Annotated in this window: 54 protein-coding genes (1 of these 54 running past the window's edge); 33 read left to right on the top strand and 21 right to left on the bottom strand. The window is 30.4% G+C overall.

What is annotated here, in order from left to right:
• The 15 genes from WH52_RS12410 to WH52_RS12340 all read left to right on the top strand — a co-directional run.
• Positions 1 to 1,287, top strand: partial view of a tetratricopeptide repeat protein gene (locus tag WH52_RS12410; RefSeq protein ID WP_086031279.1) — the end only. The gene continues 1,731 nt to the left of window position 1, outside the view; 1,287 of the gene's 3,018 nt are visible here — the last part of the coding sequence; the start codon falls outside the window, past its left edge; it ends in the stop codon at positions 1,285 to 1,287.
• Positions 1,288 to 1,324: 37 nt separating this feature from the next.
• Positions 1,325 to 3,100, top strand: coding sequence for a TonB-dependent receptor (locus WH52_RS12405; protein WP_086031278.1), 1,776 nt, complete (start codon positions 1,325 to 1,327; stop codon positions 3,098 to 3,100).
• Between the two features lie 29 nt (positions 3,101 to 3,129).
• Positions 3,130 to 4,272 carry a helix-turn-helix transcriptional regulator gene (locus tag WH52_RS12400; RefSeq protein ID WP_086031277.1) on the top strand — a complete coding sequence of 381 codons (1,143 nt, stop codon included), beginning with the start codon at positions 3,130 to 3,132 and terminating at the stop codon, positions 4,270 to 4,272.
• A gap of 117 nt (positions 4,273 to 4,389) precedes the next feature.
• Positions 4,390 to 5,943, top strand: coding sequence for an alanine/glycine:cation symporter family protein (locus WH52_RS12395; RefSeq protein WP_086031276.1), 1,554 nt, complete (start codon positions 4,390 to 4,392; stop codon positions 5,941 to 5,943).
• 43 nt (positions 5,944 to 5,986) lie between these two features.
• Positions 5,987 to 6,472, top strand: coding sequence for a DinB family protein (locus WH52_RS12390; RefSeq protein ID WP_086031275.1), 486 nt, complete (start codon positions 5,987 to 5,989; stop codon positions 6,470 to 6,472).
• 52 nt (positions 6,473 to 6,524) lie between these two features.
• Positions 6,525 to 7,958 carry a M20/M25/M40 family metallo-hydrolase gene (locus tag WH52_RS12385; RefSeq protein ID WP_086031274.1) on the top strand — a complete coding sequence of 478 codons (1,434 nt, stop codon included), beginning with the start codon at positions 6,525 to 6,527 and terminating at the stop codon, positions 7,956 to 7,958.
• A 54-nt stretch (positions 7,959 to 8,012) separates the two neighbouring features.
• The gene (locus WH52_RS12380; RefSeq protein ID WP_086031273.1) at positions 8,013 to 8,222 is read left to right on the top strand and encodes a hypothetical protein; all 210 of its coding nucleotides are present in this window, start codon (positions 8,013 to 8,015) and stop codon (positions 8,220 to 8,222) included.
• Positions 8,223 to 8,254: 32 nt separating this feature from the next.
• Positions 8,255 to 8,623 (top strand): DoxX family protein, encoded by a 369-nt coding sequence (locus WH52_RS12375; RefSeq protein WP_086031272.1) that lies wholly within the window; start codon positions 8,255 to 8,257, stop codon positions 8,621 to 8,623.
• A 2-nt stretch (positions 8,624 to 8,625) separates the two neighbouring features.
• Positions 8,626 to 10,239: an amidohydrolase gene (locus WH52_RS12370; protein ID WP_086031271.1), complete on the top strand. Its 1,614-nt coding sequence runs from the start codon at positions 8,626 to 8,628 to the stop codon at positions 10,237 to 10,239.
• Positions 10,240 to 10,285: 46 nt separating this feature from the next.
• Complete coding sequence (locus WH52_RS12365; protein WP_086031270.1) at positions 10,286 to 10,627, top strand: DUF3703 domain-containing protein; 342 nt, start codon at positions 10,286 to 10,288, stop codon at positions 10,625 to 10,627.
• A 285-nt stretch (positions 10,628 to 10,912) separates the two neighbouring features.
• A complete protein-coding gene (locus WH52_RS12360) occupies positions 10,913 to 11,452 on the top strand; it encodes a sigma-70 family RNA polymerase sigma factor (protein WP_086031269.1) in 540 nt (179 codons plus the stop codon).
• Positions 11,453 to 11,492: 40 nt separating this feature from the next.
• Positions 11,493 to 11,945: a DUF4231 domain-containing protein gene (locus WH52_RS12355; protein WP_086031268.1), complete on the top strand. Its 453-nt coding sequence runs from the start codon at positions 11,493 to 11,495 to the stop codon at positions 11,943 to 11,945.
• Between the two features lie 50 nt (positions 11,946 to 11,995).
• Positions 11,996 to 12,262: a DUF2188 domain-containing protein gene (locus tag WH52_RS12350; protein WP_086031267.1), complete on the top strand. Its 267-nt coding sequence runs from the start codon at positions 11,996 to 11,998 to the stop codon at positions 12,260 to 12,262.
• A gap of 5 nt (positions 12,263 to 12,267) precedes the next feature.
• Positions 12,268 to 12,885, top strand: coding sequence for a hypothetical protein (locus tag WH52_RS12345; RefSeq protein WP_086031266.1), 618 nt, complete (start codon positions 12,268 to 12,270; stop codon positions 12,883 to 12,885).
• A gap of 45 nt (positions 12,886 to 12,930) precedes the next feature.
• Positions 12,931 to 13,764, top strand: coding sequence for a DUF2971 domain-containing protein (locus WH52_RS12340; protein ID WP_086031265.1), 834 nt, complete (start codon positions 12,931 to 12,933; stop codon positions 13,762 to 13,764).
• A 53-nt stretch (positions 13,765 to 13,817) separates the two neighbouring features.
• Here the strand turns inward: WH52_RS12340 and WH52_RS12335 are convergent, their stop codons facing one another.
• Complete coding sequence (locus tag WH52_RS12335) at positions 13,818 to 15,767, bottom strand: YgiQ family radical SAM protein (protein ID WP_086031264.1); 1,950 nt, start codon at positions 15,765 to 15,767, stop codon at positions 13,818 to 13,820.
• Between the two features lie 122 nt (positions 15,768 to 15,889).
• On the opposite strand from WH52_RS12335, the gene WH52_RS12330 reads away from it, so the two are divergent.
• A complete protein-coding gene (locus WH52_RS12330; RefSeq protein WP_086031263.1) occupies positions 15,890 to 17,749 on the top strand; it encodes a M61 family metallopeptidase in 1,860 nt (619 codons plus the stop codon).
• A 51-nt stretch (positions 17,750 to 17,800) separates the two neighbouring features.
• Here WH52_RS12330 and WH52_RS12325 read toward each other — a convergent pair whose 3' ends face one another.
• The 3 genes from WH52_RS12325 to WH52_RS12315 are packed head-to-tail and all read right to left on the bottom strand — an operon-like array spanning position 17,801 to position 20,416.
• Positions 17,801 to 18,538, bottom strand: coding sequence for a DJ-1/PfpI family protein (locus WH52_RS12325; protein WP_086031262.1), 738 nt, complete (start codon positions 18,536 to 18,538; stop codon positions 17,801 to 17,803).
• 34 nt (positions 18,539 to 18,572) lie between these two features.
• Positions 18,573 to 19,328 (bottom strand): LytR/AlgR family response regulator transcription factor, encoded by a 756-nt coding sequence (locus WH52_RS12320; protein ID WP_086031261.1) that lies wholly within the window; start codon positions 19,326 to 19,328, stop codon positions 18,573 to 18,575.
• On the bottom strand, positions 19,325 to 20,416 hold the full coding sequence (locus tag WH52_RS12315) for a sensor histidine kinase (RefSeq protein WP_086031260.1): 1,092 nt from the start codon (positions 20,414 to 20,416) through the stop codon (positions 19,325 to 19,327). Before WH52_RS12315 ends, WH52_RS12320 begins: the two co-directional genes overlap by 4 nt.
• A 143-nt stretch (positions 20,417 to 20,559) precedes the next feature.
• Here WH52_RS12315 and WH52_RS12310 point away from each other — a divergent pair, with 143 nt between their 5' ends.
• From WH52_RS12310 to WH52_RS12285, 6 genes are all read left to right on the top strand, one after another.
• Positions 20,560 to 21,387: a hypothetical protein gene (locus WH52_RS12310; RefSeq protein WP_086031259.1), complete on the top strand. Its 828-nt coding sequence runs from the start codon at positions 20,560 to 20,562 to the stop codon at positions 21,385 to 21,387.
• 11 nt (positions 21,388 to 21,398) lie between these two features.
• Positions 21,399 to 22,034 carry a CPBP family intramembrane glutamic endopeptidase gene (locus WH52_RS12305; RefSeq protein ID WP_086031258.1) on the top strand — a complete coding sequence of 212 codons (636 nt, stop codon included), beginning with the start codon at positions 21,399 to 21,401 and terminating at the stop codon, positions 22,032 to 22,034.
• A gap of 10 nt (positions 22,035 to 22,044) precedes the next feature.
• A complete protein-coding gene (locus tag WH52_RS12300) occupies positions 22,045 to 22,977 on the top strand; it encodes a CPBP family intramembrane glutamic endopeptidase (RefSeq protein WP_143592163.1) in 933 nt (310 codons plus the stop codon).
• On the top strand, positions 22,974 to 24,602 hold the full coding sequence (locus WH52_RS12295; protein ID WP_086031256.1) for an alkaline phosphatase family protein: 1,629 nt from the start codon (positions 22,974 to 22,976) through the stop codon (positions 24,600 to 24,602). The genes WH52_RS12300 and WH52_RS12295 overlap by 4 nt, the downstream gene beginning before the upstream one ends.
• Positions 24,603 to 24,675: 73 nt before the next feature.
• On the top strand, positions 24,676 to 26,592 hold the full coding sequence (locus WH52_RS12290; protein ID WP_086031255.1) for a CocE/NonD family hydrolase: 1,917 nt from the start codon (positions 24,676 to 24,678) through the stop codon (positions 26,590 to 26,592).
• Between the two features lie 3 nt (positions 26,593 to 26,595).
• Complete coding sequence (locus tag WH52_RS12285) at positions 26,596 to 27,468, top strand: XAC2610-related protein (RefSeq protein WP_086031254.1); 873 nt, start codon at positions 26,596 to 26,598, stop codon at positions 27,466 to 27,468.
• Positions 27,469 to 27,481: 13 nt separating this feature from the next.
• Here WH52_RS12285 and aat read toward each other — a convergent pair whose 3' ends face one another.
• Positions 27,482 to 28,123, bottom strand: coding sequence for a leucyl/phenylalanyl-tRNA--protein transferase (aat, locus tag WH52_RS12280; RefSeq protein ID WP_086031253.1), 642 nt, complete (start codon positions 28,121 to 28,123; stop codon positions 27,482 to 27,484).
• Entirely contained in the window at positions 28,124 to 29,503 is a 1,380-nt protein-coding gene (locus WH52_RS12275) for a short-chain fatty acid transporter (protein ID WP_086031252.1), read from the bottom strand.
• 73 nt (positions 29,504 to 29,576) lie between these two features.
• On the opposite strand from WH52_RS12275, the gene WH52_RS12270 reads away from it, so the two are divergent.
• The 3 genes from WH52_RS12270 (at position 29,577) to WH52_RS12260 (ending at position 32,097) form a co-directional block, all read left to right on the top strand.
• Positions 29,577 to 31,133 carry an NAD(P)/FAD-dependent oxidoreductase gene (locus tag WH52_RS12270; protein ID WP_086031251.1) on the top strand — a complete coding sequence of 519 codons (1,557 nt, stop codon included), beginning with the start codon at positions 29,577 to 29,579 and terminating at the stop codon, positions 31,131 to 31,133.
• Positions 31,134 to 31,219: 86 nt separating this feature from the next.
• The gene (locus WH52_RS12265) at positions 31,220 to 31,849 is read left to right on the top strand and encodes a YqaA family protein (RefSeq protein WP_086031250.1); all 630 of its coding nucleotides are present in this window, start codon (positions 31,220 to 31,222) and stop codon (positions 31,847 to 31,849) included.
• An 11-nt stretch (positions 31,850 to 31,860) separates the two neighbouring features.
• Entirely contained in the window at positions 31,861 to 32,097 is a 237-nt protein-coding gene (locus tag WH52_RS12260) for a DUF1456 family protein (protein ID WP_086031249.1), read from the top strand.
• A gap of 244 nt (positions 32,098 to 32,341) precedes the next feature.
• On the opposite strand, the gene WH52_RS12255 is transcribed toward WH52_RS12260, so the two are convergent.
• The gene (locus WH52_RS12255; RefSeq protein ID WP_086031248.1) at positions 32,342 to 32,707 is read right to left on the bottom strand and encodes a DUF3127 domain-containing protein; all 366 of its coding nucleotides are present in this window, start codon (positions 32,705 to 32,707) and stop codon (positions 32,342 to 32,344) included.
• An 8-nt stretch (positions 32,708 to 32,715) separates the two neighbouring features.
• Entirely contained in the window at positions 32,716 to 33,576 is an 861-nt protein-coding gene (locus WH52_RS12250; RefSeq protein WP_086031247.1) for a flavin reductase family protein, read from the bottom strand.
• Between the two features lie 76 nt (positions 33,577 to 33,652).
• On the opposite strand from WH52_RS12250, the gene WH52_RS12245 reads away from it, so the two are divergent.
• On the top strand, positions 33,653 to 34,816 hold the full coding sequence (locus WH52_RS12245) for a sensor histidine kinase (protein ID WP_086031246.1): 1,164 nt from the start codon (positions 33,653 to 33,655) through the stop codon (positions 34,814 to 34,816).
• Between the two features lie 32 nt (positions 34,817 to 34,848).
• Here the strand turns inward: WH52_RS12245 and WH52_RS12240 are convergent, their stop codons facing one another.
• The 4 genes from WH52_RS12240 to greA form a co-directional block, all read right to left on the bottom strand.
• On the bottom strand, positions 34,849 to 36,129 hold the full coding sequence (locus WH52_RS12240) for a TraB/GumN family protein (RefSeq protein WP_086031245.1): 1,281 nt from the start codon (positions 36,127 to 36,129) through the stop codon (positions 34,849 to 34,851).
• 67 nt (positions 36,130 to 36,196) lie between these two features.
• Positions 36,197 to 37,036, bottom strand: coding sequence for a helix-turn-helix domain-containing protein (locus WH52_RS12235; RefSeq protein ID WP_086031244.1), 840 nt, complete (start codon positions 37,034 to 37,036; stop codon positions 36,197 to 36,199).
• A gap of 6 nt (positions 37,037 to 37,042) precedes the next feature.
• On the bottom strand, positions 37,043 to 37,435 hold the full coding sequence (locus WH52_RS12230) for an HIT family protein (protein WP_086031243.1): 393 nt from the start codon (positions 37,433 to 37,435) through the stop codon (positions 37,043 to 37,045).
• A gap of 80 nt (positions 37,436 to 37,515) precedes the next feature.
• Complete coding sequence (greA, locus tag WH52_RS12225) at positions 37,516 to 37,989, bottom strand: transcription elongation factor GreA (RefSeq protein ID WP_086031242.1); 474 nt, start codon at positions 37,987 to 37,989, stop codon at positions 37,516 to 37,518.
• Between the two features lie 196 nt (positions 37,990 to 38,185).
• On the opposite strand from greA, the gene WH52_RS12220 reads away from it, so the two are divergent.
• The 5 genes from WH52_RS12220 to WH52_RS12200 all read left to right on the top strand — a co-directional run bounded on the left by WH52_RS12220 (position 38,186) and on the right by WH52_RS12200 (position 43,698).
• A complete protein-coding gene (locus WH52_RS12220; protein WP_086031241.1) occupies positions 38,186 to 38,611 on the top strand; it encodes a Rieske (2Fe-2S) protein in 426 nt (141 codons plus the stop codon).
• A 67-nt stretch (positions 38,612 to 38,678) separates the two neighbouring features.
• Positions 38,679 to 39,836 carry a 5-(carboxyamino)imidazole ribonucleotide synthase gene (locus WH52_RS12215; RefSeq protein WP_086031240.1) on the top strand — a complete coding sequence of 386 codons (1,158 nt, stop codon included), beginning with the start codon at positions 38,679 to 38,681 and terminating at the stop codon, positions 39,834 to 39,836.
• 1 nt (position 39,837) lies between these two features.
• Positions 39,838 to 40,317 carry a 5-(carboxyamino)imidazole ribonucleotide mutase gene (purE, locus tag WH52_RS12210; protein ID WP_086031239.1) on the top strand — a complete coding sequence of 160 codons (480 nt, stop codon included), beginning with the start codon at positions 39,838 to 39,840 and terminating at the stop codon, positions 40,315 to 40,317.
• A gap of 76 nt (positions 40,318 to 40,393) precedes the next feature.
• On the top strand, positions 40,394 to 42,427 hold the full coding sequence (locus WH52_RS12205; RefSeq protein ID WP_086031238.1) for a M3 family metallopeptidase: 2,034 nt from the start codon (positions 40,394 to 40,396) through the stop codon (positions 42,425 to 42,427).
• A gap of 56 nt (positions 42,428 to 42,483) precedes the next feature.
• Positions 42,484 to 43,698, top strand: coding sequence for a carboxypeptidase-like regulatory domain-containing protein (locus WH52_RS12200; RefSeq protein WP_086031237.1), 1,215 nt, complete (start codon positions 42,484 to 42,486; stop codon positions 43,696 to 43,698).
• A 79-nt stretch (positions 43,699 to 43,777) separates the two neighbouring features.
• On the opposite strand, the gene WH52_RS12195 is transcribed toward WH52_RS12200, so the two are convergent.
• Together WH52_RS12195 and WH52_RS12190 are read right to left on the bottom strand one after the other, a co-directional pair.
• Positions 43,778 to 46,072: a hypothetical protein gene (locus WH52_RS12195; RefSeq protein ID WP_086031236.1), complete on the bottom strand. Its 2,295-nt coding sequence runs from the start codon at positions 46,070 to 46,072 to the stop codon at positions 43,778 to 43,780.
• Between the two features lie 44 nt (positions 46,073 to 46,116).
• On the bottom strand, positions 46,117 to 47,352 hold the full coding sequence (locus WH52_RS12190) for a glycosyltransferase family 4 protein (protein WP_233131562.1): 1,236 nt from the start codon (positions 47,350 to 47,352) through the stop codon (positions 46,117 to 46,119).
• Positions 47,353 to 47,470: 118 nt separating this feature from the next.
• Here WH52_RS12190 and lpdA point away from each other — a divergent pair, with 118 nt between their 5' ends.
• Positions 47,471 to 48,871, top strand: a complete 1,401-nt coding sequence (lpdA, locus tag WH52_RS12185; protein WP_086031235.1) for a dihydrolipoyl dehydrogenase — start codon at positions 47,471 to 47,473, stop codon at positions 48,869 to 48,871.
• A 150-nt stretch (positions 48,872 to 49,021) separates the two neighbouring features.
• Positions 49,022 to 49,696 carry a hypothetical protein gene (locus WH52_RS12180; RefSeq protein WP_143592161.1) on the top strand — a complete coding sequence of 225 codons (675 nt, stop codon included), beginning with the start codon at positions 49,022 to 49,024 and terminating at the stop codon, positions 49,694 to 49,696.
• Between the two features lie 230 nt (positions 49,697 to 49,926).
• Here the strand turns inward: WH52_RS12180 and WH52_RS12175 are convergent, their stop codons facing one another.
• The 7 genes from WH52_RS12175 to WH52_RS12145 all read right to left on the bottom strand — a co-directional run bounded on the left by WH52_RS12175 (position 49,927) and on the right by WH52_RS12145 (position 57,567).
• Positions 49,927 to 52,047: a peptidylprolyl isomerase gene (locus tag WH52_RS12175; protein WP_086031233.1), complete on the bottom strand. Its 2,121-nt coding sequence runs from the start codon at positions 52,045 to 52,047 to the stop codon at positions 49,927 to 49,929.
• Positions 52,048 to 52,157: 110 nt separating this feature from the next.
• Positions 52,158 to 53,450, bottom strand: coding sequence for a hemolysin family protein (locus tag WH52_RS12170; protein ID WP_086031232.1), 1,293 nt, complete (start codon positions 53,448 to 53,450; stop codon positions 52,158 to 52,160).
• Positions 53,450 to 53,647, bottom strand: coding sequence for a hypothetical protein (locus WH52_RS12165; protein WP_086031231.1), 198 nt, complete (start codon positions 53,645 to 53,647; stop codon positions 53,450 to 53,452). Before WH52_RS12165 ends, WH52_RS12170 begins: the two co-directional genes overlap by 1 nt.
• The gene (gene lptC, locus WH52_RS12160) at positions 53,647 to 54,216 is read right to left on the bottom strand and encodes an LPS export ABC transporter periplasmic protein LptC (RefSeq protein ID WP_086031230.1); all 570 of its coding nucleotides are present in this window, start codon (positions 54,214 to 54,216) and stop codon (positions 53,647 to 53,649) included. Before lptC ends, WH52_RS12165 begins: the two co-directional genes overlap by 1 nt.
• Positions 54,217 to 54,225: 9 nt before the next feature.
• Positions 54,226 to 55,536, bottom strand: coding sequence for a tetratricopeptide repeat protein (locus tag WH52_RS12155; protein ID WP_086031229.1), 1,311 nt, complete (start codon positions 55,534 to 55,536; stop codon positions 54,226 to 54,228).
• Positions 55,537 to 55,553: 17 nt separating this feature from the next.
• Positions 55,554 to 56,843 (bottom strand): hypothetical protein, encoded by a 1,290-nt coding sequence (locus WH52_RS12150; protein WP_086031228.1) that lies wholly within the window; start codon positions 56,841 to 56,843, stop codon positions 55,554 to 55,556.
• Positions 56,836 to 57,567 carry a type III pantothenate kinase gene (locus tag WH52_RS12145; RefSeq protein ID WP_086031227.1) on the bottom strand — a complete coding sequence of 244 codons (732 nt, stop codon included), beginning with the start codon at positions 57,565 to 57,567 and terminating at the stop codon, positions 56,836 to 56,838. The genes WH52_RS12150 and WH52_RS12145 overlap by 8 nt, the downstream gene beginning before the upstream one ends.
• Between the last annotated feature and the right edge of the window lie 104 nt (positions 57,568 to 57,671).

Below are 57,671 nucleotides of genomic sequence, written 5' to 3'. Positions count from 1 at the left end.
ACTGCAATGAGTTATGGATTAGCAGGTAACAATGATGAAAAAATCAAACAATTAAACGAGTTAATTAACAACTTCGAAACCTCTCAATTAAACGACGATGCACTTTTTCAATTAGCAACAACATATACTGCAAAAGGAAACTCACAAAAAGCCCAAAGCACATATAATAAACTTCTAACGACTCATAAAAAGAGTAGTTATATTCCGAATGTATTATTACGCCAAGGGTTATTGTATTATAATAATGATAATAGTGAAAAAGCTTTATCAAAATACAAAGAAGTGGTTAGTAAATTTCCTAACTCCAACGAAGCTAAACAGGCGGTTACCAATGTTAAAAACGTGTATATCGATTTAGGTCGTGTAGATGAATATGCCACCTGGGTAAAAGGAGTAAAGTTTGTAAATGTTTCTGATGCCGAATTAGACAATGCAACGTATGAGTCTGCCGAAAATCAGTTCTTAGAAAACAACACCCAAAAAGCCATTACTGGTTTCAATAAATATCTAAAAGCTTTTCCAAACGGATTAAACGCTTTAAAAGCTAATTTCTATTTAGCGCAATCGTATTACAACAACAAACAATATGCAGAGGCTATTCCTCATTATAAATTTGTTGTAAGTCAAGAAAAAAATGAGTTTAGTGAAGAATCGCTTTCTAAACTTGCCAAATTATATCTCGAAAAAGAAGATTGGACAAATGGTATTGCAATTCTTGAGCAATTAGAAACGGAAGCAAATTATCCTCAAAACATCATTTTTGCTCAAAGTAATTTAATGAAAGGATATTATGATAAAGAAGCATACACTAAAGCTGTAGAATATGCCGAAAAAGTATTAGCAAATGCAAAAGTAGACAATACCATTGCAGAGGACGCTAGAGTTATTTTAGCTCGATCTGCAATTAAAACAAAAGACTTTACTACTGCAGAAGATTACTATATGGAAATTAGTAAAAAAGCTACAGGTGAAGTAAAAGCCGAAAGCTTGTACTACAATGCTATGTTTGCTCACGAAAACGAGCTTTACGAAGATTCAAACAAAACAATTCAAAACCTTATTGCCAATTATTCAAACTATAAATATTGGGGAGTTAAGAGTTATATAATAATGGCGAAGAACTTTTATGCTTTAAAAGACGCATACCAAGCCACTTATATTTTAGAAAATATCATTAAAAACTTTACTCAGTTTAAAGACATTATTGAAGAAGCTAAAAATGAACTTCGAACTATAAAGAATAAAGAAGCTAAAACCAACGAATCGATTAACAACTCTCAAAACTAACCTAACGAACACTGGTTTTAATTTAAGATTTTACTACATGAAAAAGTTTATAACATCACTTTTAATACTTTTTACTGCATTTGTAAATGCACAAGAAAAAAATCCAACAAAAAAAGCAAACGACAGTATAAAAACTGAAGTTGTTAATGTTGTTACTTCTTACGTACCAAAAGTTACCGATGCTTTTAAAATTAAGCAAAAGCCACAAGTAACACATACCAAACAAACTAAAAAGAAAGAACTAGAATATAGTATTTTCTCGGTTCCTGTAGCATCTACATTTATTCCTAAAAGTGGAACAATGAAAAAGATCGATTTAGGAAAAAGAGAACGTCTTTTTGCTAATTATTTATCAATTGGTTTTGGTAATAACGTAGCACCTTCTTTCGAAACATTTATCCGTCAAAGTGAATATTACAATAGTGAATTAGGAGCTTATGCTAAGTTTAACTTATCGATAGATCCTGTTGCAAACACACAACTTAGCAGTACTTTTTACAATGCTAAATTAAATCTATTCTACAAACAAACCGATCGTTATTTTGATTGGAAAATAGGATTAAACATTGATAGAGATAAATACAATTGGTACGGACTCCCAACCAATATTACCTATTCAAACATAGCTATTGACGCTATTGAAGAAGCACAAACCTATGGTTTTTACAACGTAACTGGTCAAATTAATTTTGAAGAGTCATATATAAACGAAGGAAATATTTCTATCGGATTTTTTGCTGATGCTTTAGAAAGCAGTGAATTTTCTGCTGATGCTAACGTACAATTTACATTTCCTTTAGATGGAATACACAGAGATTTAAATGACTTACACTTAAATACTGCGATTAATTTTGTGGGAGGTAAATTTGTACAAGCTTATGAAAATACTGACGAAATCAAACATCGTTTTTTAACATTAGGAGCACATCCAACCTATTCTTTTTTGGCGAAAAATTTCTTGGTAAAATTAGGAGCTAAAGCGTATTTTTCATTAGACCTGCAAAATAGTGTAAATCAATTTTTCATCTATCCAGATGTAGAAGTTTCCTATCCAGTAGTAAAAGATTTTGCTAATGTTTTTGTTGGTGCTACTGGTGATTTAACTACCAACAGTTACCGTAGTTTAGCTAAAGAAAATCCTTTTGTTTCTCCTACGCTAAATGTAGTACAAACAAATCAAAAACATGCAGCATTTGGTGGTATTCGTGGTAAATTAAGCCAACAACTTAGCTATAATGTAAAAGCAAGTTATAGCGATACTGAAGATAATCCGTTTTATTCTTTAAACTATTCAAAATCTGATGGGAACTCAGTGTCTAATGGTGGTTTCACATTCTTTGGTTACGAATTCGGAAACTCGTTTAGAGTACTTTACGACGATATGAAAACCATTTCAGTATTTGGAGAAGTTGAATACGACTTTGACAAAAATACTGTCTTAGGAGCCAATTTCGAATTCAATAAATATACATTAACCAATCAACAACATCCTTGGAATTTACCAGAAGTAAAAGCAGAAGTTTTTGGAACATATAAAGCTAAAAAGTGGTATGCTGGCGGAAATTTATTTTTCGTTGGGTCTAGGAAAGGAGTTCAATATGTGGGTAATGCTCCTGCTCCGTTCAATGTTGTTAGCTTAAAAAGTTATGTTGACCTAAACTTAAACGGAGGCTATAATTTTAGTGATTCTTTTTCTGCATATCTTAATTTAAACAATGTGTTAAACAACAACTATCAACGTTTTACGAATTTTAATGTACAAGGTTTTCAAGCGATGGCAGGTTTAACTTGGAAGTTTGATTCTCTTTTCTAAAGTTAACAGAAAAGTCTTACATTCGAAGAATGTTTGTCTTAGTATCTAATTATATTACAGCCATAGTTTGTTTGGTTACTGCCTTTGTAATTCAACGAATTTATGTAAAAGAAAAAAATAGAAGTACCAATATTAAATCGGTACAAGGAATTCAGTGGTTTTCTTTAGCTATTTTTTCTTGGGGATTAGGCGCTTTTTTAAACATTGTGTTAATATCTATTTTTGGTTTCGATAACCAGCATAAAATTATTGTTAGCTTAGGAGTTTTATTCTCATTACTAAACTCTTTGTTTATTCTAATGTCAATTCCTTCCATAAAACATTATGAAAAAAGGAATTTAGTAATTCGAATTATAGAACGATTTTCTAACAAAGAAGTCTTTATGATTTTCGGTGGAATCCTACTCATGATTGCCTCTGTATTCTTAATATCGTTTTATGGCGGAAATCAAGAAAACTCAAGCAACAATGTTATTTGGCTGATAGATATTCCTATTTCTCTCGTAGTGGCTTTTGCTCTTCTACAAGAATTAAACAAAGCATTTAAAAATAGAGGAATGCAATTTATGTATCTTCCAACATTTATACTTTTTGTTTTAATCATTATTGCAGTTACACATCGAATTTTTCCTACCGAAAATGTACAAAATTGGATGAACCTCAACTCATGGAATACATTAGGAATAGTTACAGCACTTTCATTTAAATTTTTGTTCATCTTGTTATTTACCATCTTATTATATAGCTGGAAATTATTGGCGGAAAAAGAAGAACAACAATCTGAATTCGTCAAAATAAAAGAACGAAAAAATAAGCTAGAAAAAGATAAAGAAACTCTATTAATAGCGAACGAAAGTCATTTAGACACTATTAAACACCTCAAATCTGAAATTCAACAGCAAAAAAAGAAATATAAAAAGCTAAAAAAATCATCAAAAGTTGAATTATCAGATCGACAAAAAGAAGTTTTAGCCAACTTAGGTGTTTGTGGTACTAAAAAATCTTATACTGAAATTGCAGAAGCAATGAACATTAGTGTAGACGGATTTCAAGCACACATTTATCAAATTAAAAAAGCATTAAATGTTTCTGGTTCTGGTGGAAAAGAGCAATTAATCACCTATGCTGTAAATAATGATTTATTACAGTTTGCAACGATAAAATGTGATTAAAACTACATACTTAATCATATACTTAAGCACTAAAAACTAAAAAAACACCACTACGTAACCTTTCATTTAAAACTGATTGTAAGCAATTTAGCAACCATCAATTTTAATTTCCAAATAATGAAACGGTTTATCTCATTCTTCATCATTTTCTTGTCTTTTTCAATAAATGCGCAAGAAAATCAACAAACACTAGATCAAAAAATCAATCAATCATTTCACAATGCTACCAGTTGGTTTACCGATACTATTTTATATCAAATTCCAATTACTGAAAACATTTCAATTCCTTGGGTTCTTATTATTCTTGTGGGTGGAGCAACCTATTTTTCTATCTATTTCAAAGGAATAAATTTTAGCGGATTTACAACTGCTATCAATGTAGTTCGAGGTAAATATGATAGTGTAGACAAACCTGAAAATAAAAGTGATATTCCTGAAACTATTAAGGTGGAAGGAGACGGAGAAGTTTCACACTTTCAAGCTTTAACTGCTGCACTCTCTGCTACTGTTGGATTAGGAAATATTGCTGGAGTTGCCATTGCTTTATCCATTGGAGGAGCTGGTGCTACTTTTTGGATGATTGTCGTTGGACTCTTAGGAATGGCTTCTAAATTTGTAGAATGTACTTTAGGAGTTAAATACCGAGAAATTGAAACAGACGGAACCGTTTTTGGCGGACCTATGTATTATTTAAAAAACGGTCTAAAAGAAATTGGATATAGTAAAATAGGAAAAGGACTTTCTATTCTATTTGCCATCATGTGTGTTGGGGGTTCTTTTGGAGGAGGAAATATGTTTCAAGTAAACCAAGCTTTTAAATTGTTTGAATATGTAACTGGAGGTGAACAGAGTTTTATCTATGGAAAAGGATGGTTATTTGGTTTAGTCATGGCAATTTTTGCAGGAATTGTAATTATTGGCGGTATTAAGAAAATAGCCAAAGTAACCGATAAAGTTGTACCTGTAATGGTTGTGGTTTACATTCTTGCGGTAGTTACTATTTTAGTAATGAATTATACTCAAATACCATATGCAATAAACGAAATTATACAAGGTGCATTTAATCCGACAGGAATTGCAGGCGGAATTATAGGGGTGATGATTCAAGGATTTCGTAGAGGAGCATTTTCTAATGAGGCGGGTATCGGCTCTTCATCAATTGCCCATGCTGCTGTAAAAACGAACTATGCAGCAAGTGAAGGTTTAGTTGCTTTATTGGAACCATTTATTGATACAGTAATTGTTTGTACCATGACAGCCTTAGCCTTAATTATTACTGGACAAATAACAGCTGGTAACGAAGTATCTTTTGAACAAGGCGCTATTTTAACCTCAAAAGCTTTAGAAAGCGGTATTTCTTGGTTTCCTTATGTACTTACAGTTGCAGTAATTTTATTTGCCTTTTCTTCAATGATTTCTTGGTCTTATTATGGTTACCAAGCGTGGTCTTATCTCTTCGGAAGAGAAAAAAGAACAGGAAATATTTATAAAATCATCTTTTGCATTTTCACTGTTATAGGAGCTGCAGCTACATTAAACGCTGTTATCGATTTTTCAGACGCAATGGTTTTTTCTATGATGGTTCCTAATATGATTGGGCTTATTCTACTTGCTCCTAAGGTCATTAAAGAATTAAAAAGATATAAAACAGCTATTCATAAAAATTCTTAATTCTATTTTGTAGTTTTATAACTTACCTATAAGTAGAAATTCAATGGAGGATAACAATAAAATAATAGACTTAGTTACTTATAACTTATGGGCCAATAAACGTATCATTACTTGGCTTGAATCAAATGATCAAGAATTAATTACTAAAGATTGTCAATCAAGTTTCTCAAGTATCTTAAAAACGGTCAAACACATATTAGATGGCCAAATACTATATTATTCTATTCTAAATCAGTCTCCTTATAACGAATCATCAGAAAATTCAGTTCAAGATAAGTATAGACAACTAATAGAGCAATCAATTGCTTTTCTTGAATATGTGAAAAAGCAAAAAAACTTTAACGAATCTAGATTAGTAAAAACTAAATTTTTAAGCGGTGAATTTCCACAATTTGAATTAATTAAACATTGCATGAATCATAGCACTTTTCATCGTGGTCAAATAATTACAATCGGCCATCAATTAAAATTAACAAAAGCACCTTCAACAGATATGTTATTTTACTTTATTGAACGAAATAAACATTAACTACAAAATCTTAATTCTATTTTGTAGTTTTATGTCCTAATAAATTTCTGAAATGAAAAAAACACTTGCACTTATAGCTTTTAGTTTTCTTGCTTTTTCTTGTAAAACAGAATCAAAAGAAACTACAAAAAGCTCAATTTCAACTACTGAATTCAAAAAAGATTCAACCCAAATAAAACATATTTTCAACGCCGCTTTAACCGAAGGTAAATCCTATGAATGGTTACGAGATTTAACACAAAATATTGGTAGTAGGTTATCTGGTTCAGAAGGTGCTGCCAAATCAGTTATCTGGGGAGAGCAACTAATGAAAGAAGTTGGACTAGATTCTGTTTGGCTACAACCAGTAATGGTTCCGCATTGGGTACGTGGAGAAAAAGAAGTTGCAAATTATGAGTTTAACGGAGAAAAAATCAATGTTCCTATCTGTGCTTTAGGAGGTTCTATCGCAACTCCTAAAGAAGGTATTACAGCAGAACTTATTGAAGTAAAAAGCTTAAATGAAGCTAAAAAACTAGGAGAGAAAGCAAAAGGTAAAATTGTATTCTTCAACGGTGCTTTCGACAACACATTAATCAACACTTTTAAAGCCTATGGAGGTTGTGTAGGACAACGTTATGGAGGTGCTGCAACAGTAGGTAAATTTGGTGCTAAAGCTGTAATTGTTCGTTCTATGACTAATGGAATTGACGATTATCCGCACACAGGATCTATGGGTTATGGAGAAATTCCGAAATCAGAATATATCCCAACAGCGGCAATTAGTTCAAGAGCAGCAGAAAATTTAAGCAAGCATTTAAAAGAGAATCCAAACTTAAAATTCTATTTCAAACAAAATTGTAAAAACTTACCTGACGCTCCTTCTCATAACGTAGTTGGGGAAATAAAAGGAAGTGAATATCCAAATAAAATTATGGTAATTGGAGGTCATTTAGATTCTTGGGATTTAGGTGAGGGAGCACATGACGATGGTACTGGAATTGTACAATCACTAGAAGTAGCTTATTTATTAAAAAAGAATAATATTCAACCTAAAAACACCATCCGTATTGTATTTTTTATGAATGAAGAAAACGGATTAAGAGGAGCTACAGAATACGCTCGTTTAGCAAAAGAAAATGGAGAGTTACATATTGGAGCCTTAGAATCGGATGCTGGCGGACATACTCCAAGAGGTTTTTCAATTGATGCAAATGAAAAGAACAGAAAACTTTTACAAAGTTGGAAAAAATTGTTAGCGCCTTATGGCTTACATGACATTACAGCTGGAGGTAGTGGTGCAGACATAGGTCCTTTAAAAGATGAACATGTAACCTTAGTAGGATATCGACCAGATTCACAACGATATTTTGATTACCATCATGCTGCAACCGATACTTTTGATAAAGTAAACAAAAGAGAGTTAGAATTAGGAAGTGCCTCAATGGCTAGTATTGTGTATTTAATGGATAAATACCTTTACAACAACGAAACTTTAAAGCCTTAAATTCACTTTTTAATAATCATTGATTAAACTAATCGTCTTTTAATAATTTAAAACATGCAACCTTACACAAAAAAAGCAATAAAAGCAGGTGTTTTTTCGGCAATAGGATATGGAACCTTTACAGCTGCATTAACATATTATGACAACGGTAATTTTGAAATATGGAAACTACTTTTTAAAATTATTTTTTTTGGAATTTTTATGGGGCTTTATTTTAATTACAGCTTTAGAAAACAATTTGAAAAAAATCTAAACAACAATTAAAATTACATCTACATAATAGTAAAACATTATAAATGAAATACATCTTACTAATATTAAAAATACTATTAGCAATCTTTTTAATATATGGAGGTTTTAATCACTTTAATAATCCAGAATTTTACAACGGATTTATTCCTAATTTCTTACCAAAATTAGCTGTAAACTATATTTCTGGAATTATAGAAATTCTCTTAGGAATTGGTTTATTTATAAAAGGATATGAGAAAAAATCTGCTTACGGTATTTTCTTATTAATGATAGCTTTTATGCCTATTCATATTTGGGATGCCTTTAAAGAGATTCCTGCTATTGGGTCAAAAACCGCAGCATATATTAGAATAATTGTTCAATTATTATTCATTGGTTGGACATTAGTTATTTATAAAAATGAATCAAAATAAATATGAAAAAAACTATATTCCTCCTACTCTTTTCAGTTGCTTTAATCTCTTGTAAACAACAAGAAAAAGCCGACCTTATTGTTATTAATGCCAATGCATATACCGTAAACGACAACTTTGACAAAGCAGAAAGTTTTGCTATTAAAGACGGTAAATTTATTGCTGTTGGCACCAATAAAGAAATCCAAAACAAATACACCACTTTAAAAACGATAGATGCCCAAAATAATGCTGTATACCCAGGATTTATTGATGGACATTGTCATTTTTATGGATTAGGATTACAACAACAAAAAGTAAACTTGGTAGGTACTAAAAGTTATGATGATGTATTACAGCGTTTGGTGGCTTTTCAAAAAGAAAAAAACACCACTTTTATAACAGGACGCGGATGGGATCAAAATGATTGGGAAGTAAAAGAATTCCCTACAAAAGAAAAACTAGACAGTGTTTTCCCTAACACACCTGTAGCTATTCGTAGAATAGACGGACACGCGATACTTGTAAATCAAAAAGCAATTGATTTAGCAGGAATTTCTACGGAATCAAAAATTGATGGTGGAGAATTTATTCAAAAAGATGGTAAACTAACAGGGGTTTTAATTGACAATGCAATGAACTTCATCAAAATACCTAAACCATCTAAAAGAGAACAAATTCAGGCATTAAAAGATGCTCAGAAAATATGTTTTGATTTAGGGTTAACTACGGTTGATGATGCTGGTTTAGACAAACAAGTTATTGAGTTAGTAGATAGCCTACAACAAACAGGAGATTTAAAAATGCGTATTTATGCTATGATTTCCAACAATAAAGAAAATCTTGATTATTATTTAAACAAAGGAGTTGTTAAAACAGATCGTTTGCATGTACGCTCTGTAAAAGTATATTCAGATGGAGCTTTAGGTTCACGTGGGGCTACCTTAAAAGATGAATATTCCGACAAAAAAGGACACTTTGGAGCCTTAGTGAATTCATATGAAGATTTACAAAACTTAGCACAACGAATTGCAAATTCAGAATATCAAATGAATACACATGCCATAGGTGATTCAGCAAATTATGTAATGTTAAAAACATATGACGAGGTCTTAAAAAACAAAAAAGACCGTCGTTGGAGAATAGAACATGCACAAGTCGTAGATTTAAAAGACTTTCATTTCTTTAAAAATGTATTACCATCTATACAACCAACACATGCTACTTCCGATATGTATTGGGCAGAAGAACGTGTTGGAGCTGAAAGAATCAAAGGAGCCTATGCTTATAACGATTTACTTAAACAATATGGTAAAGTCGCTTTAGGAACAGATTTTCCAATTGAACATGTGAGTCCGCTTTACACCTTTTATGCAGCAAGTATCCGTAAAGATTTAAAAGGATATCCAGAAAACGGTTATCAAATGAATAATGCTTTATCTAGAGAGAATACCTTAAAAGGAATGACTATTTGGAATGCCTATGCTAATTTTGAAGAAGCTGAAAAAGGAAGTATTGAAATTGGAAAAGTAGCTGATTTTATCATTTTAGAAAATGATATCATGACTGTTGATGAAAAAAAGATTCCACACACAAAAGTTTTAGAAACCTATGTTAATGGAGAAAAAGTTAACTAAATAAATGCATCTTTTTTGTTTTTTAAATGTCTGATTGTAAAAAATCATGACACAACAATTACGAAAGCAAGCATTTAAAGAACAACTAACATTGGGTAAAGTGGCACTTAAAAACAAACGTTTTAAAGTGTCATTTTATCATTTTGAAAACGCTCATATTTTAGGACAAAAACATTGGTATAGACATACAATTTCTCATTACTGGATGCTCTTGCATGGAATTCAATCAAAAAATATTAAAGAAACCCTAGGACAATTTACTCGTATTCTAGCTTCAATCATTTTTACAAACATCTGGGTACCAAAAGGAAATACTGGTGGTGTTAACATCTCTCCTATCAAATCGATTCCTATTAGAAAAGAACTTCAAAAATATTTTTTAAATTAAATGCATCTTTTTAAAGATTACAAAGTCTATTATATGAAACTTTAAAAAAGAATAATATGAAATATAAAAATCAATGTACTTGCAACTGTGAAGGATGTAAAAATGGAAACTGTAACAGTTGTACTTGTGAAAACTGCACATGCAACAACTGCAATTGCTAATAAATTAATTTGTTAACTATCGATTCGATTCATTTTCGAATTGAAAAAGAAAATGTATCGAAGCACTTATGTTTCGATACATTTTTAAAACCACTCAATAAAACATTTTTTGTAAATTTATAATATGACTACACATGAAGTTTGGACAAAATATGCCGATGATATCAAGTACTTTATCTTAAGTAAAGTAAAAGATAAAGATGTTACCGAAGATCTATTACAAGACACTTTTATAAAAGTACATACGAAGCTTCATACTCTTAAAGATATTACCAAACTAAAACCTTGGATTTTTACCATTGCTCGAAATTCTATTATGGATTATTTCAAAAGCACCAATCAAACCTTTGAATTAGCAAATTTCGAGACAGAAACTAAAATAGAAGAGTATAAACACACGGAAAAAGATTGTTTACGAGGTATTTTAGAAAGTCTTCCTAAAAAATATAGAGACCCTTTGTTTCTATCGGACATTAAAGGTTTAAAACAACAAGAGGTTGCCCAACAACTCAATCAAAGCTTACCAACTACAAAATCTCAAATACAACGTGCTCGCAAACTAATTGCCAAAGGATTTATGGATTGTTGTGGATTTGTATTAAACGAACAAGGAAAACTGGTAGGTGAAATTCAAGATAAAGACGATTGTAAAGTTTGTAATTAATTCTTTTTTCAAGTATGTTTGAGCAAGAATTAACCAAACTATGCAAACCAACCTCTCCCGCTTTGAAATTTTACAAGAAGAAATTGTAAAAATGATAGAATTTAGCTCTTGTCGTACCAAACAAAACAAAAAAAAATCATTCAGAATTTATATTAGTATTGCTATCTCTTCTGCTTTAATAACCTTCTTGGTTGCTGTTGGAGACGATTTCCCTGACCATAAAACTATCATTAAAATACTAACCCTTTTCTTTAGTGCTATGAGCACTATTTTTGCTGCTTGGGATGGTTTTTATAATCATAAAGATTTATGGGTCATTTATGGAGAAACTCGAGACCGTTTAAAAGAGCTTCATTTAAAAACTAAATTAGCTTCTATAGAAGAAAAAAACGATTCAGAATATATTACCCAAATACATAAAGATTTTCAAGCCATCGTAAACAAAGGAAGTTTTAAATGGAAAGAGCTTCGTATGGAAGAAAACGGGAATTAATTACGGTATAAAAATTGCAGTTAATTCATTGATTTTGTATCTTTGGTAAGATGGTAAGTGAGAGAGTAAATAACAGAAAAGAAAACTTAAGCGATAAGTTTAGAGAAGCCGGTTCTTCTGGAGAAAAGCTACACGTTATGCACCGTAGAGGGCAATGGGTAGTTTTTAAGGAAAGAAGCGAAAAAGTTATTTCTCAACATACTACCAGAAGAAGTGCTATTTTAAAAGGAAAAAAAATCATACAACTGCAAGATGCCGAAGCTTTAGTAATTCACAAAACGGATGGTTCGGTAGATAGAGTTCAATATGCAGGCTAATTTCTATGGCTTTCGAAAGTAACCTCTTTATTAATTGTCCTTTCGACAACGAATACAAACCTATACTCAAAGCAATTGTTTTTAGTGCTGTTTACTTAGGGTTTAACCCATTATTATCAGAAACTGTAAATTCTGCAGACTCTAGAGTTTCAGGAATTCAAAACCTCATCGCTCAAGCTCAATTTAGTATTCACGATTTATCGAGAATGGAATCTACTAAAAAAAATCAATTAGCTCGTTTTAATATGCCTTTTGAACTAGGTATGGATATAGGTTGCAAAGTTTATGGTGAAGAAAAAATGCGCAATAAATATCTATTAATTCTCGACAAAGAGCGTTACCGTTACCAAAGAGCAATTTCTGATTTATCAGGCAATGATATTGAAATTCATAATAATTCTCCTGAAGTTGCTATTCGTAAGTTTAGAAACTGGGTTCGTAAAATAAAAAACGAACAAATTGATAGTGCCAATAAAATTTGGCGTTTATACAATGAGTTTAATGGCGATTTTTACTTTATAGCACAAGAATATGAATTAAGTAAAGAAGATATTGATGAAATGCCTTGGGAAGAACTCTGCCATCATATCAACGAATGGTTAACTAGTAGAGAAAATAATTAATTATATCATCATTTAAATAATATTTAATCTAAATTCAAGATTAATATGAGTTCTAATTTAATTTATCATTATTGTGATCCTATTGCCTTTATAAATATTATTCAAAACAAAAAACTTTGGTTATCTAAGATAAACTATATGAATGATTATCTGGAAATAGATTGGTTTTTAAATTTAATAAACAAAGAGGTAGACAAAGTTAAAGATGAAGAAAACTCGGGGCTATTGAATAGCTTCAAAGAAAGAGTTTATAATGCAAACATTGGCCCTTATATTTGCTGTTTTTCCAATGCTAAAGATAAATTGAGCCAATGGCGAGCTTATGCTTCGGATGGAAAAGGTGTTGCAATTGGTATAGACAGAGGCTCCTTGAATATAAACAATACCTCAACAGTTTCTTCGCTAGATAATAATATAGATTTAAGACTTCTTGATGTCTGTTATGATAAAACTAAACAAAATATGGAAGCAAAATCTATTGTAGAGCTAATTTGTAACGAAAAAAATGCAGAGGGAGAACTCGTGCGCCCCGGTTCTGCTTATCATCATAATAAATCTATTGAAGCATTAATTATAGCTTCAATGCATAAAAATCCTGCATTTATTGAAGAAGAAGAAGTCAGGATTGTTTACACTCCACATTTCTCTATAAATCAAGACAATTATACCGCTACAAATAATTCTCTTGACCCTATTAAGTTTAGAATGACAGGCAATAAACTAACATCATACTTTGAATTTCCAATAAAAAGCAATTCTATTAAAGAGGTTGTCTTGGGACCTAAATGTGAAATTAATTCTTCTGAACTTAAAACTCTTTTAAATATTGAAACTCTAAACCATGTTGAAATCAATCAATCAAAAGCCTCATATAGATAAACACTAATAATAAAAAAGGGTTTAAAATAATTTAAACTCTTTTTATTTCTTTATTATCTTCTTTTTTTCTTAAACCCTTTATTCTTTCTTCTCGATGGTTTATCTTTAAAAGTTACCGCATCGTTAAATGTATTTTTAGCCTTACCTGGTTTGTTTTTTCTCCAAGAATTATCTGGCGGCAATAACTTTTGCAATAAATCTGTACGACCTACTTTAGTAAGTTTATCTTTAATCCACTGCCTATTTTCCTTCTTATACCAAAAGAAAAACTTATGTTGATCTAGTTTCTCCTTTTTTGTCTTTGGAGTTTTTACTTCTTTTAAAGTATACGGATGATAACCGCTATAATAAATCACTGTAGCAACCGTCATAGGCGTAGGTGTAAAATCTTGTACCTGCTCTAATTGAAATCCCATATCTTTAGTTTCAGCTGCTAAATTTGCCATATCTTCTGGCTCACAGGCTGGGTGACTAGAAATAAAATACGGTATTAACTGAAGATTTAATTTCCTACGCTTATTAATCTTATCGAAACGTTCCTTAAACTTATGAAAATACGTAAATGATGGCTTACGCATTAGCTTCAATACGGGATCTGATGTATGCTCTGGAGCTACTTTTAAACGCCCAGAAACATGCTTTGTCATTACCTCTTCAGTATATGCATCTAATTCTTTAGGATCAGCATTTTTATTGAATTCAGGCACCAACATATCATGTCGAATTCCACTACCTATAAAAGATTTTTTAATCTTCGGATGTTTATCAACTGCCTGATATAATTCTGTTAATGGTTTATGAGAAGTATCTAAATTACTACAAATCACTGGCGAAATACAAGAAGGCGCAACACATTTATCGCAAATAGCCTGAACCTTTCCTTTCATTTGATACATATTTGCCGAAGGTCCACCAATATCAGATAGATACCCTTTAAAATCATCCATCTTTGTCAGTTCATCAACTTCCTTTAAAACAGATTCCTGACTTCTACTCGCAATAAACTTTCCTTGATGTGCTGAAATGGTACAAAAACTACATCCTCCAAAACATCCTCGGTGAATATTTACCGAGAACTTAATCATTTCATAAGCAGGAATAGCTCCACGCTTATTGTACTTTGGATGTGGCATTCTTGTGTAGGGTAAATCGAAAGAACCATCAATCTCCTTTTCCGTCATGGTTGGATAAGGCGGATTAATCATTAACTTTTTACTTCCTACATCTTGAAAAATTCTACGAGCATATAATTTATTAGACTCTTGCTCTATTACTTTAAAATTAGAAGCGTAGGCTTTCTTATTCTTTAAACAAACTTCATGTGAAGAAATTTCAACATCTTGCCAGTTCTTATTCTTAGGTACCTTCTCTCCTTCTTCTAATAAAACTGCTGTTTGCTTAATGGTTTTTAAACTAGAAAACGGAATTCCTTTTTGTAAAAGTTCTACAACTTCACGTAAGGGTTGTTCTCCCATTCCATACACCAACATATCAGCTCCCGAAGTTTCTAAGATAGAAGGCATCAATTTATTAGACCAATAATCGTAATGCGTTACACGACGTAACGAAGCTTCTATACCTCCAATTAATACAGGCACCTCTGGAAATTTTTCTTTTAGAATTTTAGTATAAACCGTAGTAGCATAATCGGGTCTAAAACCTTTGTCTCCATTCGGTGTATAGGCATCTTTATCTCTACGACGTTTACTTGCCGTATAGTTACTTACCATAGAATCCATACAACCTGCAGTTACACCAAAAAATAAACGAGGTGTACCTAACTTTGTAAAGTCTTGTAAATTATCATGCACACTAGGTTGTGGTACAATAGCTACACGCAATCCGTAACTCTCTAAAATACGCCCAATTACTGCAGGACCAAATGCTGGATGATCTACATATGCATCTCCACTAAATAGGATTACGTCTAATTCATCCCATCCTCTTAACTTCACCTCCTTGTTCGTAGTAGGTAACCAATCTGAAAGTCGTCTAATTCTCATGCCGTTGCAAAGGTACAACGTTTTCACTTAGGTTGTATCTCTTAATAAGATGTTAAAAATGTAACATAGTTTGTAACATATCGTCTTTTGTAGATACAAATCAACTATAACAAAATACAATCATGAAAAAAATCATACTCGGACTAGCTTCTTTAGCACTTTTAGCTAGCTGTTCTTCAACCAAAAATTTAACAGACACTAACCCTTTAATAGAGGCAACTATTGATATTAATAATGTAGTTGACGATAAGGTACAAGTAGAAATAGATCCTCAAAAACTTAAAGAATCTACTGTCGTATATCAAATCCCAGCAATTGTTCCTGGTACTTATGCTATGAGTAACTATGGTCAATTCGTATCTAATTTTAAAGCTTTTGATTACGATGGAAAAGAGTTAGCAGTAAAACAACTTGATGAAAATTCTTGGGAAATTACCAATGCTACGAAAATGGATAAGTTATCTTATCAAGTAGATGATACTTTCGATTCAAAAGCTAAACATGGTATTTATGTAATGGCAGGAACTAACATTGAAAAAGGGAAAAACTTTTTCTTAAACCTACCTGGTTTTATTGGTTATTTTAAAGGAAAGAAAGAAACTCCATATGAAATTACCGTTTTACATCCGTCAAACTTATATGAAACAACTTCTTTAATTAATAAAAACACAACGAAAGAAGAAAATACTAAAGATGTATTTACTGCTTCTCGTTATGATGAAGTTTCTGATAACCCAATTATGTATGCGCCATTAAATTCTATTAGTTTTAATGTTGACGGAATTGATGTTACACTTGCTGTATATTCTCCAAACGGTGTTCATTCTGCAAAGGACATGGAAGCTGATTTAAAGAAAATGGTACAAGCTCAAAGTAACTTTTTAAAAGGATTTAAAACTACAAAAGAGTATAACATCTTATTGTATTTATTTGATCCTAAAGTATACAACTGGCAAAGTTTTGGGGCATTAGAGCATCTTTCTTCTACCACGGTTGTATATCCTGAAACTTATTCAAAAAAACAATTAGCTGACGGAATGATTAACGGAACAGTTTCTCACGAGTTTTTCCATATTGTATCTCCGTTATCGGTTCACTCAGAAGAGATTCATAACTTTAACTTTAACGAGCCTAATATGTCTAAACATTTATGGATGTATGAAGGAATTACTGAATACTTTGCTAACTTATTTCAAGTAAATCAAGGTTTAATTACTCCGGAGCAGTTTATTACAAAAATGCAAGGTAAAATTGCTACTTCTAAGCGCTTTAAAGATGATATGTCTTTTACTAAAATGAGTAAAAATATTTTAGATAAAAAATATGCTTCTAACTACTCAAATGTATATATGAAAGGAGCATTGATAGGAATGTGTTTAGATATTATTTTACGTGAAGAAACTAACGGAAAGTATGGTTTACGTGATTTGATGAGAGATTTATCTAATAAATATGGAGCGCATAAACCATTTAAAGACGATGAAATTATTGCTGAAATTGTAAAAATGACTAACCCTAAAGTTGGTGAGTTCTTTGCTACACATGTAGAAGGAGCTACTCCGATTAATTATGATATATATTTTGATAAAGTTGGAATTAAAAAGAAAACTGAAACTAAAAATTCAGCGTATTTTATTGACGCAAAAGGACAACCTTTTATTTCTGTAAATAGTGATAAAAAAATCTTCTTTACTCCAAGAACAAATACCGCTTTAACTGCTTTAGGTATTAAAGCTGGTGATGTTTTAGAATCTGTAAATGGAGAAAAAGTATCTTTAGCAAATGCTCGTCCAATCATAGGAAAAACAATGCAATGGAAAGCTGGAGATAAAATTACTATGGAAGTTACTAGAGATGGGCAATTAGTAAAACTAGAAGGTGATTATGCACAACCTACTTATGAAAGTTCTGGTTTAGTATTAGAAGAATTACCAGCTAACGATTCTAAAGTAATTTTAAGAAATGCTTGGTTAAAAAACTAAACTATTTTAGTATAAAAACGAGAAAGGCAACCAAAATGGTTGCCTTTTTTATTAATCGTTCAAAATTAAATGCGGAACTTTTTCTACATACCAATCAATTACTAAACCTCCTGCTAAAGATTTAGCAATTTCTTTTCCGTATAAATATTCACATAAATATAATGCTGCTTCAAAAGATTTTGCTCCACCTGCTGATGTTATGTATTTTCCATCATGAACAAATAAAACATCTTTACGAATATCTAATTCAGGAAACATCGTTCTCATTTTATCAATATCACTTGGAAATGTTGTAGAAACCTTTCCGTTTAAAACTCCTGCTTTTGCCAATACAAAAGCACCATCACAATGAGTAGTTACAAATTGTGCTTCTTTATCTATTTTCTTTACAAAATCAATCATTGCGGTATTCTCTAAATCAGTATCTAAATGATGTTCCGCAGACGGAACTACCAAAATATCAATCTTAGGCAATGAATCTTTTAGATAATTAAAATCTGGTAGAATTCTCATTCCTTCAAAAGTTGTAATCGGTTTGTCAGTATCTGCAACCGTAAAAACATTCATCGGTTTAATTCCCTCTCTAAAAATCGTATGCTGAAAAATATCAAACGGAGCCGTTAATTCTGTATTAAATGTTCCATCCATTATTAAAAAAGCAACATTGTATCGATTTGGTTTTAATTCTGGAAATACTTTTTTAGCTACTACTTCTTTAGCTTTTGTTTTAGGCTCCTTAACACAAGAAACGCTTATTATCAATAAAAGAAGGATGATTATTTTTTTCATGATTTACTTTTTGAGTATCTAAAAATAAATACTATTAACTAAATTTTCGACTAATTGCTTCTTTATATTTTCTACTAGAAATAATTACATCTTCATTTTCTATTGTTAAAGAATATGTACTATTATTTAAATACTTAACTTTTTTAACAAAATCTGTATTTAAAATAAATGATCGATGTACTCTAATAAAATTAGAAGGTAATTGCTGCTCCAATAAATTTATAGCTGTTCTGTATAGTATATTTTTATCTTTTAAATGAATTAACACATACACAGAGCTAGCTTCTATATACAAAACTTCATCAGTATGAATTTTATATTCAAAACCTTTATCTTTAATTACAAACTCTGATAAATGCGGTGTTAAAGAATTATTATATTCTTTATACAAACTAGCAAATCTTTGACTAAAACTTGCTTGTTTCTCTTTTTCTATTGAAGTTTTCGCTCTCTGTAAAACATCATAAAAACGTTGGTCTTCAAAAGGTTTTAGTAAATAATCAAATGCTTCAAGTTCAAATGCTTTTAATGCGTATTGATCGTAAGCGGTTGAGAAAATAATTAATGACTCAGTATTTTTTAATTTATCTGCTACTTCTACTCCACTAATTCCAGGCATATTAATATCTAAAAAAATAATATCTGGAATTTTATTTTTCAAAAAATTCAATACTTCCTTTCCGTTTTTGCATTCGTATACAATTGCTACCTCATCATCTTTAGAAAGTAAGTTCTTTATATGCCTTCTTGCGTGTGGTTCATCATCAACAACTAAAACTGATAATCTCATACTTTTTGAATTTCATTAATTTTAATAGTTACCGAAAACATGTCGTTCTTCTTTTTTGTAGAAAACTTAAAATCATCTCCATAAACTTGTTGTAATCTGCTTTGTAAATTTGTCAATCCAACTCTAGTTGAATTAATTACTGAAGAATGATTCTTTTTAGGAATTGAGTTTGATAAATTTATAACAAGAAATCTTTCTTGAAGTTTTACTTCTAAACTGATTTTTCCTTTGTCTTCAATTTGAGATATTCCATGTTTAAATGCATTTTCTATTAAAGGTTGTAAAATTAATGTGGGAACCATAACAGATAAAGTTCTATCTTCAACATCAATTGTTACTTCTAACCTGTCGTGAAAGCGTTCTTCTTCAATATCTAAATAACTTGTAAAGTACTCTAATTCTTCTTCAAAAGTTATTAAATGTTTTTCTCTTTTATCTAGAATTTTACGTAACAAGTTGGTTACCTTAACTACCATAGATCTTGCCTTTTTATCATCATAACCAATCAGCGTATTTAAAGTATGTAACGTATTAAATAAAAAATGTGGGTCTAATTGATTTCTTAAAGCTTCCAGTTGAGATAAATGTAATTTATTTTCAAGTGAAACTACTTTTAATTTTTGCTTTTGAACAATTTGATAGGCTTCAATAATTTTTAAAACAGCACCAATAATTATTACATCTAAAAACCTGATTAAAATTGATTTTAGTAAATACGGCGAAAAATCATCATAAACTTCAGCAAAAGTAAAATTGGTAAAGATTATAAGGATAGTATAATACAATACATTGGTAACAATTAGATTTAAAAGTACCAATATAGTTGCAGAAATAAAACGTTCTAAAAACTGAGTGAATTTCGGTTTGTTCTCATCAAAAGGTTTTACTACACCGCAAAGATAATCTATAGTTAAAGCCCAAAATAAATATACAGCTGTAAATAAAGTAATATGTCTAATATAAACTAGCGCATTTATTTCTGGTTCTGCATTTACTACTTGTAAAATGACAGCAAAACTGAAAAGTAAAGCAGATATAAAAACATACTTTTTAGGAACCTCTAATTTATATTTAGATAAGATAGCCATAGTGTAAAAGTACTAAAATTAATTACCGAAATACTACTTTACACTGTTGCTTACATCTTTAATTGCCATTCACAACAAAAGGCTTCTTTTCAGGTGATTAGTGTTCTAATTTTGACCCAATAATTATTTAAAAATCAGAAATTATGAAAACAAAAATTATAGGATTATTAGTCGTTTTTTTAGTTGTAGGAAATAGTTTTGGACAACAAAAATACGCTTCAAAAGAAACCAAAGATGTTATTGAAAAAATGATGGAAGCTCATGGTGGTTATGAGAAATGGAAAAACCTTAAAACATTCAGTTTTACAACTGCAATGTATAGTAAATCTCTTGGCTTTTTAAGATTTTGGATTAATGACCAAACCGTAGATATGAAAACTAGACGTTCTTATCAAGATTGGCCATTAGTAGGCTCTCAAATGTCTTACGATGGTAAAGAGGCTTGGGGTGTAAATTGGCGAGTTGGTAATCCTCCAAATCATCAACATTCTGTGTTTTTTTACTATTTGAATCTTCCTTGGTTAACACAAGATGCTAATGTAAAATTGGGAGAAGTAAAAAAATTAAAACATCCTGCTTTTAAAAATGAAGTCTATAAAATTAAAATGACTTATACTAAAATTCCAATATTAGGAAAATCAATAAGAGATACTTATACACTTTATATTGATGCTCAAAATTACATCTTAAGCGGATATGAATACACGGTTGGTTATGGTCCTTTGTTAGATATTTTAAAATTGCCTAAAGACAAGAAAGTTTTTGGTCCTCTTTTAAGAATCAACAATTATACGGCAGACATTAATGGATTAAAATATCCTGTTTTAATGACCACTAATAGTTTAGATTTAAAAGAACAATACGGAGATCACGCCATTTATAATTTTAAAATGAATGAAAAGTTTGATGAAAGCAGAATGATAAAACCTAAAAATGCAGTGGTTGATACTTCAACAGATGTTAGAAAATAATCTATATTAAAATGACAAAGAAGATTTACATAAACATTGTAGTTTTAAGCATTGTATTAGGTTTAATTATTCTAATAAACAATCCTTATGTAAATCTTCTTTTGGCTTTTTTAGTTATTGTAGTATTTGTATTCTCAAATCTCAATAGCGATTTTAATGATTTATTCCAAAACAATAAATCGCACTTAAAGCTTTTACCGATTTCTTTGGGGTATGCTATTTTAATTCAAATTGCTGCTCATTTTGTGTTATACCCAGTTATCGTTTGGTTTACAAATGCTCCAATAAATTTAGGCCCTTTTGATTTGGTTCGTGGAAACTTAAAAGCCTTTACCATCAGTTTAGCTATTGGATGGTTTGTTGGTGGATTGTTAGAAGAAACAATCTTTAGAGGCTTTTTATTGAAAACCTTCGAAAGTTTATTTCCTAAAAAAATTGGATTGATTATCGGGGTTCTATTTTCATCATTTTTATTTGGATTTCTTCATAGTTATCAAGGAATTTCAGGACAATTATTAACAGGAACAGCAGGAGTGTTTTTAGCCATTATTTATTTAGCAAATAATAGAAATTTATGGCTAAATATCTATGTGCATGGAATGATGAATTCAATTAGCATGTTACTTATTTACTTTAAAATTGTTTAAACAAAAAATCATGAAAAACATATTTATTAATCAACAAGAAAATCGATTTAAAGCTGGATGGAGAATATTTTTCTTCTTGTTAATTTTTTGGGTTTTTGCCGCATCAACTTTTATTATAAAACCTTTATTAGGTGATATTACAAAAAAAGAATTTTTAGAAAATTACAGTTTATTAATTGTAAGTATTTTGGCAATTGGAAGCACAATAGCTGTGTTTTTGTCAAGGAAATTTTTTGATAAAAAGAGTTTTGTTTCACTTGGACTTTCACTAAAAAAACAATCCTTCTTTGATGTAATATTTGGCTTTTTACTTAGTGGAGCAATGGCTTTTTTGTTTTGCATTTTATTAATTTCTTTTAATCTGATAGAAATTAATGGTATCAACTTTTCGTTAAATAATCCTTTAGAATTAAATGCTGAAAACTGGGGAAATTATATAAAAACGATGTCATTAATTACTTTACTAATTGTTTTAGTAGAGCATATTTTAGTTGGCTATTGGGAAGAATTAGTGTTTAGAGGTTATGTTTTTCAAAATATGATTGAAGGATTGGGATTAAAATTATCAATCATCATTTCTTGCATTATTTATGGATTAATCCATGCTTTAAATCCTAATGCAGGTATAGTATCAACCTTAATTATTGTATTGTTTGGTTATTTAAGAATCTACGGATATTTATCAACCAAAATGTTATGGCTTTCTATAGGAATGCACATTGGATGGAACTTTTTTCAAGGACCTATTTTTGGATTTGCAGCAAGCGGACATAAAAAAGCAACCTTACTAGATATTTCAATTAACTCAAATAAAGATTGGTTAACAGGTGGTGAATTTGGACCAGAAGGAAGTATTTTAATAATTCTGATAATTATTTTCGCTTTACTTATCATGAAATGGCGTGCAAAAAAAACAGTAACTAAAAACCTAAAAAAGCAATGAGTAAATTAATTGTAACTCTTTTTCTTTTGGCGATTTTTGTTTCTTGCACTCAACCAAAAAAAGAAAACAGAAAAGTAATTGTTGTACATGCAAGAGGAATTTCTTACCCAGAAATGCAAGAATATTTAACCGCAACAAAATCTGATCTTTTTTTTAAAAGGAATGAAAAGAATATCACAAAATTAACACCAATTACAAATGCCGTAACTATAAGCAATATTGCTTCTTTTGAGACTGGTGAATCTCCAAGTGAACACGGAATTGTTGGACATTTATATGTGAAAAAAGAAAATGAAAAGTTAAGTTTGGTAAGTGGCTTTAGTCAACCTTTTGAAACTGAAACTTTTTGGGAAAAAGCAGATTTAAAAGGCAAAAAAGTACTCAATATTGGCTCACTTACTTTACACGGAAAATATATAACCCACAAAAATGTTGATGCATTATCTCAAGGAACTCAAATTGGAAAACCAATCATTTTAGAGTTAAAACAAATTTCGAGTAACGATAATTCATTGGTGAAATACAGAAACTCAAATGATGAATTTAAAATCCCAGAATTGCAAAACTTAGTAGTTTATAAAACCAAAGATTCTCAATTAATTTTTGATAACGATTATAATTTTGATAATGGATTTGTTAAAGAAGCAACTCTTGGAAATTGGTTTGAATTAGATAATAATCTTAAAGGAAAATGGCTAAATAAATCTTCAGATTCAATTCAAATTTACGTAAGACCACAGTACAAAAATAAAGGATATCCTAAAGAGTTTATACAATCTATCAATGAGAATATTGGAAACCCAACTGGTTGGCCAAATATTGGATATTACACTTCAAAAAAGATTGATTCAAAAACACTTTTAGAAGAAATTTACAGCGAATTAAATCATATTATGAAAGTGTTTACATCAACCTCTCAAAAAAAAGAATACGATTTAATTATGATTGATTATCCGTTGATGGACAGAATTGGGCATTCTTTTTTAGGGTTGAAAAAATCATCAAAAGAAATTCAATTAGAATACAAAAATGCATTCAGTCAAATGGATAAAGATTTCAATACTATTGAGGCTTTTGCTAAAAAAAATAATTACGATTTAATTATCACTTCTGGTCATGGGTTTTCTCCTATTCACACTTCTATTGATATAAATAAGTTTTTAACTAAAAATAGTGTCAACACAAATTTCAATAGTAAAGATTGGGAAGCAATTGGAATTCCAGCTAAAGTTTCGTCTCATATTTACATAAACGATAACTTATCTATAGAAAACAAACAGAAAACTCTTAAGAAAATAGAGGATGCTTTTAGTTATCTAAAATATAAAGACGAGTTAGTAGTTGATGAAATATATAGACGAGAGGATTTAAATAAAATTGGGCTCGATCATAAAAACTCAGGCGATTTATTTGTTCTATTAAACCCAGGATATCTTTTTGAAAATAATAGTAATGAAAAAACTTTTTGGGGAGTTCCAAAATTTAGAGGTGATCACGGTTATTCTTTAAAGCACAAAGAATCGTATGGTATTTTCATTTCTAAAATAAAATGTCATGATTGTCATAGCATTGATATTTCTAAAACAATTGAAAAGAGACTTTTTACAGATTATAGCTCAAATTAAACTATTAAAATAAAAAGCATAATTAGTTATATTCTTCATTTGATTATATTTACTCATCTTTATAATCAACACTATGAAATCACTTTTCAAACTTGCTTGCTTAATTATATTAATTTTAAGTTGTACTAAACAAGAAACTAAAATAAAAGAAAAAAAAGAAGACACTTTTGTTCAAGATAACTACTCAAAAAAAGAAGTAGCAATTACAATGCGCGATGGTGTAAAATTACACACAACTATCTATACACCGAAAGATACTAGTAAAGTTTATCCGATTTTATTACAACGTACTCCGTATAGTTGTAGACCTTATGGAGAGGATAAATTCAGAAAGAAAATTGGGCCGAATCCAATTTTAATGAAAGAAGGAAATATTATCGTATATCAAGATGTTCGTGGTCGTTGGATGAGTGAAGGAGTTTACGATAACATGCGTGCGTATGTTCCGAATAAAAAAGAAAAACAATCTGACGAAACTACAGATACATATGATACTATAGATTGGTTAGTAAAAAATACTAAACACAATAACGGTAAAGTAGGTACTTGGGGAATTTCATATCCTGGACATTATGCTACGGTTTCTACAATTGATGCACACCCAGCCTTAAAAGCAGCTTCACCACAAGCGTGTATTGGTGACTTCTTTTTTGATGATTTTCATCATAACGGAGCATTTTTACTAAGCTATTTTAAAGCCATTTCTTTATTCGGAACCTATAAAGATCAACCAACCGATACGGCTTGGTATTCTTTTCCTGATATGAAAACACAAGATCAATATCAGTTCTTTTTAGACAAAGGTCCTTTAAAGAATTTAAACAGCTATTTTCAGTATGATAAATTAGATACAAAAACAGCAAACAACACCAATAAAATTGATGATTTCTTCTGGAAAGAGATTACTGAACATCCTAATTATGATTCTGTTTGGAAGAGCAAAGGAATAATTCAGTATTTAGATAGAGTTCCTTCAACTGTGGCAACTATGGTCGTTGGTGGTTGGTTTGATGCGGAGGATTTATATGGACCTTTAGAAACATATAAAAACATTGAAAAACACCAACCAAATAATTATAATACGTTAGTTTTTGGTCCTTGGGATCACGGAGGATGGTCGAGAAACAAAGTAAAAAACACTGTTGGTAATTATTACTTCGGAGATTCAATCTCTTTAAACTTTCAAAAGAATATTGAAACAAAATTCTTTAATCATTTCTTAAAAGGTAATGGCTCTAAAAACTCAAAATTAGCTGAAGCTCATGTTTTTGACACTGGTAAAAGAGAATGGAAAGATTACTATGTTTGGCCACCAAAGAATATCAAAAAACAAACATTTTATTTATCAGAAAATCAAGAATTAACAGCAGCTAAAAAATCAGATTCAAAAGTTGATTTTGTAAGTGATGTAAAACATCCTGTTCCGTATTCTGAAGATATTAAAACCGTTTTTACGCCTCGTAAGTATATGACCGACGATCAGCGATTTGCTGCGCGTAGACCAGACGTTTTAGTTTTTGAAACAGATATTTTAACTGAAGATTTAACCTTAGCGGGAGATATTTTAGCAAAACTAAATGTAGCTACCACTGGAACTGCTGCAGATTGGATTGTTAAAGTTATTGATGTACATCCTGCAGAATTAAAGAATGATAATAAAGAAATGCAAACGCATCAAAAATTAAGCAATTATCATATGATGGTTCGTAGTGAAGTAATGCGTGGACGTTTTAGAAATGATTTTTCAAAACCAGAACCTTTTACACCAAACAAAAAAACTGCTGTAAATATTAAGTTACAAGATGTTTTTCATACTATAAAAAAAGGACACAAATTGCAAATACAAGTACAAAGTACTTGGTTTCCTTTAATCGATTTGAATCCACAAACCTATGTGCCTAATATTTACAAAGCCGATAAAAAGGACTTTAAGACACAAACACATTCTGTTTTTACAGATTCGAGTATTGAGTTTAATGTGTTGAAGTAATTTATGAAAAAGATTATTGTTTGTTTTTTATTGATAGTTAATACTATTTGCTTTGGGCAATCTTCTTATTCAGGTACTTTAGGAGAATACCCAATTACTTTAGTAACCTATCATTATAGTGATGGTGTTTCTTTAGCTTACTATTCTTATAATAAATATGATACTCCTATTACTATTAATGGTAATTTAAAAGGACGAGAATTAACACTCTACGAAAAAAAATCAAAAAATCAGGTTATAGCTACATTAACTTTTTCAAACTTTGAAATAGATGATACAGTGATTAGAGGTAAATGGGTAAATACAAAAACTAAAAAAGAGCTTAATATTTATCTAAAAAAGGACTTTGATATTAATTATGGAGATGATTTAGAATGGGATACCAAAGAACTTTTACAATCTAAGTCTACAAAAAAACACTATTTCAAGACTATCATCTCTAAGAAGAAAAGGCAATTTTATGGACGAGTGATTGGAGTTAAAGTTTTTGAAAAAAGAACCGATCGATTAATTCAAAAAATCAATTTAGATTGTCAGTTATTTGGAATTGATAATGTCTCAGTTGATGATTATAACTTCGATGGAATTCAAGACTTCTCTGTCTTTGAAGCTAGCTATACCGGACCAAACACTTCTAGTATTTATATCTTAAAAGAACCTAAATCTGAAAACTATTTTGTCAGTGATTTTAGTGGAACCTCTTTAGAATTTAATTCAAAAGAAAAGCTAATCTATGAGCATAATCAATGCTGTGGAGGTTCTAGGCATACTAATGCTACTTATAAAGTAATAGATAATAAAATGGTTTTAATAGAAAGAAAATGTATTGAATATGATAAAGAAAAAGAAGATTATGTTAATGTTAAATGTGAATAGTTATCATCTATAATTATAATAAACCTAAAAACTCACTCCTATCAATTTCTCTTGCTCCCAAACTTGCTAGATGCTCGTTGTATACTTGGCAATCTATTAGTTTATAACCACAGTTTTGAGCTAAGTGTATAAAAGCAAGCTTGCTCATATTACTTGCTTTACTAAACATACTTTCGCCGCAGAAAACTCCATTTCCTAAATCAACTCCGTATAAACCACCAACTAACACATTTTTACTTTGAGCTGAGTCGAAGTGCCAAACTTCAATAGATTTTGCAAAACCCTCTTTGTGTAAATTAATGTAAGCTTGTTCCATATCATCAGTAATCCAAGTTCCGAATTGATCATTTCTATTAATATGTTTACAATTAAAAATTACTTGTTCAAAAGCCTGGTTTTCGGTAATTGTAAAATCTTTTTTACGAAGTACTTGTTTCATCGATTTTGAAACTTTCACCTCATCAGGAAACAATACCATACGTTCCCAAGGTGAATACCATACAATTGGCTCACCTTCATTAAACCATGGAAATATTCCGTTTTGGTATGCAAGCTTTAATCGCGCTACACTTAAATCACCTCCTATGGCTAAAACTCCATCTTCCGTGGCTAACTCTAACGGAGGAAACACCAATTCTTCACCTAACCAAATCATCTAAAAAACTAATAACCCTAATAAATAAACTGCACTACCAACTACCATAGCGATTAATGTATAGGGCAAAATTTCTTTTGCTTTTAACTTGGTAATTCCTAATAACGGTAACGCCCAAAAAGGCTGTAACATATTGGTTATTTGATCTCCATATGCTAATGCCATAATTGCTTTAGGTAATGGTACTCCTAATTGCAATGCACTTTCAACTACAATAGGTCCTTGTACTACCCATTGCCCTCCTCCACTCGGCACAAAAATGTTTACCAATCCTGCGCTAAAAAATGTAAAAATTGGCAAAGTGGTAGCGGTAGAAACGGATACGAAAAAATCAGATATTAACGTTACCATTCCTGCGCTTTTCATTATTCCCATAATACCAAAATATAAGGGGAACTGAATTAAAATTCCAGATACATCACTAATTGACTCTCCAACTGCATTGGTAAACTTTTTAAAACTTCCATGTAATAGAATTCCTAAACCGAACATAAAAAAATTGATTAAGTTCGGAGTAATTTTAAGTGCTAATACATCGTCAGAATATTGATAAAAAAAAGCAACAAGAATTAATACTCCAAAAATGATAGACAATACCTTAGAGTTATCAAGTTTTTCGGCCTGTGTAGTCGATTTTTCTTTATCTTCCATTATATATTCTGGAAGGTTTAGATTTGTAGGCTTTGCCTTCCTCCCTAAGAAATAAAAAGTTACTGAAACCGTTAAAAGAACTAGTACAAAAATTAACAAATTCCACCAGCTAAATACCGTTTGAGAATAATCTATTAATGACGGAATTTTAGCCAAGGTTTCTTCAGAAGAAACTGAACTCATAATACTTTTAATATGCCCTTCTTCATTTATTTTTATAGGAGCAGAACCTGAAATTCCTCCATGCCACACCATTAACCCTACATAACCTGCAGCTCCAATTATCGGGTAATTCAGTTTTATATTTTCCCTTTGAGCATGTTCTCCTACTTTTCTGGCTAACAATGCGCCAAAAATGAGCCCCAATCCCCAATTAAAAAACGAGACTAACATCGTAGTTACACTAACAATTACTGCACTATTCGCCGTATTTGTACAGTATTTTGTCACTCGTAATATTAAACTACTAACAGGTTTACTTAATACCAAAACATGACCTAACACTAAAATTAGCATCATTTGATATGCAAACACTAACAAACCATTACTCCAAATTCCGTTTTCCCAAAACCTCAAAACTTCTAAGGAGTAATTTCCAATGGAAACATCAACTGGTTTTGTAAAAACTAACGCTAATAAAATAGTTATAAAAGTGAGTAAAATAGCAATGGTAAAAGGTGATGGTAGGTATTTCTTAAATACATTTTCAATAACCTGAGTAATCTTCATACAGCTAAGTTTGTTTTGCTAAAATAAACAAATCAGATAAACTACTTCAGTCAAAATTACCTAGCTTTGCAGCATGGTAAAAGAACTTCAACTACGTGTAAATTTAATCGAAGAAAGAAAAGAAGATATTCTAAAAAAGAAAGCTTCTAAAAAGTTAGATATCAATATATCAGATATCACTGCTATAAAAGTACTTCGTAAATCGATTGATGCTCGTAAAAAAGATGTTGTTTTTAACTATAAAGTAGCCGTTTATATTAACGAACCGTTACCTGATACTCCTGATTATATCTTCGACTATAAGGATGTTTCTAATGCCAAAGAAATACACATTGTTGGTTTTGGTCCTGCAGGTATGTATGCTGCACTTCGTTGTATTGAATTAGGATACAAACCTATTGTTTTAGAACGAGGAAAAAATGTACAAGATCGTCGTAGAGATTTACGTGCTATTAATCAGTTTCACGATGTTAATGAAGATTCTAACTATTGTTTTGGAGAAGGTGGAGCTGGAACCTATTCTGACGGAAAATTATACACACGCAGTTTAAAACGTGGTGACGTTCGTAGAATCTTTGAAAACTTAGTGTTTCATGGAGCTACAGAGCAAATTTTAATTGATGCTCATCCGCATATCGGGACTAATAAGCTACCTAAGATTATTAAAAATATTCGAGAAACTATTTTAGAATATGGTGGTGAAGTTCATTTTGATACTCGTGTTACCGATTTTGTAATTAAAGACAATAAGTTAAAAGCGATACAGTTACAAAACGGAACTGAAATGACTGTGAATTCAGTTATTTTAGCAACAGGACATTCTGCAAGAGATATTTACGAACTTCTTCATAAAAAAGACATCTTATTAAAAGCCAAATCGTTTGCTATGGGAGTTCGTGTAGAACACCCTCAACAAATTATAGATCAAATTCAATATAGTTGTGCTGATGAGCGTGATGAATTATTACCTGCTGCAGCATATAGTTTGGTACATCAAGTTGGTAACAGAGGTGTATATTCTTTTTGTATGTGCCCTGGTGGATTTATAGTTCCTGCTGCAACAGCTAATGGAGAGGTTGTTGTTAACGGAATGTCTCCTTCTCGTAGAAATAATAAGTTTGCTAATTCTGGAATTGTAGTTGAAATTAATGTAGATAAAGACTTACCTAAATATGAACAATATGGAGTTTTAAAAGGGCTTCAATTTCAAAAAGATTTAGAAAGATTAGCTTTTAATGCTGGAGGAAGAAGTCAGGTTGCTCCTGCTCAGAGATTAACCGATTTTGTTGAAGGACGATTATCGTCTTCTTTAAATGAAACTTCATATCAACCAGGATTAAATTCATCACCAATGCATTCTTTACTTCCAAAATTAATTGGAAGTAGATTACGTAAAGGGTTTGCTGCTTTTGGTAGAAAAATGCACGGATATTATACTTCGGAAGCAAATATTATTGGTGTAGAATCTCGTACCTCGTCTCCTGTAAATATTCCAAGAAAAGAGAACTTAGAGCACCCACAAATTGAAGGTTTATTTCCTTGTGGAGAAGGTGGTGGTTATGCTGGTGGAATTATTTCTGCCGCAATGGATGGTGAACGTTGTGCTGAAGCTGCTGTTGCTCAACTGTAATTCATAGTTAATAATTAGCGTATTTTGTAATTACCTCGTATTTTTGCATCTCCTAAAAAATTATCTTTTGATATTATTAAGAATCAATGAGTAAAGAGAAAAAAAAGAAAAAAGGAAATAAGCAACCACACGTAAAACGTTTGCACAATTATTATCAACGTACGGGGTTTTACATGTTTATTTGGGAAAGCTTAAAAAAAGCTTTTTGGCCAATTGTAATTGCTGTGGTTGGGTTATTACTTTTTAACAAATATGTATACAATATTGGTGATGGTTTACAAGCTATGACCGAAACCTTTTCGAGAACAGGAGTTTTAATTACCTTCTTTATTTCTGAAACAATCTTAGGATTGATTCCACCAGAAATTTTTATTGGTTGGTCTAAAAAAACTGCTGATCCTATTTTAAATCTAACACTTTTAGCAACTTTATCTTACTTCGGTGGTTTAACTGCTTATTTTATAGGAAGAGCTTCCTTAAAAATTGATGCTGTTAGAAACTATTTAGAAGTTAAAATGGCTAAAAACTTAAAAAACACTAGCAAATGGGGAGGTTTTTTAATCTTAGTAGGTGCTTTATTACCATTGCCTTTTGCTATTAGTTGTTTAACAGCTGGTATGATTAAATACCCTTTTAAAAATGTAGTTTTCTTTGGTTTATTCCGTTTTCTACGTTTTGCTTTATATGCTTGGGCTATATTTTCAGCTCTTAATTAAAATCTTATACTATGGGACTTACAAACAATGATATTTTCAAAAAGCTTAGAGTAGCTCATAAATTAAGAGATACTGATATAATTGAAATCTGTGCTTTGGTAGATTTTAAAGTTTCTAAAGGTGAAATTAATGCTATTTTTAGAAATGAAAACCACCCTAAATATATGCCCTGTGGCGATCAGTTTTTAAGAAATTTCTTAAATGGATTAATTATTCATTTAAGAGGTCCGATGCCTGAGAAAAAATAACCTTTTTAAATAATAATAATATTTATATAAAAACGAATCCTTCTAGGTTACCCTAGAAGGATTACTTTTTTCCCCTTAAATTCCTCTCCCATTTTACTGGGTGATGATGATACAAATATATATACCCTTTTTAGTTTTATAAAAGGGATATCCGCAATTTGAAATGTAGATTTCCGCAAAACATAAAAAAACGGAGCCAATTTTAAAAATTAACTCCGTTTAATATTATTATCTATCCTCTTTTTTAGAAAGGTAAATCGTCTGGTTCTTCAGTATTTAAATCTGGTGCTGGTTGAAACTGATCTACTGGCGGCATATTTTGAGGTGCTGCTTGTTGTAAGTTTTCAATTCTCCAACCTTGAATCGCGTTAAAATACTTAGCTTCTCCTTGTGGGTTAATCCACTCTCTTCCTCTTAAGTTAATAGAAACTTTTACGTCTTGACCTACTTGATAGTTATTTAATAAATCTACTTTATCTTGAATAAACTCTATTAAAATCATTTGCGGATATTGCTCATCGGTAGTTATTACCATTTCACGCTTTCTAAATCCGTTAGATCCAAATGTTTGTGTTTCGTTAATTAATTTAATTTTCCCTATAACTTCCATAATCTTAACTATTTAATTAAAAGTACTTTCCATGCACTTTCAACATCATTCTTTTGTAAATACTCTTGTGCAAATGTATGCTTTTTTTCAGTTGAAATTCCCACAAACTCAGCATGTTCTTTAGCAAAGTTATTAACAGTTTCTTGGTTAGGTAATTCTTCTACATTTCCTAACATTCCTAAATTATTTCCTGTTAAAATGGTACTATTTCTAATTTCATATGGGATTTGATCTACTCCAATTCCTAATGTTGAAATTGGTTTCGGGATTTCGAAAAATCCATCTCTTGCTCTTGAGTAATAGCTTCCTCCTGCTCTGGCTACTAAATCTATTTTATGCTGATCTATACTTCCGTCTTCTGCTAAAACATCTTCATTAATATGTAGTTTAACTACTTCACAAACGATTAAATTTCCTGCACCTCCTTCTCTTCCTGTATAAATAATGTCTTTTACTTTACACTCAAACTGTACTGGAGATTCTGCAACTCTAAAAGGTTTTACTTCATCAGAAGGCAACATCGTTAATCCTGCTTTTTCAAACTCATTCACTCCTTTCGGATACATTGTACTACTCAATGACATTTGCTGTACAATATCATAATTAACCACATTAATTACTACTTCTTTGACTTCTTCTGAATTGTCTAATGTATGTTTTGTGGTATTCGCTCGTACGCTTCGAGCTGGAGAAAATATCATAATTGGTGGATTTGCCCCAAAAACATTAAAAAAACTAAATGGTGATAAGTTAGGGTTTCCTTCTTTATCTATGGTACTAGCAAAGGCAATAGGTCTCGGAGCAATAGCTCCTAATAAATAACCATGTAATTTACCAACAGGTATTTCTTTAGGATTTATAGATAACATGTTTCTATTTTTTAATAGGTAAATATACTACGGTTTTAGAAATTAAGTTATAGTACAGAATAGTTATATTTGACTTATGAGTTTTTTTAACAATACTTTTTGGTTAAAGCGTATAGCAATTGGTATTTCTTTAATTATTGTTTCTTTTATTTTATGGAACACGTATGTTTTCTTTCAAAAATTTAAACAAGAAGAACGAATAAAAGTTGAAACATATGCTGATGCTATAGAAGAATTGAATACAACTTCTGTTCAAGATTTAGACAAAGAACTCTCTCCTTTAGTTTTAAAAATAATAACCGAAAAAACTAAAGACATCCCTTTTATACTTGTTAATGCAAAGGGAGAAATTACTGAAAGTTTCAATTTAGATTCTATTAAAGCTAAAGACCCTCAGTTTTTAAAAGAGCAATTAGCTATAATGAAAAATCAAAATAAACCGATTTCTATAAATTATTTAGGAAAAACTGATTTCATTTACTATAAAGATTCATCTTTAATTGATAAACTTACCTATTACCCATTAGCTTTACTTTTAATTTTAGGCTTGTTCTTATCTGTAATCTATTTATTTTTTAGCTCTAATAAAATTGCTGAACAGAATAAATTATGGACAGGTATGGCAAAGGAGACTGCTCATCAAATTGGTACTCCTTTATCATCTTTATTAGGTTGGATTGAAATTTTAAAAACTGAAAACATCGATCAATCGTATGTTGGAGAGATGCAAAAAGATGTTGATAGACTTAGTACCATTGCAAATCGTTTTTCTAAAATAGGCTCGACACCTAAACTAGAAAAACAAAACATTGTAACGGTTACTAAAAGTACTTTTGATTATTTAGAATCTCGAAGTTCTAAACAAGTTTCATTTGCTTTTTCAAGTCAAAACAATGAATTGTTCAGTAATATAAATTCCGAATTATTTGGTTGGGTTATTGAAAATTTAGTAAAAAATGCTATTGATGCAATGCAAGGAAAAGGGAATATTTCTTTAGAGATTAACAATACTGTAAAACATATTAAAATCCTTATTTCTGATACAGGAAAAGGAATTCCGAAATCTAAGTTTAAACAAATTTTCAAACCTGGGTTTACCACCAAAAAACGCGGTTGGGGATTAGGCCTTTCACTTTCTAAAAGAATTATTGAAGACTATCATGATGGTAAAATTCAAGTGTTAAAATCTGAACTTGGTAAAGGAACAAGCTTTGAGATTGTTTTAAACAAAACTAATTAAGAGTGTAGAAAACTACACTCTTAATTATTCTTTTATTTTTTATCCATTTCAAAAATTGGCTTACTTGCTTTAGAATTAGATATTAAAATTGCATAATCCATAAAATCAAGAGTGCTCATTTCTTTTACCTTTTCTCCATTTGACTTTTTATCAGGCATTATAACCTCTATTAAATCTGGTTCAGAATTATAAGGAGAATTGTTTTTATTCAAACGAAATAATGTTTTATCAGAAATTTTAGTGTTTTTTAAATTCTGAATTCCTCTAAAAAATTCTTTTTCGTAATCACCAATTCCAAAACCTGCTTCGATAGTAAATCCTTTATAGGTATCATTTTCATAAAGTTCATCCCAAACTACTTCGCTATTTGTATAATATCCTATCACCGATATTACTTCTTCTTTTTTATAGATCTTATTCTCTATAAGTCTAGCAAAAAATGACGGATAACTTTTTTCTCCTTCTCTAGATTTTTCAAGATGAAAAAAACCAATTCTAATAAACTGTGGATTTTCTTTGAAGTTATAAATCTTATCTAAGTTTACATAATTATTAAACATCATCTTTTCACGATCTTGATCTTTAGGAAATGACTCTTCAATCGTTTTTATTAAATGATTTAATATTTTAGGATTCGACGTATTGTCTTGATAAACAGTTTTATTTTCTTTAAAATCTTTTACAAGATTTTGCATTTTAGAATAAGCGAAACTTAAATCTCCTAAAGCGAAATGAGTAGTGTCTTTTTTAACCATATCTCTGATTTCTTCAACAGGCTTAAAATCAACTTTCGATGAATCTAGTAACTCCAATAAGTACTTAGAAGTATTTTTGTAATTCTGAATCCATTCTAAACCAACTACTTTAAATCTTTTTTCTTTGGGCAGCTTGTCGTATAATGCTTTTAAGTTTTTCCATTTCTCATAAACTTCAATAGTTCTTTCTTGCTCACAGTAAAAACCTATAGAAACTACTAATTCCTTTAACAAATCTTCGTTACCTGTTTTTAAATATCTATTAAAAAAATGAGCTGTACTGTAATCTAATTCAGGAAAATAATACTTGATCTTTCCCTCTTTAGTTAATGATTCTAACATCTTAATTTCTACATCTTCTATTTTCGCACTTCCATGATAAGCTCCTAAACCTAAAATTTTAAAATCTTTTTGAGGGAAATTAAATGCTGAAGAGTTTAAATCGAATCTGTTTTTTTCTAAGTATGCAATTTTTTCGTCAGATGTACTTGTAAACTCTTTTGTTGATTTTTTACACCCGATGCTTATTAAGATTAATAAGAAAAGTACCTTTTTCATATGTTTATAGTTTTATTTTCTACAAACATACAATGGCTTTGTTTTTAAAAATTGTAAGATTGAGACATTACTTTTTAAGAGTCCAATAAGTATCTTCTTCTCCTAATTTTTCAATATTCTTAAATAATGATTTAGGAGTTTTCCCTATAATTGACTTGAAGTGGTTTGTTAAGCTTGCTTGATCGCAAAAATGTGTATCATAAGCAATATCAGATAACTTTAATTCATCTTTCGATTCTTGAGAGTGATTTAAAGCAACTCTAAAACGAACTAATTTTTTATAATCTTCTACAGAACAATTAAGGTGAGTTTTAAACAATCGTAAAACAGTTTTTCTACTTACTTTAAGAATATCGGCTATTTCTAGTGATGTTGTTAGTCCTTTAGAACTTATTATTTCTTTGACCGCTAATTGAATCCTTTCATCTAAATTCGGATTATACTTTGATTCAAAAAAGGCATCTAACAACGTTACTTTATCTTCAAATTTGGCTGCTTGATAAACTTTATATATTTCAGTTACAAATTCATTTCCGAAGTAATTAAAATCAAATTCTACCTGAGAAGAAATTTTAGACAAAGCACACTCTAAAAAATAATTCAACCCTAACGGAGTAAATACAATTCCTATTTTATTAAACTTACCTTTTAAAACTACTTCTTTTCTTAGGTTTAAGTTACTAGAATAATACACTTCTAAATTATCTTTTTTAAAGGTGTATACTCCAGAAGTTTTTGTTCTGCTCGCCACAGAATCTTTATGAATGGTAATTGTATTTTTAAAATTCGGATAATACACAAAACTTCGTTCAAAATTCTCATTAAATGATTGATGAAAATAATAGTACGAAATATGTTTTGCTACAATTTCATTTTTAGGCTTATATGTAAGAAACTGTTCTTCCAATAAAGATTACTCAAAATTCTCGGCAATTCGTTTTGCGACAGCTAAAAATTCTTCTTCAGTTAATTTTTCTTTTTTCATAAACTGCATATCTGCCATTGTGTTTATAGGAATTAAGTGTACATGCACATGAGGTACTTCTAAACCAATAACACTCATACCTATTCTTTCACAAGGAACAGCTTTCTCTAATGCTTTTGCTACTCTGTAAGAAAACGACATTAGGCCATCATATTCTTCTTTCGATAAATCAAATATTTTGTTTTCTTCTCTTTTAGGTATCACTAATGTGTGCCCTTTTGCATTCGGGTTAATATCTAAAAAAGCAAAATAATTATCATCTTCTGCTATTTTATATGACGGAATTTCTCCGCTTACAATCTTAGTAAAAATACTTGCCATAGTAGTTCGTTTTTAATCTTTAGTAAAAATAAAAAAAGCGTTGCTTAGAGCAACGCTTCAATATCATTTATTTTAATTTCTTATCTCGAAATTTCTACAACTTCAAATTTCATAATACCATTAGGCACTTGAATTTCGGCCATATCGCCTACTTCTTTTCCTAACAAACCTTTTCCTATTGGAGAGTTCACAGAAAGTTTTCCATTTCTAACATCCGATTCAGAATCAGCAACTAACGTATATGTAAACTCCATGTTATTAGTTGTATTCTTTATTTTAACGATAGAGTGAATTAAAACCTTAGAAGTATCTAACTGACTTTCATCAATAATACGAGCACTTGCAACAACATTTTTAAGTTTTGCAATCTTCGTTTCTAATAAAGATTGTTCTTCTTTTGCTGCATGATATTCTGCATTTTCACTTAAATCTCCTTTATCACGAGCATCAGCAATTTCTTGGGAAACTCTTGGTCTTTCAACTTGTTCTAAATGTGCTAGCTCGTCTTTTAATTTCTTTAATCCTTCTACTGTATAATATGATACGTTACTCATCTTTCTTCTTTTTAAATCAACAAATTATTTCTTTTCTTCTTCAAGAGTACAAAGAAATATCTATTTTAATTCTTTTATGTTCTATCTAGAACTTTTAAAAGTCAAAAATCTCAAACCGTTAGGAATGAGATTCCCTACAAATGTACAAAATATTTGTAAATTCGTGGCGTTTGTTTTTAAGTATCAATTCAATTAAATGAAGAAAGTATTTTATTTTTTACTATGTGTAAGTGTTTTAAGCTGTGGTAGTGACATAACAACAAACAGTTGTTTTCAAAATACAATTGCACCAATTACATTAGATTTAAGCAATCCTCAACTAAATGGTTTAATTACACCTAACGGAACTGCTACAATAGCTGGCGGATTAAAAGGAATTGTTCTTTTTAATAAAGGTACTGGGGGTTCATTTACTCCTTATGTTGCTTTAGATAGAGAATGCCCTAATAGAGATTGTGCTGCACCAATGATTGTTAATGCCCCTATTTTAGAATGCTCTTGCGACGGTAGTAAATATAGTTTATTAAATGGTAGTTTAGTTTCTGGAGAAAGCGATTGTAGTGGTGGTGCAAGACGATACACAGTGATTCAAAATGGTAACTCAATACAAATAACTAATTAAAATTAAGAATCTAAGAAATAGATTATTATTTTTGCGGTAACAACAACACACACTAACAACTTTTATCGTGAAAAATTATTTTTCTTCCCCCTTTAAATTGGGTGTCTTAGGTGGCGGTCAATTAGGGAGGATGTTATTAGCAGAAACTCAAAAATTTGATGTTTACACTGCTATTTTAGACAAATCTTTAGAAGCACCTTGTGCTAAAAAATGTGACGAATTTCATCAAGGTGATTTATTAGACTTTGATACTGTTTACAACTTCGGAAAAAAAGTAGATTTACTTACCATTGAAATTGAAAATGTAAACATTGATGCTTTAGATAAATTAGAAAAAGAAGGATTAACCATTTATCCTAAACCATCTAATTTAAGAGTCATTCAAAACAAAGCTTCACAAAAAAAATTCTACAAAGACAACAATATTCCAACAGCAGATTTTAATCATTACGCTTATTTAGAAGAATTAAAACATTCGTATGAAAATGATATAATTGATTTTCCTCTTGTTTGGAAAGCTGCCCGTTTTGGTTATGATGGCAATGGAGTAAAAGTAGTTCGTACTATCGACGATTTAGAAAGTTTACCTGCTGGAGAATGTATTACTGAAAGTTTAATTCCATTTAAAAATGAATTAGCTGTAATCGTTGCTAGAAATACTAATGGAGAAAGTACTACCTACCCTGTTGTAGAAATGGAGTTTCATCCAGAAGCAAACCAAGTTGAATATGTAATTTGTCCTGCTCGTATAAATGATACTGTAGCAAAAAAAGCGCAAGAGATAGCTATTAAAGTGGCTGATGCTTTTGACTTTGTTGGTTTACTCGCTGTTGAAATGTTTCAAACCGAAAATGATGAAATTTTAGTAAACGAAGTTGCTCCAAGAACACACAATTCTGGGCATTATTCAATCGAAGCAAGTTATACCAATCAGTTTGAACAACATGTTCGAAGCATTTTAAATCTTCCGTTAGGAAATACAGAAAGTAAAGTTGCAGGGATCATGGTAAATCTTGTAGGAGCTGAAGGATATACTGGAAATGTATTTTACGAAAACCTAGAAGACATCCTGAGAATTGATGGTGTTACTCCTCATATTTACGGTAAAAAGACAACAAAACCTTTCCGTAAAATGGGACACGTAACTATTGTACATGAAGACGTTAATAAAGCTAGAGAAATAGCACAACAAGTAAAAGAAACAGTAAAAGTAATAAGCAAATAGTATGGTAGGAATTATCATGGGAAGCGATTCAGATCTTCCAATAATGCAAGAAGCAGTAAATATTTTAGAAAGTTTTGATATTCAAGTTGAAGTAGATATCGTATCTGCACACAGAACTCCTGAGAAATTATTCGACTATGCTAACAATGCACACAAAAGAGGTGTTAAAGTAATTGTTGCGGGTGCTGGTGGTGCTGCTCATTTACCAGGAATGGTAGCAAGCCTGAGTCCTCTACCAGTAATTGGGGTTCCTGTAAAAAGTAGAAATTCTATTGATGGATGGGATTCTGTTTTATCAATCTTACAAATGCCTGGTGGTGTTCCTGTAGCAACTGTTGCTTTAGATGGAGCCAAAAATGCAGGTATCCTTGCTGCTCAAATTATTGGTGCTTCAGACAAATGTGTTTTAGATAAGATTATTGCTTATAAAGAAGGCTTAAAACTTAAGGTTGAAAAAGCTTCTGAAAGAGTAAAAAAATAAGTACTTTAGTACTCCAATTATAAGAACCTCACAGATTCACCTTTGTGAGGTTTCTTCAATTTTAAAAGAGAATTTTATGACTAAAAATCCTTTATTACAAGATTTTAACACAGCTCCTTTTTCTCAAATAAAAGAGGAAAATTATAAACCCGCAATACAAAAAGCTATTGAGTTAGCGAAAGAAGAAATTAATACTATCGTAGAAAATACGGAAGCTCCGACTTTTAAAAATACTACAGAAGCTTTAGACAATGTTGGAGATAAATTAAATAGAATTACTTCAATCTTTTTCAATTTAAATTCTGCGGAAACTAATGAAGAAATTCAAAAAATAGCGAAAGAAATTTCACCTTGGCTAAGCGAGTTTAAAAACGATATGATTTTGAACAAAGCTTTATTTAAAAGAGTAAAAACTGTTTACGATCAAAAGGATAATTTAGAATTAACTCCAGAACAATCTATGTTGTTAGAAAAACAATACAAAAGTTTTGCTAGGAACGGAGCTAATTTAAACGATACTGATAAAACTGAACTTCGTAAACTAGATGCTGAATTATCAAAATTGTCTTTGCAGTTTGGAGAAAATGTTTTGGCTGAAACCAATGCTTATGAGCTTTTATTAACCAATGAAGAAGATGTTGCTGGATTACCAGAAGGAGCAAAAGAAGCTGCCAAATCAATGGCACAACAAAAAGGACATGAAGGCTGGTTAATCACATTAGATTATCCTAGTTATATTCCATTTATGACCTATGCAGAAAATAGAGAATTACGTAAAAAGCTTTCTATTGCTATGGGTAAAAAAGGGTTTCAGCAAAATGAATTTAATAATGAACAAATTGTTTTAGACATTGTAAACCTTCGTCATAAACGAGCAAATTTATTAGGGTACAAAACCCATGCTCATTTTGTGTTAGAAGAACGAATGGCAGAAACTCCAGAGAAAGTTTTAGATTTTTTAAACGAATTATTAGAAAAAGCGAAACCAGCTGCTAAAAAAGAATTTGAAAACTTAGAAAACTATGCTAAAAAATTAGACGGAATTGACCAACTACAGAAATGGGATTCTGCCTATTATTCAGAAAAACTAAAAAAGGAATTATTTAGCTTAGATCAAGAGTTGTTAAAACCTTATTTCAAACTAGAGAACGTTATTGATGGAGTTTTTGAAGTTTCAAGTAAATTATTTGATTTGCAATTTGAAGAAATTGATTCTATCGATAAATATCACGAAGATGTTAAAACGTATAGCGTAACAAATAGCCAAGGAGAATTTATCTCTTATTTATATGCTGACTTTCACCCAAGACCAGGAAAAAGGAATGGTGCGTGGATGACATCATATAAATCTCAGCAAATTAAGGATAATGTAAATGAGCGTCCGCAAGTTTCTATTGTGTGTAATTTTACCAAACCGACTGAAACTAAGCCTTCTTTATTAACTTTCAATGAGGTTACTACACTATTCCACGAATTTGGTCATGCGTTACACGGAATGTTAGCCAACACTACATACGGAAGCTTATCAGGGACTTCTGTTTCTTGGGATTTTGTAGAATTACCTAGTCAAGTTTTAGAGAATTGGTGTTACGAAAAAGAAGCGTTAGAACTGTTTGCTAAACATTATGAAACAGGAGAAGTAATTCCGATGGAATATGTCCAGAAAATAAAAGAATCTGCAAGTTTTCACGAAGGTATGCAGACGTTACGTCAGTTAAGTTTTGGGTTATTAGATATGTCTTGGCACGGTGGTGAGTTGCCACAGACAATTTCTTCTGTAAAAGATTTTGAACTAAACGCTTTTGAAAGCACAAAACTATATCCAGATGTTTCAGAAAATTGCATGAGTACAGCTTTTTCTCATATTTTTCAAGGAGGATATTCTGCAGGATACTATTCATACAAATGGGCAGAAGTTTTAGACGCAGATGCTTTTGAGTATTTTAAAGAAGAAGGAATCTTCAATAAAGATGTTGCCGATAAATTTAAAAACAATGTCTTATCAAAAGGTGGAACTGAAAAACCTATGGATTTGTACAAACGTTTTAGAGGTAAAAAACCTAACTCAGATGCTTTGTTAAAACGTGCTGGATTAATTAACAGTAATTAACACTCAAAAGGTCAAAAACATAAAATTAAGTCCCTATTTTTATTGAAAATTTTACAATGAAAAAGGGACTTGTTATTTTACTGCTATTCTTTTCTACATTTTCGTTTTCTCAAATTTATATTAAAGGGAAAGTAACCTCTAGTGCTAATGAGCCTTTAGAAGGAGCTTCAGTTTATTTTAATAATACTACTATAGGTTCTATTACTAATTCAAAAGGTGAGTTTGAATTAAAAATTAGTAAAGGTAATTATACTTTAGTCGTTTCTTTTTTAGGTTTCAAAACAAAACAATTTCCTATTAATGTTGAAGAAACCCCTCTTAATTTAACTATTAAGCTTCAAGAAGAAAATGACATACTAAATGAAGTTGTAATTCATAAAACAGTTTATGATGAAGATTGGAAATACAATTTAAAACGATTTAAACAAGCTTTCTTAGGCAGGACTAAACTAGCTTCTACATGTAAGATTTTAAACGAAAAAGATTTACACTTCAATTTTAACAGAAAAACAAATACTCTTACTGCTATTGCTAAAAAAACTTTAATAATTAAACATAATGGATTAGGGTACTTAATAACTTATGATTTAATTGATTTTTCAATACAAAAAAATCGGTTATTCTTTAGTGGTTATGCACAATACAAAAACTTACGAAAGAAAATTAAATCTAAATGGAAGAAAAATAGACTTGAAGCTTTTAATGGTTCTAGAATGCATTTTTTACGAAGTTTAATTAATAAAAACATTGACAAAGAAGGTTTTCTGGTTAATCAATTTAAAAGAGTTCCAAATCCTGATAGGCCTTCAGAACAAAAAATTGAAATTTCTAGGCAATTAATTCAATTACATAAAGGAAAAATTAATTTTAACAAACAAATTATAGAGCCTAAAACTACTATTGATAGTGCAATTATTGTTCTTAGAAAAGCTTCACTCCCTAAGTACCAAGATTATTTATATAAAAGAAATGTAATTTATTCAGACATGATTTCTTTCGAAAAGAATAAACCTTTTTTGAATTTTCAAGACTACTTATCAATTATCTATAAAAATGAGTCAGAAGAAAACAACTATTTGTTAGGTCTTTTTGGCAAAAGAAAAAAAGCTTCTGGAGTTCAAACATCTAATATCATTTTATTAGAAGGGAAATCACAAATAGATAATACTGGAATTCTAATTAATCCTAATGCAATATTTAACGAAGGTTATTGGGCTTTTGAAGCTTTTGCTAATATGTTACCATTAGATTATCAACCACCTAAAGACTAGTTTTTATTCTTCTTTTCAATCCATTTACCCACCTATGTTGTAATGTACTCCCTGAAATCATTTTTAACATTTTAATATATCAATATTCTTCAATAATCTTTTTTACATCAATAATATTTCCGTTATTAGAAACTCCTTTAATCAATACAACATACTTTTTTATCGTTTTGGGTATACTAGCTTTAAATGAATACGAACTCGAATCAAGCTTTACACCTGGTTCCCAATGTAACACGCCATATTTATTAAAAAGGCTCTCCCCTGGAAAAAAAGTATAATTAGGCATAAAAAACATAGGCTCTTTTTTATAACCTAAGTTCTTAAATATATAATACGGTTTATTCTTTTTTTCAACTATTTTATTTTTAATTTTTGGCTTTATATATTTGGTATTCAAATAAATTGAAATCGCTCCATAAGGATCATTCCCCCCTCTTCCTATTCCAGATTTATTAATACTTATTCTCTTAACAGAGTTAATATCTATATATTCTAAGTAAGTTAATTCTAATCCATTCAACCTATCATTATTTATGTAAACATTCATTGGGATACCTTCATGTGTAAGAGACGTATTATGAGCTCTAGATGAAAAAATTCTAATCATTCCTTGAGCACTTTTAACAAGCACACCTGATTGAGAATCGAGATAATCTAACACAGATTTAAAATCATTCACATTCTCACTATTAATTTCAAAGTTTTTCACAAAACTTGTTCTATCTACAGGTGAAATGAACTCATCGTCTATCTTTTTTTCTTTTATTAATCTTCCTTTAACTTTTACTTCATCTAAAATTTCGTTTTTATTACCAAAAATGAATGTTCCTCCTTTTGATTTACTAATTTTATTCTTTCTTATTTTTAATGCGCCTTTTTTATAAAAATCATTTAATATTTTTATTCTTACATCTTTTTTATTATTAAAAAAAAGCTTTAGTGAATCACCTTTATAAAAAGAAAGGTTATAAATCTTAAAAAAGCCTGAAGAATCTGTCTCAGTCATTAAAATATTTCCTTTTTCTGTATAATAACCAAAAACATAGTTTTTTAATAGGACACCACTTCTTCTGTTAAATAACTTCCCCTTAACTGTAAAACCTTTCTCAAAAAATTTTTTTATAGTACTCTTTTTTCCTAGCAAAATCTCATTCCAAGGATATATATTCTTTTTTTCAAATACCACATCCCCCTCTCTGAAACCTTCTGGGAAATTATTAAAGTATTTTTTATTATTTAGTAATCCATCTTCAAACTTCCTTTTCTTTTCATAGGGGAGTATAGATATCGATAAATTCAATAAAGAATCTTTATGAAACTTGTGTAGAGTAAAATTAATAGAATCTTTATTTATTCTTTTTTTTATTAATGTTACTGGTTTTAAAACTAATTTAGGTTTGTTATAGAAACTCCTTTCGGCTATCAGAGAATCTCTTTTAAATAAAGAAATAGTTATCAAGCCTTTCCCGACACTATCCTTATGAAACCAATTATTTCTCTTATTATCTTTAAAAATTATTTTATTAGAATAATAAATATGTCCATTTTGGTGAATCAAATAACTGTAACTATCTTTTTTTAAATCTGTAGTGTTTGATCTAAACATTAAATGACAAATATTATTTCTCTCTATCAAATTAAAAACCACCCCTTTTTCAATAGATTTTTTGATTTTAATTTTATTAAACCCTTTATTTTCTATTTCTACATAATAGCTCTCTCCTTTTTGAGGTTTTAGATAAATTTTACCAATACCTAAATTATCTGTTTTAAAAAATGATACCTCTTCCTTTTTACTATTCTTTATTACACCTCTATATTTTTGTTGTTTCTTTCCTTGTATAACTTTAACCCAAAGGACGTTAATAATATTGTTTACTAAAGAATTAGACTCATAATATAACTCTACTTTTTTTTCCGGCTTAACTATTTCATCTAATTCATAAAAACCTTGTAGTACTTTTAGTTCTCTTATCTCTTTTTCTTTAAAATTCTTACTCCAATTGGTTTCTATTTTAAAATATATTTTTTTAAAACCATAATCATAAGGAATTTTTATATATGAATGAACAACACCGTCTTCAAACTTTAAAAAAAAACTTTTTATTAGTTTTCCATTCGCATTATAAATAAACAAAGTCCCCTTTTTAGTTTTTTTAAATAGTCTCTTAGTTTTGTCATCTAAAACAAAACACGAAAACCATGCTTCTTCCCCAGGGAAAAAAGATGTTTTATTAAATTGAAAAACAAATTGTTCTTTAGCTAACTTATGGTAATTAACATATTTTTTATTTATACTATCAAGCCAATTTTGGCTAAAAACAGCAGTAAAAGACAACATAAAAATAATGCTGGTAGTAATTATTTTTTTCATAGTACTCAAATATAATAAAAAAACCAACACTATTATATTAGTTTTCAGCTACCTTTATTATTCTTCTCTTCAATCCATTTACTCATATACTTAGTGGCTTGAAGTGTTTGATGTTGTAACAAACTCCCAAGAAAGTTGTATGTTCGATGTGTTTCAAGGTCTTCTTGAATTTCCGAAAATCTATTCATAAAAGACACTGACAACTTTTTTTTGTCGTATAACTGATTGATTATTTCAACTCCATTTTTTTGGAATTCTTTCCATAGGTTTTTGTTAGAGTATAACTCAACTGCTCTTTTAGAAAATTCCTCAAAATCATTTTCTACAAAACCATTCCAAGATAAATCAGCACGCATACCTTCTACTCCAATATTGGTTGTTACCGATGGTGTTCCACAAATCATAGCTTCAGTTAACTTACCTTTTATTCCTGCTCCAAAACGTAATGGAGCCAAAACTACTCTTGATTTTTGCACTACCTCCATCGCATCGTTTGCAAATCCTTTTACAAAAAATCGTTCTTGTGGTTTATGTAATTGCCGAATTTGCTGTGTGGTATATGCCCCATAAATATGCATTTCTGCATTGGGCAACTGTTTTCTAATATGATTCCAAATTGTTTTTAACTGAAGCGCAGCATCAACATTCGGTGCATGAAAAAAGTTCCCTATAAACACAAAATGACTTCGGTCTTCAAAAGTATTCCATGCTTGAATAGTTTTATCAGTAATATTCTTCAACAAGAAAGGAAGATGACACAGTATCTGCTTATCAATTTTAAATATCTTTTGGAGTAAATTCATTTCATAAGAAGAAATTATCAAACTTAAATCACAACGTAAAATGGAAGCTATTTCTCTTTTTGCTTCTTCAGATTTTAATAACCCTTCATTAGAAAACGCTTCTCCTTTTTTCAATTGTTTGTGACGAACCTTGCGCAAAAAATGTAGATCTTCCGTGTCTAAAACTCGAATTGCTTTTGGAACATACTCCGCCACTCGCCAACCAAATTGTTCTTCCATCATAAAACGATCAAATAACACCGCTTCTGGCTGTAAGTTTGATACAAATTCATCAAATGAAGAGCTATTTAATTCAATTGAAACTTCTTCTACTCCTAGAGTAGTTAAATCTAAAGAGTTTTCTGTTTTATGAGCTGGTGAAGCAAATGTTATTTGATAATTATCTCCTAAAAACAACTCAATTAATTGTAGCATTCTATTTCCTGCACCAGTTGTTTTTTCAACCCAAACGTACCCTATTATTAAAAGTTTCTTCATATAAAAATCAAAGGTAAAATAAATCGATTAAAACAAATCTACAATCCATTATTTCAAGTCAGTTAGATTGTGTAATTTTGTAGTTATTATTCTGAAAAACACAAAACAAACATAACTCATGAAATACGATGTTATCGTTATTGGTTCTGGACCTGGTGGATATATTTCTGCTATCAGAGCTGCACAATTAGGTTCTAAAGTTGCTATTATAGAAAAATACCCAACTTTAGGTGGAACTTGTTTAAATGTTGGATGTATCCCATCTAAGGCTTTATTAGATTCTTCTCACCATTATTACGATGCTGTTCATCATTTTGAAGAGCACGGAATTTCTGTTGAGAAACCTTCGTTCGATTTTGGTAAAATGGTAGATCGTAAAGCTAAAGTAGTTGAAACTACTACAGGAGGTATTAAATATTTAATGGACAAAAACAGCATTGATGTTTTTGAAGGTGTTGGTTCTTTTGAAGATGCTACACATATAAAAGTTACTAAAAATGATGGTTCTTCTGAAGTTATTGAAGGAACAAACATTATTATAGCAACAGGTTCTAAACCATCTACGTTACCATTTATTTCAATTGATAAAGAACGTGTAATCACTTCTACTGAAGCTTTAAAGCTAAAAGAAGTTCCTAAGCATTTATTAGTAATTGGTGGTGGAGTTATCGGATTAGAGTTAGGTTCTGTGTACAAGCGTTTAGGTGCTGATGTAACTGTAATTGAATACGCTCCTACAATTACCCCTGCGATGGATAAAGATGTTTCTAAAGAACTTACTAAAGTTTTAAAGAAGCAAGGAATGAAGTTCAATGTAAGTCACGGAGTTACTTCTGTTGAAAGAAATGGAGATGAAGTAGTGGTAAAAGCTACTAACAAAAAAGGAGAAGAAGTTACGTTTACTGGTGATTACTGTTTAGTATCTGTAGGACGTCGTCCTTATACTGACGGATTAGCTTTAGACAAAGCTGGTGTAAAAGTTACAGAAAGAGGAATGGTAGAAGTAAATGATCATTTACAAACGAATGTTTCTAATATTTATGCTATTGGTGATGTTGTACGTGGTGCTATGTTAGCTCATAAAGCTGAAGAAGAAGGTGTTGTTGTTGCTGAATATTTAGCTGGACAAAAACCTCATATTGATTACAACTTAATTCCTGGTATTGTTTATACTTGGCCAGAAGTTGCTGCTGTAGGTAAAACTGAGCAAGAACTTAAAGATGCTGATATTGATTATAAAGCAGGAAAATTCTCAATGCGTGCTTTAGGACGTTCTCGTGCTAGTGGAGATATTGATGGATTTGTAAAAGTTTTAGCTGATAAAAACACGGATGAAGTATTAGGTGTACATATGGTAGGTGCTCGTGTAGCTGATTTAATCATGGAAGCGGCTGTAGCAATGGAATACAGAGCTTCTGCGGAAGATTTAGCTCGTATCTGTCATGGACATCCAACCTACTCTGAAGCGGTAAAAGAAGCGGCTAAAGCTGCTTGGGATGGAAAACCATTAAATGCTTAATTAAAAGCTCTAATATATTTAAAAAAAAGCAATCTCAAATGAGGTTGCTTTTTTTTGTTTGATTCTTTCCTTTTTTAAATTAACTTCGTTAACATTGAATATAAATCATTAAAATGGATTCATATTCGTAAACGAGTTATAAAAAATTTTATGAAAAGGACATTAAAATTTATTATTGTTGGACTTGGACTACTTTGTCTATATTCCTTAATAAGTATGTTTGTTGATATGGGAAATAGTATGGCAAATACTAAAAGAATAAAACAACCTGAGGACTTTAAATTAATTTTAGACATTGACAATCCTGAATTGAACTATAAATATAGTTTTTCAAAATTTTCAACTAATATAACATCTATATATACCTATAAGGAAAATATTATTACACTTCTGAGATTCCCCAAAAAAAGTAAAAATATTGTAGATAATATTATTATTGAGAATAAAAACATCAATTACAACAATGATAATATCCAAACAACTTTTTTAGGATTTGACAATTTGATATGTTTTTTAAACAATAAAAAAATTAACATTAATCAAATTATATTATCCATCAAAAATTTTTCTGAAGAATATATCAAAGAAAGAAAAGCTAATGAAATCTACTTATCATTTCCTATTCATAATACTTTCTACCTAAGTTTTAATACCCCTGATAACGTTAAGATTCATTGTAAAAAAAATAAATCTTTTAATAATGAATTAGAGTTAAATGAATTTATGATTATAGAAAAAAATGAGTTTATTTATATTATTTATTTAAAACCATTTAATTCATACATAAACAAAGGTTTGTTATTAAAGGAAATAGTAATAGGGTAACCAAACCATTTTACAACATTAGCTAAAAAACATTGCTCACGGATTTTCCCGTTAGGAAAATACCGAAGCAAACCAAATGTTTAAGTATATTTATAAACTAAACGCAAAAACAACGCAACGTTTCCTAGTTGAAACCGTTAACGAAGTTAATTTTCATTTTTAATACAGAACAATAAAAAAATCCCGAACTAAAATAGTTCGGGATTTTTTTTATGTATGGTTTTCTATCTTTATTGAATTCCGTAGAAAGAGCTTACATTATCTTCAATATTAGAAGCTTTTTTAATTGCTTCGTACATTTGATATGTTTTGTTTTTTCTATTATTAGCAATACGCTTTCTAAACGTATCGTAGTTATCTAATTTCGTTGGTAATTCTCTCTTTGTTACTACAAACGCAAATACACCTCTATCACCAGCTACTTTATTATATAACTCGTTTTCTTTTGCATTTACCATAGCACCAATCGCTTTAGGAGCATATCCTACACCAGAAATAGTTGGTGATTGCATGTTTAAGTTATCTGCATTACGAACTGATTGCTTAGCTGCTTTTGCAATTTCATCTAAATTAGCTCCGTTCATCTTAGCTTCGATTAACTCAGCTTTTTTCTCGTTTAATAAAATTGGACGAACTCTGTTAATTGCTTTTTCAACTGGCATTAACCCTTTTTCTGTTTTACCAGTTAACACAGCAACTACGTAACCACCATCAACATCAAAACGCTTGTAATCTCCTTCATTTACATCAGCACCAAATGCCCAAGTAATAATTTCTCTTTCGTTTCCTACTCCTGGTACGTTTTCGTCTAATGCTTTTAAACCAACTGCTGGTTGAGAAGATAAATTCTTAGCTTTTGCAGCATCATCAAACTTAGTTCCTTTTGATAATTCTTGAGCAAAAGTTTCAGCATTTTGGAATATGTTATTTTCAGTTTCTTCTGAAGCTTCAATCTTACGTCCGAAAGTTGCTAACTTAACAACTGGTTGAAAGTTCTTTTGTCCGTCTACTTTAATTACGTGGAAACCAAATGGAGTTCTTACAACTCCCATATCTCCTTCTTTACCTTCGAAAACGAAATCTCTAAACGCTGGTACCATTCTGTTATATGGGAACCAATCATAGAATCCTCCTTTTTCAGCAGAACCTTTATCAGATGATAATTCTTTAGCTAAATCAGCAAATTTAGATCTGTTAGCTTTAACCACAGTTAATAAGCTGTCTGCCATTTTCTTTGCTTCATCTTCTGTTCTAGTAACATCTGCACCTGCACTAGAAGCTCCAATAAAAGGAATTAAAATATGACTTGCTTGGGCTGAATCTGGCATTTGAGCAACTTCAGTAATTTTTGATAATTTAAAGAACTCCCCGTCTTTATATGGTCCGAAAGTATCACCTTCTTTACCTTCAAAAATTTGATCAGCAATAATTTGTGGTACTTGAACTTTGTATTGAATATTATCGTTTAATGCTAAATCTGATTCGTTTTCTTCGAAGAACTCTGCATAATCAGTAGCATTTCTTAATCCTTTTACTTCGATACCAGCATCATTTTTAGCATCTACTAATAATTTTGCTAATTCAATTTTAATAGCAGCTTCGTCTTCTGGAGTAGCAGCAATATCAAACTTTACAAAACGAATATCTCTTGAAGCATCTACTTGGAAACTTCCTTCGTGATTTTTAATATAATTTTCTACCTCACTTCTCTTAATAGTTACTAAACTATCTGCAATAGAAGTATAAGGAACGTATACATACTTAGCGTTAACTTTTGTGTTTTCGTTTAAGTATTGTAATTCTCCTTCTTTTAAAGAAGCACTTAAACCAGCAGCTACTAAGTTATCGTAAGTAGTTTTTTCTAACCCGCTTTGTAACGAAGTCATAAAGTTTTGCCATAACTTCCAAGTTTGACCATTCTCTTCCTTGATAGTAGCTAAAAACTCTTTTAATTTATTTTTATCGAAAATTCCTGAAGTTTGGAATCTTGGATCATTTTGAATTGATGGATTATCACAAACAGCTTTAAAAATATCTTCATCTCCAACAGTAATTCCTGCTTCTTTTAATTGAGTTTGATAAATTTTTTGCCTTACTAAGTTATTCCAAACAGTTTTTGCAGCTTGCATTTCTGAAACTCTGTTACCTGTTTGTGCTTTGTAAGCGTCTAAAGCCTCAGCAAACTCTTGACGAGAAATAGTTTCTCCGTTTACTTCACCTATTTCATTCACCTTACTTGCATTAAAAAAATCTGAAATTGTAGAAGGGTCTAATACAAATGCAAATAGTGCTAAACCAATTACAAGAATTAAGAACATTGAGCGTTCTCTAATTTTCGATAAAATTGCCATACGTCATTTATTTTATTAACAGTGTGCGAAAATACAATTTCATAGTTAATAATGCAACGTTTTTTTAGCTGTTTTAGAGGGAGTTCTCTCTTAAGTTACAGAAAGTGTATTTACTCTTCTTTATCTAAGACTTTAAAGTAAATATCATCAATTTTTGTAGCCTTTGCAGTAAGTATTTTAATATAGAAATTTTCTATATGAACTACATCATTTTCTGTAGGAATAGTTTCGGTATGATTAATAATAAATCCGCCTAAAGTTTCATAAGCTTCTTCTTTAGGAATATCTAAATTGTATTGTTCGTTTAAATAATCTACTTCTAAACGTGCCGAAAACTTATATTCTTTATCGTTAATTTTTTCGTCTAGTAATTCATGAATATCATGTTCATCTTCAATTTCACCAAACAATTCTTCAACAACATCTTCTACAGTAATAATTCCTGATGTTCCTCCATATTCATCTACAACCACAGCTATACTTTTTCTTTTTTTCATTAAAGCATTTAGTACATCGTTAATAATCATAGATTCAGGCACAAACTCTACAGGTAATAATATTGATTTTATTGTACGTGGTTTTTTAAAAAGTTCAAAAGCGTTTACATACCCAAGGATATCATCTAAAGAGTTTTTATACACTAATATTTTAGAATATCCAGTTTCTATAAATGCATTTCTAAGATTTGGCACTGTTTCATGAATATCAACCGCCATAATCTCTGTACGAGGAACCATAATTTCTCGTGCTTTTACTTTATGAAATTCTAATGCATTTTGAAAAATTTGAATCTCAGAATCTACTTCTTCTTCATTATTTCCTCCATCGAGTTGTTCGGAGATATAATTACCTAATTCTTCTTTACTAAACTCAGTTTGTGCTTCGTCTTCTTTCGTTTTGAAAAACACGTATAGAAAGAAATCAGAAATTTTAGTGATAAATCCTGTTAACAAATAAAATAATAAATAGAAAAAATATGCTGGAACTACAAAGAGTTTCAACATTTCATTGGCATAAATTCTGAAGATTGCTTTTGGCAAAAATTCAGCAGTAACTAAAATGATTATGGTTGAAATTGTAGTTTGAGTTATTAAGCTAACATCTTTCAATAAATAATCGAAGATGAAAACATTTGTCGGTAATAATGACTGAAACCAAGTCATTAGCAACTCACCCATAAAGTAACTATAAATTACTAAGGCGATGTTATTACCAACCAACATGGTAGTAATAAATTTGGAAGATTTTTGAGTAAGAATCCCTAGTATTTTAGGGATAATTCCTTCTCTCTTCTTCTCTAATTCTATATGAAGTTTATTTGCTGATACAAAGGCGATTTCCATACCTGAGAAAAAGGCTGAAAATAATATAGAAACAAAAATTATAATGAGTTCGGTTTGCATTACTGCTTTTTATTACGTTCTTCTATTTTTCTCCTAAACTTTCTTTTAAAGAAGAAAATTACCGTAATAAATATAGCAAAACCAAACATAATAAATGCTTGTTCTTTATCAGAATTCCATTTTAAAATTCCTTCAATTAAAAATATTACTCCAACTACTAAGTAACCGTATTGTAAATATTTCCAAAGTGTATTCATTAAATATCTTTTTGTTTGGTGTATAAATCACCTGTTATATCTTTAGCTATATGCTTGCTTAAATCTTGTCTTGATTCGAAACCAAAGCCGTTAATTGTATCGGTTGGATTTGTGTATCTAAAACCATCTTCAGTAAAAAAGTATTTTTCTTTTTGATCCCAAAACAACTGGTTGGTTTCTAATTTAGATTTACTTTTATGATTGAATATAACAACGTTTCCTTTTATTTCAGAAACACGAGTTTTATTGAATGACAAAGCATAATTTCCTGTAATAGTTGTTGAGTCTCCTTCTTCTGAAATAGTTACAATTTTAATTCCTTTAGGGAATTCGTTGTACGGATGCTCTTTTCTATTCGTAAAATCATTTAAAAAAGGAGTAATCAATCTAGATGTTATTCTTCCTGAGTCTTTGTACACATGATTTACTTCTTTAGCAGTTGCTATTGGTAAATTTTTATTTGCCAGAAAATCTTGCACTTCTTTTTTACTGTTGACACAAGAAAAAAACATTGCTATCAAACCAATGATAGCAATGTTTTTAAATATATATTTTGTACTATTCTTCATAGAAAACTACTATGGTACACGAACTGTTTCTCCAATCCAACATCCAACTCTATATGAAGAACCAGAAGCTAAACCTTTTTGGAAAACTAATTTCTTAGAAGGAACATTTTTTCTATAGCTTGCAATGTATCTTCCTGCTCCACAACCTGGATCTACTCTTTGCGCTTTTTGAGCTTTGTTTAAAGCAGCAACATATACCATTCTCTTTTCAAACTCGTCACTACCACAAGAGTTTGCACTTTTTTGGTATAAACTAGCAATAAATAAATATGCTTTACCTAAGTTAGGGTTATATTTTAATGCTTCGTAAGCTAATGCTCTTGCTCTACTTCCGCTAGCACTTTGAGCTTCAATTAGCTTATATCTAGCCTTTTTGTTAGGATCTGTTTCTAAATCAAATGCTTTCTTTCTCATTTGAGCAGCTCCACTTCTATCTCCGTTTTTAGCTAAAACTCCTGCTAAGAAGTTATATGCATCAGCAGACTGAGTAGCTTCAGCATAAGCATTTGCTAACTTTTCAAATAAAGGATCAGTTTGACATCCTTTGTTATACATTCTTGATACTGCTCTTTTTAACCAAACCCCATCATTTTTGTTAGTATCAAAATCTCTAGTATAAATTGGAATTAATCTATCACAAGTTGCTATCTTAGAAATCATAGCGTCTAATCCTCCTTCAACTTTACCTAAAGATGTTGAATTAATAGTATATGCATTTAATCTTTTCTTTTCTTTAGAATCGATTGTTCCTGATGAATCTTTAGCTTGTAAAGCAGCAATCTTCTTGTTATAATCATCTAATTTAATTTGTACAGATTCCATTACATCATCATAAGTATCAAATACTTTTTGAGGATTAGTATCTTTATTTTTCTCTGTAACAGCTTTAAAATATCTAAAGATATTCTTAACCCCCATATCTTTTGGAGAAATTGCATATGCTTTTTCTAAGATTGAGAAAACTTCACCATCAGTTCCTATCTTATTTTTGATAATATACGTTGCATAGTCACTATGTGCTTTTGCAGGATCTTTATCTGGAAAGTTAGCTAATCTCATTTCATAAATCTTCTTAGCTAATGCATGATCTTTAATACCAGATGCTACCTTAACACCGTACTTATAAATGTTAACTGATAATTTAGGGCAATTATTTAATAAATAATCTAAATCTGGTTTAGCTTCAGCATATTTTTTACTTAATGCATTTTGCTTAAAAAGATTATACTTAATGTTACATTCTTGACTTGCTTGCGCTTTTACCCCATTTACGGCTACAAACAAAAATAATCCTGTTAGTAAATACGTAATTTTTTTCATCACTTTATAAGTTTTTGTTAATCTATTCTACTTTTTCGGAACCATTGAATATCGTTCAAAGATAAACTTAATCTAACATTAAAATAATTTTCTTTAATTAAATTATTGTTAGTTGTACCTCTTTGACCATACTCAAAACCTAAGTTAAGAGTTGATATTTGTCTTGGTAACGGTAATGCTACACCAACATTTATGCCATAATCGTTAATTGCAGTAAAATTTGTTGAATTTGGATCTCCTTTTACTAACAAACCTGTATCTTCAAAACGAACACCAGCTCTATAGGTAACTCTATCCCAATAACTTGAAATTGAGTTTACTTTCGGAATATAATATCCTCCTATAGAAAATCTTTGAGCATTATCATACCTATAAGCAGTTTCTAAATCTTCAAACACCCTTTCTCCAGATGCTTTTCCTGAAAATTCTGAGTTAAACCCTACATACCATTTATTCTCTTTACCTAATCCGAAACCAACAACTGTTCTTAAAGGAATTGTAACTGAACCATCTATTCCTCTGTTATAAGCTTCATCTTTCGGAATTTCTTGACCAGAACCGCTAAAGATTAAAGAAAATAAACGTTCACTTCCTCTAGCACTTAAGTCACTACTTAATGTTAAGGCTGCTCCTGTATGTAAATTCATTTTGTCGGTTAACTTAGTTTTATATTGTGTTCCAAACTTAAACTGACCTCCACGAATATTTAAATCTTGATTATATTTAGTCGCAAATGCAACATTTCTAACTTGGTTTAATATTGAGTTCTCAATATTTCCAAAAATAAATCCTGCTTCAAAACCTACAGAAAAACCTTCAAATAAATAAGAACCAAAACTTGCATAAATTCTGTTAGTTCCTCCTGTTCCTGAAAATTTATTAACCTCTTCAATTACATCTCCATTTCTTGTTTGATTCAATAAAGAATATCCTACAGACGATAATGGCTGTAACCCTACAGAAAGTCCTGCTTTTTTACCAATAGGAAAACCTAAAGCAATATACCTTAAACTTGTAATATTTCCTGATTGTGTAGCATCAGTTTCTTTTAACGTTACAAAAGATAATTTACCGGCAAGAGCATAGGTTGCTATTCGAAGATCTGCATTTGCTGCTGGATTTATAAAATTTAAATATTGGTTTTCTTTTTGAGCTACTCCTATTCCTCCCATAGAAGATTGTTCTACCGTTTTCGGATTAAACTCATCACCGATTCCAAAGAAAGAATATGGTGATGCACTGTTTCTTTGTGCTAATATAGTACCTGAAATTAATACAAATGCAACGGCTAAAAATCTCTTAATCATTCGCTAAATTATAATTCAAAATTGTATGTAATCCTTCCAAAACAAAATTTGGATGGGCAAATATGACACTTTTTAATTGTTTAGCCAAGAAATTTGTATCTCCTCCTGTTAAAACAACTGTTAAATCTTGAAACTTTTTTGAATATTGATTAATAACTCCATCTATTTCATTGCAAACTCCATTTAAAACTCCTGAATGCATTGACGATTCTGTATCAAAACCTATAAAATCGGTAAATTCCCCTGATTCTAACAACGGTAGTTTCGCTGTAAAATTATGTAAAGCTTTGTAACGCATTTGTATACCTGGTGAAATAGCTCCTCCTAAGTACTCATCTTGTTTACTTATAAAATCGAAAGTTATGCATGTACCTGCATCGATTACCAAAACATTTTGTTTAGAATATTTTTGAATAGCTGCAGAAGCCAATGCAATTCTATCAACTCCTAACGTTTTTGGAGTTTTGTATAAATTGGTAAAAGGAACTTTTGTTTGATTCGTTAGGAATATAGGATTGTATAATTCTCTGATTTCTTTCTCTTCTTCTATTGATAAATTACCTACTGAAGATACAATACAATGTGTTATCTTCTTTTTAAAAGAAAAACTTTTTATTTTTTCTAAAAATTCTTCTTTACTAAACACAAAAAACTGTTCTAAATTATCTTCCTCAAAAACAGCAACTTTAACTCGAGTATTTCCTAAATCTATGATTAATTTCATCAGCTATTTCATAAAAAAACAAAGTTACAATACATTTTTTTAAATGTTTTGTTTTGTAAAATTAAAAATCGGTTATATATTTGCATCCGCTTAACGAAAGCTAC

Origin of the sequence: Tenacibaculum holothuriorum (assembly GCF_002120225.1) — a bacterium.
Lineage (GTDB): Bacteria > Bacteroidota > Bacteroidia > Flavobacteriales > Flavobacteriaceae > Polaribacter > Polaribacter holothuriorum.
Note: the sequence above shows the minus strand (reverse complement) of the source record. Positions and strands in the feature narration are given on the sequence as shown.

Coding starts and splice junctions, on each gene's coding strand:
- WH52_RS12405 (WP_086031278.1), top strand. CDS start 1,325: ATGAAAAAGTTTATAACATCACTTTTAATACTTTTTACTGCATTTGTA.
- WH52_RS12400 (WP_086031277.1), top strand. CDS start 3,130: ATGTTTGTCTTAGTATCTAATTATATTACAGCCATAGTTTGTTTGGTT.
- WH52_RS12395 (WP_086031276.1), top strand. CDS start 4,390: ATGAAACGGTTTATCTCATTCTTCATCATTTTCTTGTCTTTTTCAATA.
- WH52_RS12390 (WP_086031275.1), top strand. CDS start 5,987: ATGGAGGATAACAATAAAATAATAGACTTAGTTACTTATAACTTATGG.
- WH52_RS12385 (WP_086031274.1), top strand. CDS start 6,525: ATGAAAAAAACACTTGCACTTATAGCTTTTAGTTTTCTTGCTTTTTCT.
- WH52_RS12380 (WP_086031273.1), top strand. CDS start 8,013: ATGCAACCTTACACAAAAAAAGCAATAAAAGCAGGTGTTTTTTCGGCA.
- WH52_RS12375 (WP_086031272.1), top strand. CDS start 8,255: ATGAAATACATCTTACTAATATTAAAAATACTATTAGCAATCTTTTTA.
- WH52_RS12370 (WP_086031271.1), top strand. CDS start 8,626: ATGAAAAAAACTATATTCCTCCTACTCTTTTCAGTTGCTTTAATCTCT.
- WH52_RS12365 (WP_086031270.1), top strand. CDS start 10,286: ATGACACAACAATTACGAAAGCAAGCATTTAAAGAACAACTAACATTG.
- WH52_RS12360 (WP_086031269.1), top strand. CDS start 10,913: ATGACTACACATGAAGTTTGGACAAAATATGCCGATGATATCAAGTAC.
- WH52_RS12355 (WP_086031268.1), top strand. CDS start 11,493: ATGCAAACCAACCTCTCCCGCTTTGAAATTTTACAAGAAGAAATTGTA.
- WH52_RS12350 (WP_086031267.1), top strand. CDS start 11,996: ATGGTAAGTGAGAGAGTAAATAACAGAAAAGAAAACTTAAGCGATAAG.
- WH52_RS12345 (WP_086031266.1), top strand. CDS start 12,268: ATGGCTTTCGAAAGTAACCTCTTTATTAATTGTCCTTTCGACAACGAA.
- WH52_RS12340 (WP_086031265.1), top strand. CDS start 12,931: ATGAGTTCTAATTTAATTTATCATTATTGTGATCCTATTGCCTTTATA.
- WH52_RS12335 (WP_086031264.1), bottom strand. CDS start 15,767: ATGAGAATTAGACGACTTTCAGATTGGTTACCTACTACGAACAAGGAG.
- WH52_RS12330 (WP_086031263.1), top strand. CDS start 15,890: ATGAAAAAAATCATACTCGGACTAGCTTCTTTAGCACTTTTAGCTAGC.
- WH52_RS12325 (WP_086031262.1), bottom strand. CDS start 18,538: ATGAAAAAAATAATCATCCTTCTTTTATTGATAATAAGCGTTTCTTGT.
- WH52_RS12320 (WP_086031261.1), bottom strand. CDS start 19,328: ATGAGATTATCAGTTTTAGTTGTTGATGATGAACCACACGCAAGAAGG.
- WH52_RS12315 (WP_086031260.1), bottom strand. CDS start 20,416: ATGGCTATCTTATCTAAATATAAATTAGAGGTTCCTAAAAAGTATGTT.
- WH52_RS12310 (WP_086031259.1), top strand. CDS start 20,560: ATGAAAACAAAAATTATAGGATTATTAGTCGTTTTTTTAGTTGTAGGA.
- WH52_RS12305 (WP_086031258.1), top strand. CDS start 21,399: ATGACAAAGAAGATTTACATAAACATTGTAGTTTTAAGCATTGTATTA.
- WH52_RS12300 (WP_143592163.1), top strand. CDS start 22,045: ATGAAAAACATATTTATTAATCAACAAGAAAATCGATTTAAAGCTGGA.
- WH52_RS12295 (WP_086031256.1), top strand. CDS start 22,974: ATGAGTAAATTAATTGTAACTCTTTTTCTTTTGGCGATTTTTGTTTCT.
- WH52_RS12290 (WP_086031255.1), top strand. CDS start 24,676: ATGAAATCACTTTTCAAACTTGCTTGCTTAATTATATTAATTTTAAGT.
- WH52_RS12285 (WP_086031254.1), top strand. CDS start 26,596: ATGAAAAAGATTATTGTTTGTTTTTTATTGATAGTTAATACTATTTGC.
- aat (WP_086031253.1), bottom strand. CDS start 28,123: ATGATTTGGTTAGGTGAAGAATTGGTGTTTCCTCCGTTAGAGTTAGCC.
- WH52_RS12275 (WP_086031252.1), bottom strand. CDS start 29,503: ATGAAGATTACTCAGGTTATTGAAAATGTATTTAAGAAATACCTACCA.
- WH52_RS12270 (WP_086031251.1), top strand. CDS start 29,577: ATGGTAAAAGAACTTCAACTACGTGTAAATTTAATCGAAGAAAGAAAA.
- WH52_RS12265 (WP_086031250.1), top strand. CDS start 31,220: ATGAGTAAAGAGAAAAAAAAGAAAAAAGGAAATAAGCAACCACACGTA.
- WH52_RS12260 (WP_086031249.1), top strand. CDS start 31,861: ATGGGACTTACAAACAATGATATTTTCAAAAAGCTTAGAGTAGCTCAT.
- WH52_RS12255 (WP_086031248.1), bottom strand. CDS start 32,707: ATGGAAGTTATAGGGAAAATTAAATTAATTAACGAAACACAAACATTT.
- WH52_RS12250 (WP_086031247.1), bottom strand. CDS start 33,576: ATGTTATCTATAAATCCTAAAGAAATACCTGTTGGTAAATTACATGGT.
- WH52_RS12245 (WP_086031246.1), top strand. CDS start 33,653: ATGAGTTTTTTTAACAATACTTTTTGGTTAAAGCGTATAGCAATTGGT.
- WH52_RS12240 (WP_086031245.1), bottom strand. CDS start 36,129: ATGAAAAAGGTACTTTTCTTATTAATCTTAATAAGCATCGGGTGTAAA.
- WH52_RS12230 (WP_086031243.1), bottom strand. CDS start 37,435: ATGGCAAGTATTTTTACTAAGATTGTAAGCGGAGAAATTCCGTCATAT.
- greA (WP_086031242.1), bottom strand. CDS start 37,989: ATGAGTAACGTATCATATTATACAGTAGAAGGATTAAAGAAATTAAAA.
- WH52_RS12220 (WP_086031241.1), top strand. CDS start 38,186: ATGAAGAAAGTATTTTATTTTTTACTATGTGTAAGTGTTTTAAGCTGT.
- purE (WP_086031239.1), top strand. CDS start 39,838: ATGGTAGGAATTATCATGGGAAGCGATTCAGATCTTCCAATAATGCAA.
- WH52_RS12205 (WP_086031238.1), top strand. CDS start 40,394: ATGACTAAAAATCCTTTATTACAAGATTTTAACACAGCTCCTTTTTCT.
- WH52_RS12200 (WP_086031237.1), top strand. CDS start 42,484: ATGAAAAAGGGACTTGTTATTTTACTGCTATTCTTTTCTACATTTTCG.
- WH52_RS12195 (WP_086031236.1), bottom strand. CDS start 46,072: ATGAAAAAAATAATTACTACCAGCATTATTTTTATGTTGTCTTTTACT.
- WH52_RS12190 (WP_233131562.1), bottom strand. CDS start 47,352: ATGAAGAAACTTTTAATAATAGGGTACGTTTGGGTTGAAAAAACAACT.
- lpdA (WP_086031235.1), top strand. CDS start 47,471: ATGAAATACGATGTTATCGTTATTGGTTCTGGACCTGGTGGATATATT.
- WH52_RS12180 (WP_143592161.1), top strand. CDS start 49,022: ATGAAAAGGACATTAAAATTTATTATTGTTGGACTTGGACTACTTTGT.
- WH52_RS12175 (WP_086031233.1), bottom strand. CDS start 52,047: ATGGCAATTTTATCGAAAATTAGAGAACGCTCAATGTTCTTAATTCTT.
- WH52_RS12170 (WP_086031232.1), bottom strand. CDS start 53,450: ATGCAAACCGAACTCATTATAATTTTTGTTTCTATATTATTTTCAGCC.
- WH52_RS12165 (WP_086031231.1), bottom strand. CDS start 53,647: ATGAATACACTTTGGAAATATTTACAATACGGTTACTTAGTAGTTGGA.
- lptC (WP_086031230.1), bottom strand. CDS start 54,216: ATGAAGAATAGTACAAAATATATATTTAAAAACATTGCTATCATTGGT.
- WH52_RS12155 (WP_086031229.1), bottom strand. CDS start 55,536: ATGAAAAAAATTACGTATTTACTAACAGGATTATTTTTGTTTGTAGCC.
- WH52_RS12150 (WP_086031228.1), bottom strand. CDS start 56,843: ATGATTAAGAGATTTTTAGCCGTTGCATTTGTATTAATTTCAGGTACT.
- WH52_RS12145 (WP_086031227.1), bottom strand. CDS start 57,567: ATGAAATTAATCATAGATTTAGGAAATACTCGAGTTAAAGTTGCTGTT.